Below are 57,671 nucleotides of genomic sequence, written 5' to 3' on the forward strand. Positions count from 1 at the left end.
TTGCTGCGTAATCCTAACGCGGTGCAAATCGGCTTGACCGCCACGCCGCGCCAGTTACGCGAATCCAAACAGCAAACCGCCGACGATGCCGCTATCACCGCCAACAATCTCAAATACTTCGGCGAACCGGTCTACGAATACACCTTGATCCAAGCGCAAGAAGACGGCTACCTCGCCGCCTGCGAAATCGTCAAACGCCAGGCCAGTATCGACAACATCAGCTATACCAAGCAACAAATACTCGACCTCAAACCCACCGACCTTCGCACCGGCAAACCCATTTGCGAGACGGATTTAAAAAAAGACCTCTACACCGCCAAAGACTTCGACGACGAAATCTTTATCGAGCTGCGCACTCCTGCGATGTGCGCAGACTTGTTCGAGCAGCTCTGCCGCCACGGCGGCCCCGAACAAAAAGTGATTATTTTCTGCACCCGCGACATTCATGCTGATCGCGTCGTGCAACAGATGAACAACCTGTACAGCCGATGGTGCAAACAGCACGGCAAAACCCCGAAAGACCTGTACGCCTTTAAATGCACCAACAAAGGCGGCCGCGACCTGATCCAGCCCATGCGCGGCTCCGGCGAACGCGCTTTCATCGCCTGCACGGTCGATCTGCTGGCAACCGGCGTCGACATCGAACGCCTCAATGCCGTGGTGTTCTTCCGCTACCTGGAATCCAGCATCTTGTTTTACCAAATGGTCGGACGCGGCACCCGCATCGACGAAGACACCCAAAAATACAAATTTTGGCTCTACGACTACACCGGCGTCACCGACTTATTCGGCACCGATTTCATCACCGCGAACAGCTCGGGCAAAAAGCAAAAGCCGGGCGGCGATGATGAAGATGACGAGGATGACGGCGGTGATGATGGCGATGGAGGACAAGGCCATCAACCCTCGGTAGCGGAGATCAAAGGCCAATACGTCAGTGTCACCCCGCAAGGCCGTTACATTCTGACCCGCCGCGATGGCCGCGACGTGCAAATCCCCAGCGACGAATACCGTCGGGAAATCCTGCAGCGCGTGGTCAGCGAAGCGCACGACCTCAACCAGTTTCGGCAATTGTGGATAGAAGCCAAAAAACGCCGGCAATTGATAGACCATCTGCTGGGCGACCATTACTCGCCGGAGGTACTGCGCGAACTGGAAGACATGCAGGATTTTGATTATTACGACATCTTCGCCCACCACGGCTACCGCGCCCAAGCCTTGAAGCAACCGCAACGCGGCCAGGCTTATATCGACAGTAATCAAGCCTGGTTCAACGCCATGCCAAGCGACAGCGCCATGGTGTTGCGCGGCTTTGGTCAGCAATTTTCGCTGGGCGGCACCGAAGCATTGGAAACGCCGACGCTGTGGGACGTGCCGGACATTCAGCAGGCGGGTGGTTTGGCGGCGTTGAAAAAACTGGGAAAACCGGTGGAGGTGATCTTGCAGGCTAAGGGAAGGTTGTTTGGAGTATGAGCAATAAGGCATTGATGAAATTATCCGACTTAGCTGATGTTATTTCAGGTTTTGCATTTGACAGTAAGTGGTTTGGGAAAGGAATTAAAAAAGTAATTCGAATTTCAGATTTAGTAGGCGGCTCCATTAATTTGGTTAACGCAACTACTTTTGATCATGTTGCCAACCCTATTTCTGAGCAATTTATAGCTAAATCGCGCGATGTGCTTATTGCACTATCAGGTGCAACAACCGGAAAAATTGGAGTTGTTACAGATAAGGAAGAAGGTGCTTACGTAAATCAACGTGTGGCAATTGTTAGGGGTAAATCTCAAGAAGCGAAAGATTGGCTACCGTACTTATTGATGAGTGACGTTACCAAACAACTCGTGCTTACAGCTGGAGGGGCTGCCCAATCAAATCTAAGTATCAATGATCTAAAAGATTTACGGATACCTGATTTGTTAGCAACGCAACAAAGTAAAATCGCCAACAATCTCAAAACCCAACTCGCCGAAGTCGAAACCGCGCGGCAGGCTTTAGAAATCCAACAGCAAGAAATTATCAAACTTGCCAATGCCTATATTCGCGAAAGCATAGAACATTCCGATGTTAGCGAATGCCTGTTAGGTGATGTTCTGGATGAAGTGAAAAAGGGCATTGGTGAACATTGGGCCGATTACCCGGTATTGGGTGCAACCCGTGATGGCTTGGCCCCGGCCAAGGAGCCGCCGGGTAAACAACCGCAACGTTATAAACCGGTTTTCTCCGGCACCGTGTTTTACAATCCAATGCGTATCCTGATCGGCTCGATTGCCTTTGTCGATGACGACGATCAGCCCGGCATCACCAGCCCGGATTACGTGGCGTTGCAGGGCAAGCCGGGAATAGTCGACTCCCGCTGGTTTTATTACTGGCTACGTTCGCCTTTCGGTGTGCAGTGCATCAATTCGCTGGCGCGCGGTGCGGTACGCGAACGGATGTTGTTTAATCGCCTTGCAGAAGGCTTCATTCAACTGCCACCATATTCCGAGCAAGTCCGAATATCCGCTGCGCTGAAACAATTGCAACCGGTCAAGGCGGCCATTAAACAACAGCTCGACGACTTGAACAAAATCCCTGAACGGTTGCTGGCTAAGGCCTTCGATTTTAATCACGAAAGGAGATCGTCATGACCACCAAACATATCGCCGAAAAGCACCACGCAACCTTCGAGAGCATTCGTCACTTGGATGACGACGGCAATGAGTATTGGCATGCTCGTCAACTGGCTGTTGTGTTGGAATATTCACAATATCGTCATTTCTTGCCGGTTTTAGAACGCGCCAAGGAAGCTTGTAGGAATAGCGGGCAAGACGTTGCCGACCATATTGAGGATGTCCTCACAATGGTCGAAATCGGCTCTGGCGCAAAACGGGAAGTAGCGGATGTACGCTTATCACGCTATGCCTGCTATCTGGTGGTGCAAAACGGCGACCCCAGCAAGCCGGTGATTGCCAATGGCCAAACTTATTTTGCCATGCAGACTCGGCGGCAGGAATTGGCGGATGACGAACAGTTCGCCCGGCTTTCCGAAGATGAAAAACGTTTGGCCATTCGTAATGAGCTGGCTTTACATAACAAACATCTGGCCGCCGCGGCCAAGGATATTCACGCTCGTAAAGGTTTGAAAAAAAGCCAGAAAATTCTGGATCACATGGGTAGCACCGAGTTGGCCGCAAACTTGTTTCGCGCCACCCAAACCGAAGAAAAACTGAAACGCGACCAAGTCAAAGGTAAACGGCAGGCCAACCAAACGCACTTGGAAGTGGGTAAAAAAGTCCGTCAGACTATTAAAGATTTGGGTGGGACAATGCCGGAAGCACTGCCTACGCCGGGAAAAAGTATTAAGCAAATTGAATCGGCGCGGAAGAAACTGATCAAGTCCGACGATACTAATGAGTAATTTGAATCTATGAGGATAGAAATTATGTTGCAACAACAGCTGATTGAAGAAATCAAACAAATTCCCAGCGATAAGCTGGGCGAGATTTACGATTTGGTGCATTACTTTCGCCTGGGTTTGGAGCGAGAAGCATCGCAGCCTGCTGCTACCGGACAACGACGTCCCATAGGCCTGGCCAAAGCCAGTTTTAAAGTGCCGGATAGTTTTTTTGCACCGTTACCAGCGGATTTGCTGGATGAATTTGAAGGGCGCTAAGTGAACGTTTTATTGGATACCTGTGCTTTTCTCTGGTTGGCCAGCGATGACGCGGCATTGAGCGAAAAGGCCAAGACCGTGTTTCAAGATCCTGATAACACGGTGTTGTTAAGTAGCGTGTCGATTTGGGAAGTGTTGGTCAAGCATCAGTTGGGAAAGTTGCCACTACCTCTGGCACCCGAAGCGTTTGTTCGCCAACAATGCCGCGACCATTTGATCGATTATTTGCCACTGGATGAAAAGGCCGTTTTCCAATTAAGTCGCTTGCCAACCTTGCACCGCGATCCTTTTGATCGCATGTTGATATGCCAAGCGATGGCACATGATTTGGTTATTTTGACTGCCGATGGTCTGATTAGCCAGTATCCCGTCGCGACGTTGTGGTGAGAAAAAACATGCTTGAAAAAGTTAAATCGGCACGCCGCGCAAAAGCCCCCAAAGCCATCGCCTCCACGCAATCTCTGTCGTCTTTCGTCAAAGCCATTTGCGACGTGATGCGCCGTTCCAACTGCGCCAGCGCCTTGCAATATGTGCCGGAACTGACCTGGATTCTGTTTTTGCGCATTCTCGATGCCCAGGAGCAAAAAGCCCTGGAACAAGCGGAAGCCTTGGGCAACGATTATTCGCCGGCTTTGCGGGCGCCGTATCGCTGGCAGGATTGGGCGGCACCGTATTCCGAGAAGCCGGATGCGCCGAAAACGCCGGAAGGTTATCGGTTTGGTTGGAAGCGGCAAGCCTTGTTCGAAGCCGGTGAAGGCAGTCTGTTCGATTTCATCAATAACCAATTGCTGCCGCATCTGCATCGGCTGGATGTCGATCCGCGTACTCAACTGCCTAACGCCGGCGCCAGCCCGAAGCAGCGCGTGATTGGCCGTATCATGACGGCGGTGGAAAAGGTGCGCGTGGATAGCGAAACCAATCTGTGCGACATTTTCGATAAGGTGCATGAAATCCACATCGATCATATCGACGACACCCATTTCTTTACCCTGTCGCAAGTCTATGAAGACTTGCTGCTGAAAATGGGCGAAAAGAACTCGGACGGCGGCCAGTTCTTCACGCCGCGCGAAGTGATTCGGGCGATGGTGAATGTGCTCGATCCGCAGCCGGGCGAAACGGTGTATGACCCGTGTTGCGGCACCGGCGGCTTTTTGGCGGTGGCTTACGAGCATATCGCCTATCAACTAGGGCAGTCGCCGGCCTCGACGGTGTTGGAAACGCTGAAGCACGATACGTTTTTCGGTCGGGAAAAGGAAAATCTGGTATTTCCCATCGCCTTAGCCAATCTGATTCTGCACGGCATAGACCAGCCCAATCTCTGGCACGGCAACACGCTGACCGGCAAGCAAACCTACGACGGTTTATTCGAGCAAGCGCCGGCAACCTTTGATGTGATCCTGACCAATCCGCCGTTTGGCGGCAAGGAAGGCTCGGACGCGCAGAAAAACTACGATTTTGAAACCGGCTCCACGCAAGTGTTGTTTGTGCAGCATATCCTGGACGAATTGAAAGCGCCGCTGGACGGTAAGCCGGGCGGGCGCTGCGGTATCGTGCTGGACGAGGGTTTGCTGTTTCGCACCAACGAAAGCGCCTTCGTGGAAACCAAACGCAAATTGGTGGATGAATGCGATTTGTGGTGCATCGTTAGTTTGCCGGGTGGGGTGTTTTCGACGGCTGGCGCGGGCGTTAAAACCAACCTGCTGTTTTTCCGCAAAGGCAGCAAAACCGAGCGCATTTGGTATTACGATTTGTCGCAAGTCAAAGTCGGTAAAAAGTCGCCGATGACGTTGGCGCATTTCGGTTTTGATCGACACGGCGGTCTATTGAGCGATGCCGAATTGCCGTCCACACTGACGGCCGACTGGCTGGCGGTGGAAGAAAATAAAGACAAGCTATTCCCGTCGTTTGCCCGTTTGCTGGCGAAACACGGCACGCCGGAAGCCGACAGCGATTTTTCCTGGACGGTCGATTTCGCCGCCCGCCGCGCCAAAGCCCGCGCAGACCTACAGCCCTTTATCGACGAAGCTAACCGGCTAACCGAAGAACTATTGCCGTTACGGGAAACCTTGAAGGCATTAAAACGCGACAAAGCCGGCAAGAACAAAATCGCCGCCGCGGAAGATGCGATTAAAACCAAGGAAAAAGCCATCCGCGAAGCCCAGGCCAAAGCCAGCGACATCGACGCCGCCGTTTTCGACCTGAAAGCTGTGAATCCGCATGCCAAAGCCGTTACTGATACCCGCACCGTACAGCAGATTATCGACAACATCAATCATCAAGGCGAGATAGTCGCGCGGGCTATGGCGAATTTGACAGCCATGATCTAACGCTGTGTCGTTCCGAGTGCATGGTAATAACCTGGGTTTGTAACATCGAACGAAGGACTTATGCATTTTGCTCAAGTGCTAGGAATTCTTGTAAATGCTGTTGAACTCGCTTTTTGTCACATTGATGTCATAAGGTATTTGTAAGCTAAAGCTTCAAATAAATAAAAATATGAGTCAGGAAAATGAGCGAATTTTTCAACAAAAAGCCGATGGAGCTTTTGGAGATTGAACAAGTGGTTAACGAATTGATGGAAGACCTGAGCCACCCGGTGAATAACAAAAGACATCCTTACCATCGAGATTGTGTTCAAGCGTTTAATGATTTGATGGCACATGCGGACACTATTCGCCAGCACTGGGCTTCTCATTAGAACGTTCTCTCTGAGTTCTAAGTTCATCGGTCATGCTCACGCCAGAAGTAAGCGCGCGGTTTTGGATTGGCTGTCGCGTAGGTATAGGATTACGCTAATGATTGTTGTAGATCAAAAAATCCTTTATTTTTAAGCCTATAGTGGCTACGTCTTCACAGCACAATAGGTTCGGAAATACGATGACGGCAGAGCTGCAACTTAAACGTTACCATGTCTTTTTTGAAGATCTTACGCACCCTGGATTCGGTTGCCATCGCGATGAATCCGGCGTCGTAACGATCACGCTCCATCGATTACGCTTATCTATTTACGGTCGGACATTCAACCGCCGTTGGAAGTAATCTCTAAATAGCGCGCTGAACAGCCTCTGCCGCATTCTGTAGAGGCCATGGCGTGTTGCAGTTCTTGAATCGTGGTCTTTAGGGCTTTCAGTTTATGGTTTTGACTGGCTTAGCCATCCCAACTTTCCCGGTAGTAGTCATTGGCATTTGGCCTGAATCGATTTTGCCGTGGGCCGACACCTGTTCGTCTAATTTTCAATGTTGACTATAATTTCCAGCGATTCCAGTTCAGTTTCAGGATACCTGGGGCTTCAAGCCATTGCGGCTGTTCTGGCGGTGCGGTGAATCTTTATTGGGAAGACAAAATCATGGTGAAGCGCTTAACGGGGTATTTATGTGTTGTGTTTTTTACCGGCTGTGCAACGCTTAGCCAACAAGACTGCAAGCGGGGTGATTGGTTTGGTTTAGGGGTTCAAGACGGCCGTTCTGGAGAGGCGAGTGAGCGGTTGAGCGAACACCGAAAGGCATGCTCCGAATACGGTGTGGCGGTGAATGATTCGCAGTATTTTGCTGGCCGCGAACAGGGTATAAGAGAATACTGTCGTATCGATAACGCTTTTGAAGTGGGGTTGCAAGGCCATGATTACCGCCATGTTTGCCCGCCATCGATTGATGGTGTATTCAGCCGTTACCACGCAGCGGCTTACGCTGTACATAGAGAACGCGCCGAATTGGATAGGATAGATAACGAACTTTCCACCAAAGAAATCAGCTTGGGGGATAACAAGTTAAACGACAAAGACCGGGCCAGAATTCGTAACGATATAAGTCAACTGCGGCGTAACCGAGACCGGGCTAGGGATGATCTTTACTACCACGAACGGCAACTCAACGAGTTCCGCCATGAGTCTCAGTCTTATCGATGAGTGGCTTCTTGGGATTCCGGGAGGATTCGTTGCAATTATCCGGATTAAGCACAGATAACTCGTTAGCAAAACGCGGTATCTGTTAGGCAAGCTGGGCATTGATAATTTTTTGAATTAACTCTGCCTTTAACTTGCCTGGCAGCGTTTTTGCCTTTAACTCATTTTCTCGGTTCGGGTTTTCCGCTGCTTAGTCTTTCCTGCTTGTCTTTCTCGAACTCGTGTTTAACGAAAAACAGGCCACCCATCAAGCCCAACAGCATTACGACTTCCAGTATTTCTCTCATCATTTCAGCCACCTTTCGTTTAGGAAAAAGCCTTGTTACTTAAGTGGGGTAACTAACGATTTTTTGGACGGGCTACAAGCATAGGTTTTTACAACATTAGTTTCCCTCGCCAGACAGATTACCCTGGGAATTTGCATAGTCAATGATGAAGCTGATAGTCAAATTAGCGGCTTACTGCAACAGCGGCAATAAACTCACCATGCCCCAGGCTATGCCGCCGGCGGCGGGAATCGTCAGAACCCAAGCCCAAACAATCCGTTCGATCACGGAAAGTTTCAGGGTATAGGGATTTTTGGCAAAACCGACACCCATGATCGCAGTGGAGATACTATGCGTAGTGGAAACCGGCATGCCGAAATGTGCGGCGGCCAATAGAATGGTGGCGGAGCTGGTTTCCGCCGCGAAGCCGTTGATTGGGTGCAGCTTGACCATTTTGTGGCCAAGGGTTTTGATAATCCGCCAGCCGCCCACCGACGTGCCGAGCGCCATGATCAAGGCGCAACTGAAGACGATCCAGGTGTCGATGTCCTTCTCGCCGCCGTCCGGACGTAGGAACTCCGCCCAACTGGGCAACTGATCGAGCGTGCCGGCGTTATTGGCCGCAAAAATGGCCAGTGCAATGATGCCCATGGTTTTTTGTGCATCGTTGCTGCCGTGGGCAAAGCCCATATAACCGGCCGATAGCAATTGTGCTTTTCCGAACAGCGCATTGATCCATCTCGGCCGCGAGATTTGCGCCATGACACCGCCGGCGGAATTCATGCCGCTGATGATCGCCATCAACAAACCCATGATCAAAATGCCCAAGGTAAAGCCGGCAATCGGCGAGCTGATCATCGGAATCACCACTTTCCAGAGCAGGCCTTTGTTTTCGGTCCACACCAATGCGGTTTTCGACCATATCAACACATCGGGATTATTGTGCCCCGCCGCCAGGGCCGCGCCGCATAAGCCGCCGATCAAGGCGTGGCTGGAAGAAGAGGGCAAGCCCAAGGCCCAGGTGATCAGATTCCAGATAATTGCTCCGGTCAGTGCGCAAATCAACACTTCGGAGGTAATCGTCACCATGCCGGTATCGACCAGTCCTGAGGAAATGGTTTTGGCTACCGCGGTGCCGGATAAGGCGCCGACCAGATTGGTCACGGCAGCCAGGATCACCGCCTGGGTGGGGGTTAATACTTTGGTGGCGACTACCGTGGCAATCGAGTTGGCCGTGTCGTGGAAACCGTTGACGAACTCGAATATCAGCGCCGCCAGAATGACCAGCAAAAGCAATGTCAGCATGACGGAGCCACTAAGAATTTTTTAATACGATGTGGTAAACCACGTTGCCGGCATCGCGACAGCGGTCAATGGCTTTTTCCAGGATTTCGAACAAATTGGTTTTTACCAGATAACGGATCGGATCGGTTTCGTTGGCGTAGACGTCGCGATACAGCTCAAGTATCTGTTCGTCGGCTTCCGCTTCAATCGTTTGCAGTTGATCGTTTAGTCGTTTGACTTCGTCCAAATCCATGCCTTTGCGCAGTTGACCAACCATTTGTTCCAAAACTTGGCAGGCTTGTTCCAGCATGACAGCGCGGCTGTTGAAATCGACATCGCCGATCCGCTCCGATGCCAGCGTATAACGCTCGGCAAATTTTTCGACGACTTTCGGAATCTTATACAGCGCGCCGTTTAGGGCTTCGATATCCTCGCGGTCCAGGACGGTCACGAAGGTATTGACTAATTCTTCGCTGATTTGGCCGAATAAATTCTTTTCCCGGCGCCGCGCCTGTTTAAATTTTTCTAATGACTGTTGGGTGGTGGGTGTGCTTAGTAGTTCTATCAAGGCTTTGGCCGAGGCGTGTGCCGATTCCGCACTAGCTTCAAGCAATCCATAAAATTTATCGCCTTTGCCAAAGATGGTTTGTAGAGAGAACATGGTGTACCTTAATTGTGACGGTTTTGTTGCATATTGTATAACAGCGTGGCGGCATGTGCAGAAACTGTCGGCAATTTGCCGACCGCATGTGTAGCGGATGTCATCCGGCGCTAAACTGCCAAACGCAGGTTAATCGCGTTTTTGCAAAATGTCCTTAACCGCGCGTATTGCCGATTGGCTGGCGCCGTTGGAGTGGCTGTCCTCGGTAAAATCTCCGGCAAAATAGACGCGGCCCTGCGGTTTTCTTAACGACTCAGACAGGCTATCGAAGCGCGACCGGCCGACCGGCCATGATGCTATCGCGCGCGGATGGTAACGGTAAAAATTCATGCGTTTGACCGACTCCCGGAAGCCCGGCCACTGTTTGTCAAACGCCGCCAGCAACGCTTCGCGAATCTGATCCGGATCGCTCATCCGCGAGTTAAACCGCTCCGCGTCCGCACCGCTAACCAATAAATTCAACAGCGCATCGGCGCTGGATTTTGATCCGCCCTCATAAATTACCCCCAAAGGACTGTCGGTCATAATCGGCAAGATGCTGTCGCCGTCGCGGGTCCAGAAGCTGCTGGCGGCCTTATCTACCGTGACGTGCGCGGTAAAGTAGGCGCCGGTCGATTGGGTTTGGATAGCTTGCTTTCGCTCGGCGCTCAACGGCGGAGCAAACTGAATGTCGTTGAGCCGGAATAATGGAATGGCAGTGATCACGTATTTGGCGCGGAATAGCTTTTGCCGCAGACTGCTTTGGTCGGACGTAAGCACTTCCACATTATTGTCGGTGGCTGTGATGTGGGTGACCTGCTGGTTCAGCAGGATGCGGTCCCGGCCGATAAAATCGGCCAGCGCTTGCGCGGCTCGTTGATTGCCGCCGACTACATGGCGGGGTGCCAGACCATTGCCGGAAAAATAATGCCATTCGGCAATGCCGTCCAGCGCGCTGATTTTTCGCCAGGAGGTAGCGTATTCCGGTTCGGTTTCAATGCGCACCAGCTCTTGGGCCTTGGGCGACAGGCCGCTGGTGTTTTCGATCCAGTCGGCGAAGGAAATCTCTTGCAGTGCCAGCATCGCCTCGGGCAAAGGCCGCAAAGCCAATTGCCGGTAAAGCTCGGCCATTTTTGCGTCCCAGCGTTGATAGGCTTGCAATTCGTCGCTATCCAACACCGATGCCAGAAACTCCTGATTGGTATTTTGCGTAAACGGATACAGCTTGCCCTGGTAATAAAAACTGGAAAAACTGCTGTAAGCCGTTTCCATCGGCACATGCAAATCCCGGAAAATCTCGATAGCCGGGTTATTTTCCCAAAACTCTTCCAAACCCACTTCGGCATGCGTGCCGTCCGGATAAGCAGCGGTGCGGATGCGGCCGCCAACACGCGGACTCATTTCCAAAATCACGGCGGTTTTGCCGGCTTTCTTTAAATGATAGGCCGCACTTAAACCCGACAGGCCGGCGCCGACGATCAACACATCGGCGCTAAGTGGTTCGGCGGCTAAAGTAGCGGAGCGCAGGCTTAGCGACAGGGCCAACGCAATGAAATAGATGGAACGGTTGAGTTGCTTGAGGGATAGGGTGGTCATCGGCGTCGCCTCTGCGTGTTTATGGGTTGCCAGCCGTTTGCCGTTGGAATTGGCAGCGAATTCTCGCTACGGTACGAGCCAAATATTGCAGGCAAATGACTTGATGGTAACTAAAGGTCCGCCACCGGCTATGTCACATAATAGTCACAAACTTGTCGTATTCTCGCGTTTTACCCCATCGTAAGCTGCCCGACTGATGAAATATTCCGCAACCGCACACGGCAAAAGCTTTCATTTTCGCGATTTGCGTACCTTGCTGGCCAAGGCTACGCCGCGCCGGGCAGCGGATGAGTTGGCCGGTTTGGCGGCGGATTCCGAAGTGGAGCGGGCTGTTGCTCAGCGAGTTTTGGCCGACGTACCCTTAAGGCGGTTTATCGAAGAGCCTTTGATTGCGCCGGAACTGGATGAAGTCTCGCGCTTGATTCTGGAGCGCCATGATCCGCAAGCGTTTGCGCCGATTGCGAGTTTAAGTGTGGGCGAGTTTCGCGATTGGCTGTTAACCGAGCAGAATGATTTGGCGGCAATCTCGGCCGGGCTGATGCCGGAAATGGTGGCCGCGGTCAGCAAAATCATGCGCAACCAGGATTTGATTGCCGTGGCGCGCCGTTGCCGCGTGGTTACCCGCTTTCGCAGCACGATCGGCTTGCCGGGCCGCTTATCTACTCGCCTGCAACCCAATCATCCGACCGACGATCCGCGCGGCATTGCGGCAAGTATTTTGGATGGTTTGCTTTACGGTAGCGGGGATGCGGTGATCGGCATCAATCCCGCCACCGACAATCTGCATAACGTCCACAGCTTGTTGAATTTGCTGGACGAGATCATTGCTCAGTATCAAATTCCAACCCAGTCTTGCGTACTGTCCCACGTGACCACCAGCATGGAGTTGATGCGGCGCGGTGCCCCGCTGGATTTGCTGTTTCAATCTATCGCCGGTACCGAAGCGGCCAATTGCAGTTTCGGTATCGATCTGGCAATGCTCCGCGAAGCGAAGGCCATGGCGGAAAATTTGGGCCGTGCGAGTGCCGGCCAGCAGTTGATGTATTTCGAAACCGGGCAGGGTAGTGCCTTATCCGCCAATGCCCATCACGGTATCGATGCGCAAACCTGCGAAGCGCGGGCTTATGCGGTAGCCAGGGAGTTTGATCCGTTGCTGGTCAATACCGTGGTCGGCTTCATCGGCCCGGAGTATTTATACGATGGTAAGCAAATCATCCGCGCCGGTTTGGAAGACCACTTTTGCGGCAAGCTGCTGGGTCTTCCGATGGGCTGCGATATTTGTTACACCAACCATGCCGAGGCCGATCAGAACGATATGGACACCCTGCTGACGCTGTTGGGTGTGGCCGGCTGCAACTTCGTTATGGGCATACCCGGTGCCGACGACGTGATGCTGGCGTACCAAAGTACCTCGTTTCACGATGCCTTGTATCTACGACAAGTATTGGGCTTGCGGCCGGCGCCGGAGTTCGAGGCTTGGTTGCAGCGCATGGGTATTTTCGATGGTCAAAACCGCTTGGCCGAGGCGCGCAACACCACACCATTGCTGGCCAACTTTCATGGCTTGCCGCGGGTTTAACGATGAACGATCCGTGGATTAGCTTACGGCAATTTACCCAGGCCAGAATTGCCCAAGGCCGCGCCGGTTGCAGCCTGACGACGACAGCGCTATTGGAGTTTCAATTGGCCCACGCGGCCGCGCGGGATGCGGTGCATCAAGTTTGGGATGTGGCGGCATTTGCCAAAGGCTTAGAAACTGTGGATTTGGAGCCGCTGGTACTCGCCACGCCGGTCGCCAGCCGCGACCAGTACCTGCAACGTCCCGATTGGGGGCGTTGCCTGGCACTGGCCAGCCGGGAACAACTGACGGCGCGCAAACAATCCGCAGTCGACGTAGCTTTGATTGTCAGCAATGGCTTGTCATCCGCTGCACTGGATGCGCACGGCTTGCCCTTGCTCAGCGCCATCGTTGCTGCTTACCGGGCCGCCAAGCTGGGGTTGGGGCCGGTGTGTTTGGTGCCCAATGGCCGGGTGGCCTTGGCCGACGAAATCGGTGGATTATTGAACGCGCGCCTGGCTGTCATCATCGTCGGCGAGCGGCCCGGTCTAAGCGCCGCTGACAGCCTGGGGATTTACCTCACCTACGCCCCGCAAGTCGGCAACACGGACGCCGAACGCAACTGCATCTCCAACATTCGCCCGCCCGCCGGCCTGAGCTACAGCGCCGCGGCTGCCAAACTGGTTTATTTGAGCAAGCAGGCGCTGCAACTGGGTTTTTCGGGGGTAGCGTTGAAAGACGATGTGCCGGCACAGTGGCGTACCGAAATTGGCGGGGCGGAGTTGTTAAACAAACTCTGAACCAGTTGATTACGCCAAGGCAAAAGTGGCTCGGCAGCTGCTCCCGCATCCTGACAGTCGACACAATGTGCCATTTTCTGTTCGAATCGGCGGAAGATTTCATGGCCGCTTTCATGCCGCATGCCGCCCAATTAAACCGATTTAGGACCGGTGATGCCGCTCAATAAGGTTGTTGATTTGGTTCAAGCCGGCGACTTGACGAGACTTGATCAATGATGGCCGGAGAGATGATTGGCCGATTGGGCTGCCATAGCTCGCTGAACCTGCGCTTTCGTCGCAATTCAATTGGCCGCTATTGCAGTTGGAGCGGGCGGCTAGAAAGGGTCCAAAAACACCGGTGCTTTGCCGAACTCGGTCTTGTATTCGCCGTTTGGCACGTACCAACCGGGGCCTTGAGAGCCGTTCATCCAAGCCACGCGCTTGCCTTCCGAGGCCCATTTCTCAAGTTTCTCGCCGCTTTTGGTCAGGTAGTCGGATGCGTAGCAAACAGTATTCAGCCAGGGGTCGATGACTAGCCAGGATTGGGCGATCTTGCGTTTGGTGAAATTGGCCATCGAAGCATAGTCTTGCGCCGAATCGGGGATTGCTTCCTGGGAAACCAGGCAAAAGGCGTGGTCGCCTTTGTCGTGAACGTAGCAGATATAGAGTAAGTCGCGCTTGATATTGTAGATTTTCTTAGCGTAATAAGCGCTCAAGACTGCCATCTCTTCGCAGTTGCCTGATCGATCCGCAATAGTCATCTTGACCAATTTCTCGGCCAAGTCCAAGTGCGATGTGCTGCCGTTGAGCCTGTGTTTGCCAGACTCGCGCGCTTGCTGATATCGGGTCTTGCCTTTAGCGCTCATACTCACTAGAACGGCATGCCCGGCAAGGTCCACGTCGTAAAGCTTGTTACTGGATTTATGGCCTTTTTTAAAGAACTCTCTGACTAGAACCTTGATTTTTTCGCCTTCGTCCACCAGCATGGTTGTACCCTCTAGAGTTTGATTCTTGGCAATTGCAAGCGCCCCGCTCTCCGCTGTCCCGGTGGGCAAACGGGCGGGCCTCACGCCCGGTATTGCGTTCTCGGCGTTGTATCGTAAGTATAGTTGAAACCCGAATGGTTTATGGGAGTCTCTAAAAATCCACGATTGTTTTGGTAAGCGGTTCGGGCAGATTTACCGTTGATTCGTCCATCACGAGTTCGTTTACCGTTATCGATAACACCCCAGGTTATCGAGCCGTCACACCATTCATCAAATTGTCACCGAACGGTTTTAGACTCCGGCGTTGCCGACTCGTTCACGTTTTTTGTCTTAAAGCCTTGGAGACCCTCATGAAATTCAAAGTAGTTCGATTAACCGCCGTCGCGACGCTGGTTGCTTTAGCCGGTAAAGCTGAGGCGGCATTGCCCAACGGTGTGGCCGCTGGCGACGTTAGCCAAACTTCCGCTGTACTGTGGGGCCGGTCCGATACCATCGGCGATTTATATTTCAAGTACGCGACCGACAGCGCTTTCACTCAGAATGTCGGCTCCAGCTTTAAAACGGTGAATGACCCGCTCGCACCGGTCAAATGGGATGTGTCCGGCTTATCCGCTGATACCACCTACTACTACCGCGCTACCGATAGCGTTGGCAATTTCGCAAGTGGCCAGTTTAAAACTGCTGCGGCACTGGGAAGTACCACCGGCTTACGCTTTGGTGTGTCCGGCGATTGGCGCGGTGAATTGCTGCCGTATCCGGCCGTGAAAAACGCCAGCCAGCGTAATCTGGATTTCTTCGTGGCGATGGGCGATACCATTTATGGCGACGTGGCCTCCAACGCCAACGCCGGTCAACAACAAGCGCAATCCCTGGCCGACTACCGCAACAAGCACGCGGAAGTGTATAGCGCCAAGGGCGGCATGAACGGCTTGGCCGATCTGCGCCAATCGACCGCCGTGTTTGCCACGATAGACGACCACGAAGTGACCAACGACTTCGCCGGCGGCGCCGATGTCGCCACCGACGCGCGTTTCAATGCCGATCCGGCCGGCACTCGGATCAATGACAGTACCTTGTACAACAACGGCATCCAGGCTTTTCAGGAATATAATCCGCTTCGCAACGAAAGCTATGGCGCCACCGGCGACATTCGCACGGCCGGCGAAGTCAAGCTGTACCGCAACCAAACTTTCGGCAATGACGCGGCCTTGATGGTGTTGGATGCGCGCTCGTTTCGCGACAAAGAACTAGCCGATGCGAATCCTTTAAGCCAAGCTTCGGTTGGCGGCTTTTTGGCCAACTCGTTCGACCCGAGCCGGACCATGCTGGGCAAGCAGCAAATCGCCGACCTGAAAGCCGATCTGCTGTCAGCGGAGCAAAATGACGTCACCTGGAAATTTATCGCCGTCCCTGAGCCAATGCAAAACCTGGGGGTGGTTGGCGCTGGCGACCGCTTTGAAGGCTATGCCGCCGAACGTACCGAAATCCTGAAGTTTATCGACGACAACAAAATCGATAACGTGGTGTTCCTGTCGGCCGACATTCACGGTACTTTGGTGAATAACCTGACTTATCAACTCACACCGTTCGGTGAGCAAAAAGCCACCAACGCCTTCGAAATCACCACCGGTTCCGTAGCCTATGACGCGCCGTTTGGCCCAACAGTCGCGCAATTGGCGGCCGCGGTAGGTTTATTGACGCCGCAACAAAAAGCCTTCTACGACACATTGCCCAGCATTGCCGCCAAGGACAGTTTCATCAAGTCGGTAACCAATGGCGCTTTGACGCCGCTGGGTTACGACCCGCTGGGCTTGGATGCCAATCTGGCTAGCGCCGACGGCAAAATCCAGGCCGAATTGCTGCAAGGCGATTACGTCGCCACGCACACCTTTGGCTGGACCGAGTTTGAAATCGATCAGGTCACTCAACAACTGCTGGTCACCACCTATGGCATTCCCGCCTACAACGTCGGCGATATTGCCAACGATTTGAGCGGCATCGTCAACCGCACGCCACAAATCGTCAGCCAGTTCAGAATCACGCCAAGCTCCGTACAACCCGTACCGGTTCCCGGCGCGGCCTGGTTGTTTGGTAGCTCTTTATTGGGTCTGGCGTTTGGCAAACGCAAAAAAGCCTAGTTAAGTGGTCGGCAGGGGATGTCTGTCAGTTGCCGCATTATCTGCAATAGCAACTGCGGATTGAGGTTTTTCGCAGAACATCAGCTGTTTTGCTGGGGGCTAGTGTATCGAAGCACATGCGGTGGTGGATTGACTGCTGGCGCGGATGCCTCGGCGATATGGTCTTAATGTTTTGTCTGTATATATTTGGGGCTCAGTCTTGTAATTAGACTCGAAATTTAGCATGGATAAATTGATCAGAAACTCCTCAAACACACCAATGCTGCTGAAGGTCTGTGTTCTTTTGTTGTTATTGATTAGTTCGCCGGCTGAAGCCAGAAGAGTTCACGTTTGCTTTGGTATTGAGGATCATTTTTACGATTTGGGTGAATTAAAAGTCTCGGATCAACAGGTTAAAACAACGGGTATGCCGGCCGAATGGGCTTCCGATGGGTATCTATTTGGTATTCATTTACAGGATCACTGTTTGCTTGTTCCGACTAAAACAGACGTGGTCGGTTATGCCGTCTATGCCAAAAATTCAAGCCAACACTGGGCTTTGGACGAAACTACCATTCAATCATTGCAAAAGTCTGGGGTGCTGCCAAACCCCATGCCGCCGCTGCAGGTGCCGTGGGATGACACTGTTGGCGGCCAGTGGCTTTGGGGCCTGGCTATCTTGGCTGGATTGGTAGTTATTGTTGCCCTGGAAGCTTTTTTGTCCGGCAAGCTGCAACGACGTGTCGTCGCTAAAGTTGATAAAGTCTTGCATGGTAGTTTTGTGCTGTTATTGCGCGAGGTGTTAGTCGATGTTGCGCGTATAGATCGGAATTTTGATGCTAATAAATTACATGCCATACTCGCTATTATGCAGCGGCTGGGGATTGCTGTTAACGACCTCGCTAAGCTTAACCCCGAGGATATGCCTGCAGGGAAATTATCAAGAAAGCTATTGATTGCTTATATCAAGGCGGTCGCTGGCAATCTCAACGATCAGCAAAGAAACATTTTACTAACCGGGATTGCGACCGTGATGTCGGCGGAAGGTAAAGTAGGTAGAAACAAAAAAGCCGTGTTTCGGCAATACATCATCGCGTTGGGTTTTCCGGACAATCAGGCGGAAAAGATCATGGAGATGGTTCTCAATGCTTAACTGGACGGTTTGGCCTCGTACTTACTCAAGCCAAGTCAGTACGGCTGTGGAAAAGTGGTCAAACCACCCGCTTTTTGACACTCATAAATCCACGTTAGTCTGGAGATTATCATGAAAATAAAAACCTTCGGTTTACTCTCGTTGTGTCTTGCCTCGGTTAACGCTCACGCCACCCAGCAAATTTCCTATAAAGGCCATATTATTTTTAGCGACGGCAATGTGGCGAATATTGGCGATTCGTTCTCGGGCCAGTTTTTGTTCAATCCCGATCAACCGGATGGTAGCCATTTTAATCCGGCCACTCCGCCTTATACCGAATGGGAAAGTGGTTTTTGGAACAATACTTATCTGTCCACGGCAATTCAAAATAAGTTTTCTTTTGTTAGCAATAAAGGTATTGGGGCTGCATTTCAAGACAATCAAAACATCACCCAAACTGAGATCGATGTAAACGGTTATCACGGCTATGTAAATGCGGGAAATTACGACGTAGTCTCTTTCGAGGCGATTAACCTTGGCAATAACGAGCAAACTGTTACTGGAACCGAGTTTTCCATTACCGCCTTATTCGATCCATCTCGCTTAAATATTGCTTCGTTTCAAAACGTAGACTTAAACAGCATATTCCAGTCGCAGCCACTTAAATTTGGTTATTCCATCAACAAAGTCACCAACGGTTTATTGGATTTTCGTATTAGCGGCCTGATCGATACCTTTAATGTCAGCACGCCAACGTCTCAGGTTGCATTGCCTTCCGCACCGGTTTTACCAACACCAAGCAACGATGGATTTACATTCAGTACACCGCCCATGCCGGTTTTGGATGGCAACGGAAATCCAAAACCAGGCGGGTTTTACGACCCGGATGTGGCGGTGGCTTACACCTATGAAGCGTTAAATGCCGACACCTTATTCGGCGATGTGATGATTCCCAACCAATACGGCGACGGTAAATTCCAACTGCTGATTTGGAACGAGACCAGTGGTGAATACGTCGACAGCGGTATCCGCTTGTTGGCGGGCGTTTGGTTTAATTTCGGCGAATTGGGTTTTCAAAACGGCGTTGGCAAGTTCCGCATAGCCGGCATCGAAACTTCCGCCATGATCGATCCCAGCGATCCGCTGGGTTTTGTTACCGGTTTAACGTTTACCGGAAGTGGTAGTGCTTTCAAAATGACGCCTTTAGCGGCCCCCGTTCCGCTGCCTGCAGCGGTCTGGTTGTTTGGCAGCGGTCTACTCGGGCTATTGGGAAGCCGAAAATTCCGGGCATCGCGCTAGCCGCTTAGCTTTCAAACTTTAAGGCTGAAAGGCGTTTCGCCGGATTTGGAAAACGCCTTACGGCCTTTGTTTCAAAAACGCCGCTATAAACCGGCAGGCCTCCGCTAAGTTGGCCGAGCAGCGTTCGCTTAACCCGCTGCCCAGTTCGAAGGCTTCGGCTTGGACGCTTAATAAAAAGCAGGGCGGTAGCGGCTGTTTGCCGAGGGTTTCATAGACCGACAGCAGCGCGGCTGGGCTCAGCGCATGGCTGGAGTAACTGTGGTCTTGGGCTGGGGTTAACGGGGTAAAGGTGAAACTTTCCGGGCAATCTACCGCTGCGTCCACAAACACCACCAATTCACGGCCTTGTATATCCAGCGCATGTTCGATTTGTAACTGAAAATCGCTGAGCAATTCGATATTGCTGAGGTCCAGATGCTCGGCGAGATAATCCAACAGCAAAGGAGCAACAGCATCATCGCCACGGCTGGGGTTGCCGTAGCCAAACACCAAAATGGGTTTAGTCATTCGCTACCGTGAATGAATTCGCCGCTGCTATGCCGAATCAGTTTGTCCACCAGTTTGCCGTCCGCGTCGACCAGCTCCAATTGCAAAGGCATTTTGCCGACCGCATGCGTGGCGCAGGACAGGCAAGGGTCGTAGGCGCGGATTGCCACTTCCAGATTATTCAGCAAGGGTTCGGTCAATTCTCGGCCGGACAGATATTCCGCTGCGACTTGCCGCACCGATTCGTTCATCGCCGTGTTGTTACTGGTGGTGGAGACGATCAGATTGGCTTTGGTCACGATGTCGTTTTCGTCGATTTGGTAATGATGAAACAGCGTGCCGCGCGGCGCTTCGATCACGCCTATGCCTTCGTAGCGTTTTTCGCCTTTGGCGACCAAGTCGTTGCTCAGCAAGTCCGGATCGTCCAACAAGGTTTGGATGTTTTCCGCGCAATGCAGTAATTCGATCATCCGCGTCCAGTGGAAGGCCAGGGTGCTGTGCACCATGGTTGCGCCGCCGTGTTGCTTGAACTCGACGCGCGCGGCTTCCGCCAGTGGCGTGTCGATGAAATCGCAATTGTTGACGCGCGCCAACGGCCCCACCCGATACCAACCATCGGCTTTACCCAGCGCAGTGAGGTAAGGGAATTTCATATACGTCCAGGAACGGACTTCTTCGCGGATCAAGTCCGGATAGTCGCAGTAATCGTAGTGGTCGACCAGGGTTTCGCCTTGCTGGTTTTTCACCCTAATCCCGCCGTGATACAACTCCAGCGCGCCGTCAGGTTTGGTCAAACTCAGGTAGTTGCTGCGGATGGTGGCGAAGTCGTCGTAATAGGGCAGGTTGGAGGTGTGGACTTTGGTGACCAGTTGCAAAGCGCCTTGCGCCCAACTCACGATTTGGCCGATGTCTTGTTTGAGATAATCGCGCTCATCTTTGCTCAGCGCTTTGTTCATGCCGCCCGGTATCGCGCCGGTGCCGTGGATGCGCTTGCCGCAGACCATGCGGATCACTTCCTGGCCGTATTTGCGCAGTTTTACGCCTTGCAGGCCAATATCCGGATAATTCGCCAACACGGCGACTATGTTGCGTTTGCCGATCTCGCTTTCGAAACCGAACAGCAAATCCGGGCTGGACAGGTGGAAAAAATGCAAGGCATGCGATTGCAAGACTTGGCCGAAATGCAGCAAGCGCCGTAATTTATCTGCAGCCGGCGGCAGATTGGCCGGATCGACGCCGACTAACTGGTCGATGGCCTTGGCGGCGGCCAGATGATGACTGACCGGGCAGATGCCGCACAAGCGCTGCACCATCACCGGTAGTTCCCAGTAAGGACGGCCTTGGATGAATTTTTCGAAGCCGCGAAATTCGACGATGTGCAGGCGGGCTTGCTGGACTTGATTGTTTTCGTCGAGCAGCAGCGTGACTTTGCCGTGGCCTTCCACGCGGGATACCGGATCGACGGCGACCCGTTTTAACTTGCCGGCTTCGACCAAGGCCGGATCGGCGGTTTCAAGATATTCGTACACGGGGTTCCTCCGTTAGTCGTAATGGACTAACTCATAAGGTAAAGTCGGGTCGCGGCCTTCGATCAATGCGCTCAGGTAGTGCCAAAACACATCGGCGGATGGCGGACAGCCGGGCATAAAATAATCGATCTTGACGATCTCGTGGACCGGTCGCACCTTGTCCAGCAGCAAGGGCAATTCCGGGTCGCTGGGTATCTGTGGATTGTCCACGCCGATGCCGTCTTGATAGGCTTCCAGCAGGCAGTCTTCCAGTTTGAAAAAATTGCGCAGCGCCGGCAAGCCGCCGTTGATGGCGCAAGCGCCGACGGCGATCAGAATTTTGCAGTTAGCGCGAAACTCGCGCAGCACATGCACGTTTTCGGAATTGCACACCCCGCCTTCGATCAGGCCGATGTCACACGGGCCGCAATGCTCGATGTCGGTGAGTGGCGAACGGTCGAATTCGACGCTGTCAGCCAATTTCAAGAGGCGCTCGTCTATATCCAGAAACGACATATGGCAGCCAAAGCAGCCGGCCAGCGAGGTGGTGGCGATTTTAATCTTAGCGGCCATGTTTGATGTCCGGAGCGGGCGGCATGGTCGCCGCGTAGTGGGAGTCCGGGCCACCGTTCTGCTGAGCTGACTCCGCCAGCTTGGTCGGGTCGCAGCTTGGGTAGCCGCTGGCCTCGCCGGCTTTGATAACCGCTTTTTCGCAGGCGACTTCGCTGATGGGATGCCCGTCGTAGATGCGCTCACCAATCGGTGCCAGGTAGGCGCTGCGTTTGACCAGAATCGCGCCGGTCGGGCAGACATGGGCGGCCTCGTCATCGACACTAATATCGCTGTCTTTCAGCTTGCCGCTAGGCGAGTTGATGACCAGGCGTTTGTGGATGCCGCGCCCGGCGATGCCGAATACGTCTTTCCCGTCTTTTTCCTTGCTGGCGCGCACGCATAAATTGCAGAAAATGCAGCGGTCGTGATCGATCAAAATATCCGGGTGCGAGGCGTCCATTTCGCGCTGTGCATAAAAATGCGGGTAGTGGTTATCCAGCATGTTCTGATGGTAGGCCACGGCCTGCAACTGGCAATTGCCGGATTTTTCGCAGGATGGGCAGAAATGGTTGCCTTCCACAAACAGCATTTGGGTGATGCGTTGGCGGTCGTGTTGCAGGTCGGGGCTGTTGCTGATGACGGTTTGGCCGTCGGCGGCCGGCAGGGTGCAGGCGGTATTGGTGCGGCCATTGACTTTCACCGTACAGAGTTTGCAACTGCCGTAAGGCGCGTAGCCGGGCCGGTGGCATAGATACGGAATGTACATGCCGGCACTACGCGCGGCTTCGATAATGGTTTGGCCGTCGCTGAACGGTACGGCGATACCGTCGATACAAAGAGTGCCGCTCATCTCAATTCTCCACTTGCGATAAATGCGCCGCGTCGTCGTCGCGCTGCGCCATGCGGCGAGCCACGGCCAGGGTGGCGTCCAAATCAAAACCCGGGGTAAAACTGCTCTGCTTTAATTGCTTAAGATACAGCTCCGGATAGCTGGCCAGGGTGCTTAAAATCGGATTGGCGGCGGAATCCCCCAAACCGCAATGGCTGTTGTTTTTGACGACCAGGCATATCTCGTTGAGTTCTTCCAGGTCGACCGCAGCGCCGTTGCCTTCGACAATTTTCCGCAGCTGATTTTTCAACAGTGTGGTGCCGACCCGGCACGGCGTGCAAAAGCCGCAGCTTTCATGGGCAAAGAAATCGGTAAAGTTTTGCACGATGTCGAAAATATTGCGGCTGTTGTTGAACACCATAAACGAGCCGGCGGTGGACAGGTCCTCGAAGGCTATGCGCCGTTGCAATTCCTTATTGGAAATAAAGGTGCCGGACGGCCCGCCGACTTGCACACCCAGCACGTCATCCGCACCGCAGTCTTGCAAAATCTCTTCAATTGATGTGCCGAACGGGTATTCGTAAATGCCTGGTCGCGCGCAGTCGCCGCTGATGCTGAGCAGTTTGCTGCCGGTGGATTGCGGGGTGCCGACTTCCGCAAACCATTGCCCGCCTTGTATGGCGATGTGGGTGGCAGCAAAAAAAGTCTCGACGTTGTCCACCACGGTGGGTTTGCGTTGATAGCCGCAGATCACCGAGTTGGGCGGCTTGACCCGGGGTATGCCGGGCTTGCCTTCCAAGGACTCGATTTGCGCCGAGGCTTCGCCGCAAATATAGGCACCGGCACCCATGCGGATTTCGATGTCAAAATCAAAGCCGCTGTGACCGAGAATATTGCGCCCCAGCAAACCGCTATCGCGGCGGCGCTTTAACACGCGCTGCAATTGCTCGTAGAGGAATAAATACTCGGCGCGCAGATAAAGCAAGCCCTGGTCCGAACCAATAATCGCCGCACACAAGGTCATGCCTTCAAAGACTTGGTCGGCATACAGATCGAGCAGCATCCGGTCTTTAAATGTACCCGGTTCGCCCTCGTCGGCGTTACAAATCACGTAGTGCGGTGTGGCAGTTTGTTGAGCGCAGGTCCGCCATTTCAACGCGGTTTTAAAGCCCGCACCGCCGCGGCCGCGCAGGTTGGAGCTGTCCACTTCCGCCAGGGTTTCCGTCAGGCCGCGGGCAAAGGTGGCTGCTATCGCCGCGCCGTTTTCGAATGGCTGGTTGAGCAATAGGCCGGGTTTGCGGATCGGTTCTTCAACCGCGAAGAACTCGGCCGGCCAATCGCTTAACGGCGCTTGCTGTTCGATTAGTTTGGCGATGACATCGATTCTGGCATGGTCCAGACGGGTCAACGCATAGCCGTTTACCAAACCGGCCGGGCCTTGGTCGCACATGCCGGTGCAAGAGGTATTGTTGAGGCTGACCAGACCGTCGGCGCGGACTTCACCCACTTTAACCCGCAATTTTTCCGCCAGGTAGTTCAGCAATTTTTCCTTGCCCAGCATCCGGTCGGTAATCGAATCGCTGATATGAATGTCGTAACGGCCCTGTGGGGTCAGGTGCAGGAAACTATAGAATTCCGCAACGGCAATAATCTGCGTGCGGGGAATATGCAGCGCTGCGGCCAATTGCTCGATAGCCGTCTGGGGAATATGCAGGTACTGCGCCTGCACGGCCCTTAGCATCTGCAAGAGCCTTTCTGGTTTATAGTCCGCCTCTGCAAGTACGGATCGAATAAAACTATTCATCGTCGAGTTACTGGGCAGTTAGGTTGAATCGTCGTGTCCCATTGCAATTGAAAAATCATGAGCCACCCACACACCATCTTAACTTGGCGCTAGATTTTTCAAATCGTTCACTGGCTGCGTAAATGCAAGACCGAATCCACAAGATCAGTTGTGGAAGTCGATACTTCCCGCTTGCCAAGCGAAAGTGCCTGCCTTGTCTCTCTCTATGCGTCAATGCACACAACCCGGCTGCAATGTCTATCGATACCGCCGCGGAAGCTGCGCAAATTCGCCGTCATCCATGACGCAATACTAAACAAATTAGCCGGGTGTGGACAGCAAAATATTGCCGGTTAAAACCGGGCAACAGCGGCGAAGGGGTTGCGGCGTTGGCAAGAAATACGCTTTTTACCGGGCTCCCGCTCACAGTCATGCTGGCGGGTTTGGTAACAAAGCGCGCAACGGTTCAAGCGGCGCTGGTAACGGCCATAGGCACTGAAAATCAAACGCTCGAGGCGATCCAATGCCCTAAGGTTGGGAGCCAACAGCCCAATCTGTCTGGCATGCAATGCCGCATAAAGCTGCCGGGCTTGATCGATTAAAATGTCATTGTCCATCGGCATAACCTGACTTAATCGCTGATGAGTCCAAAAAAACCGCGTTGGCATGTGCGATTGAACATGCCTGGCTGAATTATCAAACAGGCTTGTTCTGATAGCTTTGACTTCAATCAACGCCGCTTAAAATTGTTGGCGATTTTGATCCGGCTGACACTAATTGGCTTCCTCTGAGTCGGCAGCCAGGCACTGCTCGACGACACGGCGGCTTAACACTTCATCTTGCAGCATGATATTCACCATACACGCGACCACCGTACGGGTTTTTAAGCCGTTAAAGCGGGAAAAGTTTTTCAGTTGGTCGTAAGTGGGTTCTTCCACCGCAATTTTCTTTCTATCGTTTTTCGATTTATCAGTAGCCATGAGGGTGTTCCTTTGTAAGGTTAAAGAGGGGTAATGCAGTCGTTGGGTAAACGTTTTGCTATTTTTAAATCATCCCCTGTTTACGGAAAAAGAAAGCCACATTGACTAGGGCGATCATCACCGGCACTTCGATCAAGGGTCCAATCACCGCGGCAAACGCCGCGCCGCTATTAATGCCAAACACCGCCACCGCCACTGCGATCGCCAATTCAAAATTATTGCTGGCGGCGGTAAACGCCAGCGTGGTGGTTTTGCCGTAACCGGCGCCGATGGCTTTACCCAGCCAAAAGCTGAGTAAAAACATCACCACAAAATAAATCAACAGCGGTATCGCAATCCGCACCACGTCCAGCGGCAATTGCACAATTAAATCGCCTTTTAACGAGAACATCACCACGATGGTAAACAGCAGGGCGATCAAGGTCAGTGGGCTGATTTTCGGGACGAAATGCTGGTGATACCAATCCTTGCCTTTGGCTTTGACCAATAGAAAGCGCGTGCTAAAGCCGGCGATAAATGGAATGCCCAGATAGATGAATACGCTCTTGGCGATTTCGCCAATCGTAATATCAACCAGACTACCTTGCATGCCGAACAGGGGCGGCAGCACGGTGATGAACAACCAGGCATAGACGCTGTAAAACAAGACCTGGAATACGCTGTTAAATGCCACCAAGCCCGCCGCGTATTCGTTGTCGCCGTTTGCAAGCTCGTTCCAGACAATGACCATCGCGATGCAGCGGGCCAGTCCGATCAGGATCAGGCCCACCATGTAGTCGGGATAATCGCGCAGAAACACGATAGCCAATACAAACATCAACAGCGGTCCGAGCAGCCAGTTTTGCAGCAAGGACACCGCCAATATCCGCCAGTTGCGGAACACATCGCCGAGTTCTTCGTAACGGACTTTGGCCAGCGGTGGATACATCATCACGATCAAGCCGATGGCGATGGGGATATTGGTGGTGCCGACCGACACCGCTGTGTTGAAGTCGGTTATTTCCATGGGAAATAGAAAACCGATGCCGACGCCAAACGCCATGGCGATGAAAATCCACAGGGTCAAAAAACGGTCGAGAAAGGATAAACGGGCGTTGGGGCAATCTGGGGTGTTCATTGAAATCTCCAAGTCAGCTACTTACTGTGCTGCGTTATCGGCTGCTGGCGGTTTGCAGCAACTGCTGGCGGGTTCAAGTTGCAACACTTGATCGTCGCCAAATAAGGGAATAGTTTGCAAGGAGTGGAAGGCTTCCCAGGCGATGCCTTGCGGATCGACGGTCCAGTATTTGTCGGACTGGGCATAGCAGCAGTTGGCTTGTTTTTGCGCGGCGACCGGCAACTCGGCGGCGGCCAGGTTTTCCTGAACTGCTTCCAACTCCTCACCCGATTCGACTTGTATTCCCAAATGATCCAACCCCGGCTGGCGGCCGCGGCTGGAAATCGCGAAATTGACGCGCGGATCGTCCAATAGCCACTTGGCGTAATCGGCTTCGCGCACGCTCGGTGCGCTTTGAAACAGTGCGCTGTAAAAGTCGATATTTTTTGCCAGATCATCGACGGCGAGATGAATATGCAGGCGTTTCATCGCGTTTGCTCCGGGGTAAAGAGTGAATGAGATTGGAGATTAGCTAGCATTGTTTAGTGGGGACCTTTGAAAATTCCCTCTCCCTTAGGGAGAGGGCTAGGGTGAGGGATGTAAATAACTGATTTTAATCCCCTCATCTCAACCTTCTCCTTTATGATCCGTAGGTACTAAAGGAGAAGGCGTTTGGCCGCCGGCCAATGCCAGCAAGCGTTCCACACCTGTCGGTTCTTCCCGCAACAAGGGCACGAGCGCGTAACGTTGGGCGTGTCGATCCGCTACCTCGGCAATTTCCGCCAATTCATTGGCCGCGCGTTGGCGTAACAGCGCCGAATGCACGGTGGTCGCCGCCACGCTGTTATTAATCACCCAGGCCCAGGGCTCGATCCCGGCCCGGCGCAGATCGTTTTGCAGACGAGCAGCTTCCAGTACCGGCGTGGTTTCCGCTAAAGTGACGATCAGCACCTTGGTTTGATGCGGGTTCTGCAATTGCATCATCGGCGTGGTGAAATGCTGATTGGAATCGCCCATCTGCCGCGCCACCTCGCGGTGGTAAGCACCGGTGGCGTCCAAGAGCAGCAGGGTATGGCCGGTAGGGGCGGTATCCATCACCACGAATTTCTTCCCGGCTTCGCGGATGATGCGGGAAAAGGCTTGGAATACGGCAATTTCTTCGGTACACGGCGAGCGCAGGTCTTCTTCCAGCAAGGCGCGGCCTTGTTCATCCAACTTGGCGCCTTTCGTTGCCAGCACATGTTGGCGATAGCGTTCGGTTTCCGCATGCGGATCGATTTTGCTGACTGTCAGGTCCGGCAACGCGCCGTTAAGTGTGTCGGTTAAATTGGCGGCGGGGTCGGAGGTGGTGAGATGCACCGGCAAACCGCGCTCAGCAAGTTCCACCGCCAAGGCAGCGGCCAGGGTAGTTTTGCCGACGCCGCCTTTGCCCATCAGCATCACCAGCCCATGGCCGTCGGCGGCAATCTCGTCCACAAGTGTCGATAGATTGGCTGCGGGTAGGGCTGGCATCACTTCACTGTCAGGCATTGTTAGCGGTGCGGCATTGCTAAGCAATTGTCTGAGAGCCGTCAGTCCAACCAGATTGAAGGGCTTTAGTTCAATGCGGTCCATCGGTAGGCTATTTAATGCTGCCGGCATGTCGGTTAAGGCGTTTTGTTCGCGCCGGTAGATCGCGCTGGCCAGTGGGTCTTGCGCGGTTTCGCTTGCCGGCAAAATGCCGTTGACAACCAGATATTGTTGCGACAAGCCGATGGCGTTTAATTCCTCATGGGTACGTGCCACTTCGCGCAAGGTCGATGGTTGGGCGCGGGCGACCAGGATCAAACGGCTGCGTTGCTGATCTGCTAATGCGTCGACGGCGGCTTTATATTGGCTGCGCTGTTTTTCCAAACCGGCCAGGGGGCCTAAGCAAGAGGCATCGCCTTTGCCTTGCTCCAAAAAGCCGCTCCAGGCACCCGGCAATTGCAACAGGCGGATGGTGTGGCCGGTCGGGGCGGTATCGAACACGATATGGTCGTAGCCGGCGGTCAAGACCGAGTCGGTTAATAGTGCGGTGAATTCGTCGAATGCCGCAATTTCCGTGGTGCAGGCTCCGGACAGCTGTTCTTCTATGCCCTTAACGATGCTGTCCGGCAACACGCCGCGTACCGGGCCGACGATACGGTCGCGATAGGCTTGCGCCGCCGCTTGCGGATCGATTTCCAATGCCGCCAGGCCGGACACCGCCGGAATGGCGGTGATCTGATTGCCGATGGCGATGCCAAATACCTGGCCGACGTTCGAGGCCGGGTCGGTACTCACCAACAACACCTGTCTGCCGGCATCCGCCAATTTTACGGCCGAGGCGCAAGCGATGGAGGTCTTGCCCACACCGCCTTTGCCGGTAAAAAATAGAAAGCGTGACGCTCGGTCGAGAAATTTGCAATCGCTGTTCACAGCACTATCACCAGAAGTTAACAACAGCTGCTGCCGCTGCAACAGCCGGACGGGCTTGGCTGTTCCGCTACGCTAATGGCTGCCCAACGCGCCAATTCGGTTCGATTCGGATAGCGGCCCGCCAACGCGACTTCACCATCCACCAAAATCAACGGTAGGGCATCGGCGCCGGAGCGTTCCAAAAACGCTTTAACCACCGGGTTTTCGGCAAACGCCAACGGGGTTTGCGCCAGATTGAAGCGCTCAATGGCGGCGCCGTTTTGCTTGGCCCAATCGACATCGGTCGCAAAGTTCACCAACTGCTGATCGACTTCCACACCGCAAACGCCGGTGCTGCAACACAATGCAGGATCAAATATTTGAATACTGGTCATGGGAGAACTCCTTAACAACTAAGGCAACAAGGTGCCGATGCGATCCAGTTCGGCTTTCAGACGCTCGGGATCGTTTTTTAACTCTTCTAACGGTAAAGCAAAAAACTGCTCGATGCGATGGCGCAGAATCCGATACGCGACCATGAAGGCCGCGTCGATTTCCTCGTCGGTGCCCTCGACGTGAGCCGGATCTTCGACGCCCCAATGGCTCCGCATGACCGGGCCCAGGTAGGCGGGGCAGGTTTCGTTGGCGGCATTGCCGCACACACTCAGCACGATGTCCGGCGTCACCGGCAGGTCATTCCAGGACTTGCTGTAATAACCCTCGGTGGATATGCCTTCTCTGGCCAGCAAAGCCAGCGAACGCGGATGAATTTTACCGGTGGGTTTGCTACCGGCGCTTAGGCCACGCCAGCCGGCCGGTGCCAAATGATTGAAAGTGGCTTCGCCAAGGACGGAACGGCAGGAGTTGCCGGTACACAAAAACAATACGTTCATGATGGAGTGTCGGTCGGGGTTGAGGGTAAAGATTCGTTATTGGTGGAACAGGCTGAGAGCGATAGACAGGGATGGCCGTCGCAACAGTTCTCAGTCAGGAAAGCCAACAGATCGTTCATCGCGGAAAAATTGGCCGTATAAATCACAAAGCGGCTTTCGTTGCGCGAGTTCACCAGATTGGCGTAAGTCAATTCCTTCAAATGAAACGATAGGGAAGATGGGGCAATGCCGGTGGCTTCACTGATTTTTCCGGCGGCCAACCCTTCCGGGCCGGCTTGCACCAGCGCGCGGTAAATTGCCAGACGGGATTCTTGGGCCAATGCGGCCAGTGCGATAACAGCAGTTTTATTTTCCATATTTCAACAATAATTGAAATATGGAAACAAGTCAATTTTCCGGGCGTTTATGATGCGGCTGTCGCGTAACGCTACTGTCATAAAGGCTATTTACCATTCGCAAGACTACCGTTCCGACGCTGTCGGTGCGCTGGAACTCAGACATCCTTTCTTCAAACATCAAACGAATAGTGCCTCAGGAGCATTTTTATGAAACTCACTTCAATCGCCGCCGCCGTCGCTGCTGTGCTGGCCTCTGCCAATGCCAGCGCTGCGGGGGATTTTCAATGGTCGCATCAATGGACCTTCAATCACACTGCTGCGAATGGTTCCAGTGCCATGGGCTCGGAAATCGTCTCTTTCGATGCGGTCAACAACCGCTTATGGGTAGCTGGAACCGATGCCAATCAGGCCAATATCGGCCAAGGCGGCATTGACGTGCTGGATATGAACGGCAATTTGCTGCAAAGCATTTCCACGAGTGCGCTCGGCGGGATCAACAGTGTCGCGCTAAAAAACGGCCAAGCGGCCATTGCTTTGACGGCGCCGACGAAAACCGATGCGGGTTTGGTGCGTTTTTACAATGCGGCTGACTACACATTGCAACACAGCGTAACCGTCGGTGCCAACCCGGATTCAGTGACTTACACGCCCGATGGCAGCCGTTTGCTGGTGGCGAATGAAGGCGAACCCAGCAGCTATTTGGTGGGGCCAAGCGGCGATCCGGAAGGCTCGGTGAGTATTATCAACACCCACACCTTTGCCGTCCAAACGGCCGGATTTACTGCTTTCAATGGTGCGGCGGCTGCTTTGAAAGCCAGCGGCGTGCGTCTGACCGGGCCGAACGCCAGCGTCGCGCAAGATCTGGAACCGGAATACATTGCGGTTAGCCAAGACGGCAGCAAAGCCTTTGCGACGCTGCAAGAGGCCAACTCGGTTGCGGTCATCGACATCGCCAGCGCCACTGTCACCGACATTAAAGCCCTGGGTTTGAAGGATCACCATTTAGCCGGCAACGGTCTGGATGTTTCGGATCGCGACGGTCCCGGCACTGCGGCTTTAAAAGGCAATATCCAGAACTGGAATGTGATGGGTATGTATATGCCCGACGGCATCGCCAGTTTTAGCAAAGACGGCAATCAATATTACGTGACCGCCAACGAAGGCGACTCTCGCGAGGATTGGCCGGGCGGTGCAGAAGAAGTGCGGGTGGGTGCAGCGACTATCGATCCAGCTTTAAATGCCACCATGACTGCCTTGCATGGCCCTGATTGGGCCACGAACAATGACAAGCTGAATCGGCTGACGGTCTCCAGAAGCGGCGATTTGGACAACGATGGTGACCTGGATCAACTGCAAGTCTTTGGCGCCCGCTCGTTCTCGATTCTGGATGCCAATGGCGCCCTGGTGTTCGATTCTGGCGACAAACTGGAACAAACCATCAAAGCGCTGATCGCGGCGAACCCCGGTAACGCGGCTTTCGAAGCGCTGTGGGATGATGGCCGTAGCGACAACAAAGGCCCTGAGCCGGAAAGTGCGGTGGTGGGTAAAGTGGATGGTCGTGACTTATTGTTCTTGGGCTTGGAGCGTTCGAATGCGGTGATGGTCTGGGATTTGACCGACCTGAACAGTCCGAAATTTTTGGATATGTTGTTCACCGGCGGAGACATTGGTCCCGAGGGTTTGAGTTTCTTCAGCAATGCACAAGGCAGTTATCTGGCAGTGGCCAACGAGGTAAGCGAAACTACTTCGCTGTACAAAGTATCGGCCGTGCCGGTGCCTGGCGCAGTTTGGTTGTTCGGCTCAGCGCTGGCGGGCTTGATGGGGATGAAACGCGGCCGTAAAGACTAATATCCGCACTTGAAGCCAGCTTGGCCGAGCTTTATCGGCTAAGCTGGCTTTTCGCGTTTTAGCCCGTAACGCGCTTGTCATATTCAATCGCTAATGTTGCCGCTCCATAAACCGCTCTCGGGGCAACACATGAAAAAAACACATCCACAAAAACTGGCGGCAGTCGCTGTCGGCGCCTTCGGTTTTACCTTGTCGGTCGCCGCAGTCGCCCACGACCATGCCGGCCGCTATCATCACGATTCTCATAAACCTGCGCAAACCAGCCAAGTACCTACTTCGGCGACTGAATGGTTTAAAGCCGGCGAAGCGGCGGTGTTGGTCAACAAAAGAGACGTAGAGCAACTGCGCAAAGCCAAAAACGTTATCTTGTTTGTGGGCGACGGCATGGGCGTATCCACCGTTACCGCCGCGCGGATTTTGGAAGGCCAAATGGCCGGACGCGATGGGGAGTTCAACCGTTTGGGCTTTGAAAAATTTAATAATCTGGCGTTTTCGGTTACTGCCAGCGCCAATCAACAAACCTCGGATTCCGCGCCTACCGCTACCGCGATGGTGGCCGGTGTCAAAACCAACGACGGTGCTATTTCCGTCGATCAAAGCATCAACCGTACCGAACCTAGCGCGGAAGTCACCGCCGCAAAAAGCGTGAAAACCATCCTGGAACGCGCCGAGGAACGCGGCATGTCCACTGGTGTAGTCACAACCGCGCGCTTTACCCACGCCACGCCCGCCGTGAATTACGCACATATTTCCAACCGCGATTGGGAAGCCGACAGCAACCTGCCTGCCGGCGCTACCGTAAAAGACATTGCCCGCCAGTTGCTGGAATTCCCGTACGGCGACGGCCTGGAAGTTGCATTGGGCGGCGGCCGCAGCTATTTCATGCCTAATAACGTTGCCGACCCTGAATACCCAACCCAAAAAGGTCGCCGCGCCGATGGCCGCGATCTGACCTTAGAGTGGACTTCGCAATACAATAATTCCGACTACGTCTGGAACAAAGCCCAGTTCGACGCGGTAAATCCAGCGTCTACCGATCATTTGTTGGGTTTGTTCGAACGTTCGCACATGCGCTATGAAGCCGACCGCGCGCAAGACGCCGCCGGTGAACCGTCCTTGACCGAGATGACCGAAAAAGCCATCAAAATTCTGGAAAAAAACCGCAAAGGTTATTATCTGATGGTGGAAGCCGGCCGGATCGACCACGCGCACCACGCCGGCAATGCCTACCGGGCGCTGACCGATACTGTGGCATTGTCTGATGCAGTGAAAAAAGCCAAACAACTAACCCGCGACGAAGACACCTTGATCCTGGTCACCGCCGACCACAGCCATGTGTTCACCATCGCCGGTTATCCGTCGCGCGGCAATCCTATCCTGGGTAAAACCGCGGTAGACGGCGTTGCGACAAAGGATGCCTTGGGCTTACCTTACACCACCTTGACCTACGCCAACGGCCCAGGCTGGACCGGCGGTTTGCAACGCAAGGAATTTAATCCAGCCAATGAAGGCACCGTGGCCGCCGCTTATGCAGGCAGCAAATTGCGTCCTGATTTGACAGCGGTTGATACCGCCAATCCGAACTACATGCAGGAAGCCACCGTACCGATGAGCGCGGAAACCCACGCCGGCGAAGACGTGGCGATCTATGCGGACGGTCCGGGCGCCTATCTGGTGCGCGGTACGCTGGAACAAAACGTGATTTATCATGTAATGGCGGATGCGCTAGGCATACGTAAATAGTCCGGGGGCCTTTCCCAAAGCCGAATCAGGGACGCTGGCCGTCCCTGATTTTTTGGAATTATTCACTGCGAAGTACAAGAATCCCTCTCCAGCGGGAGAGGGTAGGGTGAGGGGATGAAAACAAAGTATTTTGCTAGTTTAATTCTCCTCTCCCCAACCCTCTCCATCAGGAGAGGGAGCAATTTCTCGGCGATTGTCAGAGTTTTGCAATTCACTGAATAATTACATCTTTTTGAATACCGCTAAAGTGCAGGATCCATGTTCAACACCCATTTCAAATTTTTACCCAAACTGCTCGGCCTCAATTTATTAGTCGTTTTGGCGGCTTGCAGCCATGCATCGGCCAAGCAGGCCGCTAACATCACCGATTTGTCTTCGGCAAACTTGCCCGCCGTGGCTGCCGAGTTCGTCACCACTCGCACCGGCGCAGAGCACGAACACGACGAGCACCAGGCTTTGCCGGCGGAGGTGAGTTGGCGCTTCTGGCGCGATAGCCGGCAGATCACAATAGAACGGCCGCAACTGGGCGTAGGCGAATTGTGGCAGCGCGATGGTCATGAGCTGATTCACCGTAAGCTGTATCACCAAGACCAGCGGGCAATCGAGTTTCAGGCCGGCGATCTAAGGATGCTGGACATCGCGCCGTCCTGGCAAAAACTGGCATTGCTGCTGGATACCCAACTGCTGGAAAAATTGACTGCCGAAGAAATCGAATGGACCGATGGCATTCCGACCCGCGAATATCAAGGCAAAGTCGCGGATACCGAATGGCATGTGGTGATGCGTCTGGACGTCGCGTTACCGGCCTTGATCGAACGCCGGCATGGCGAGTTTTCCGAGCGTACCGAACTGCTACAGGCTTATTCTTTAAACGCCGCGCCATGGCAACCGACGCCCATCGACGGCTACGATGTGATCGATTTCGCCGATTTGGGCGATAAAGAATCCGACCCGTTTGTGATCAAGGTGCAAGCGCAAATGGGGCATGAGCATCATCACTAAGCGCTAGATCCGTCAGGCAAAAAAAAGCCCGCTGTATCGCGTACCAGCGGGCCCGAGTACCACTACAGAGCTTACAACTAATCCCTAAAACTTAAGGCGCCGGCAAAATCCGGTTTTGCGGGCCTGGGGCCACCGTGCCGTTGACGGTAAAGTAGTTTTCCAGCGCATCCAGATCCAAAGCGCCACCCAGGCGGTTAGTGCCTTGTGTCAGCACATAGTATTGATCGCCACCGTCGGCCATGAAGTTATTCACGGTAACCCGATAGCTGGCGGCAGGATCGACGACCACACCATTGATCTTGATGCTGGCGGGATCGACGTTATCGCAAGGCGTGCCTTTTTCTTTCCATTCGTAACTAAAACCGTTGGAAACTTGCATGATGCGGTTGAACGCTTGGCCGGCAGCCGGTGCGCCGGCTGGATAGCCGACTGTGCAACCGGTGAATTGTTGCTCCAGCAAGGTATGGATTTGCGCGCCGGTCAAGGTCAGCGTCACCAGCGTGTTGCCGAACGGTTGCACAGTAAATGCTTCGGCGTATGTCACTTTGCCGTCGCCTTCAGCAGCAGTGCTGGATGGAAAGGTCAAGTCGGCGCGGATGCCGCCTGGATTCATGAATGACACCACTGCTTCGCCAAAACCGACGTTTTGCGTCGCCAGCAGTTGCGCATCGGCAATCACATCGCCCAGCGCCGACTCGCCGGCTGCGGTCGCGGTGCGAGTAATCGCCGCGCTGATATTGCCGATCACCCGGTTAGCGATGGGCGTGGACAGGGCTTTGTAATTATCGACGATGGTTTTAATTGCTGCATAGGGCGTGATGGCAGTGTTGCTTCGATCAACGACGATATTTTCGGCGCTGACGCTGCTGACTTCGCCGTTCACGGTGTTGATAGCGACATCAATGTCGGTCAAGACCCGGCCTTGCGAATTGGCGCTGGTCACCGAAATCAAGCGGCCGGCTTTGTTGGCGATTTGGCAGTTATAGGCTTGATGAGTGTGGCCGGAAATCACCAAATCCACTTCGTCGTCCAACTGATTGACGATGGTTTTAATCGGCGAACCGTCCAAACCGCCATCGCAGTTGTTGATGGTCGAAGCACTTTGCGTGACCGGAATTGTGCCGCCTTGATGAATCAACACCACCACCGCTTCGACGCCGCGCGCCCGCAATTTCGGAATCAACGCATTCACGGTTGCTGCTTCGTCTTTGAACTCCAGGCCGGCCACGCCGGTGGGGGTGACGATGGTGGGAGTTTCTTTCAAGGTCATGCCAATAAAGCCGACCCGCACGCCGCCGACCACTTTGATCGCGTATTGCGGAAACAAGGTTTTGCCGTTGGCGGTTTCGACTACGTTGGCGGCCAGGAATTTGAAATCAGCGCCTTCAAAAGGCACTGGCGTGCCAACGGATGCGCCTTGGCAGGAATTGGGATCGGTCGGATGGCAGCCGCCGTTTTGCATGCGTTTTAGTTCAGCTTTACCTTCGTCGAATTCGTGATTGCCGACCGCGTTGAATTCCAGACCCAGGCGGTTCATGGTTTCGATGGTCGGTTCGTCGTGAAACAAAGCGGAAACCAGCGGTGTGGCACCGATGATGTCGCCGGCCGAGACTACCACGGTGCTGGGATTTTGGTTTTTCAGATTTTCGACGTAACCGGCCATCCAGTCAACGCCGCCGACCGGAATATTGGTGGATGCCGCGCTGCTGGGTGTTTGCCGGAATGTACCAGGCGATTCCAGTTGGCCATGAAAATCGTTGAAAGCAACGATTTTGATCGTGGTGGTGGGCATGGTGGTCACGGCATTGGCCGCGCCTAGTGTGCCCAAACCCAATGCAATGCCCATGGCAAGTTTGTTTAGTTTCATTGGTTTATACCTTAATTAGTGGATTTACGGCGACGAGATACCAAGCCCAGCAGGCCGGCACCGGCTGCATATAAGCCCGCAGCGGCGGGCAGAGGTACGGCGGTCAGGCTGACAGCGCCGACGGTGGCGTTAAGCTCGGTGGAGGTATCATCCAGAGCCGATTCGATCAGCAGACCGCTGATTTGATAGCTGCCGGCACTTAGCAGAAATTCGCCGTGACTGTAGCCGGAAGTGGTGTAAGCCAAGTCAAAATCGCTGTAAACAGAAGTTGGATAATTGTTAACGGCGGCCGAGGTTTCACCGAGTACGCTGGCCGCGTTAAAAATCTTGAATCTATCACCAGCGAAGCCGGCGTCCACTACGCGCAAAATCGCCGAGCCGGTTAAGGTGAATTCAAAGCTTAAAGCATTGTTATCCAGGTCTATCCATTCCAGACCGCCGGAATTAGACACCGAATTGTCTACGTCGAACGCATGCCAGGCGCCGTCGGCATTAAGGGTAATCGCCTCGGCTTGCGTGCAGATTGCCGACAGCAAGGCCACGGCAAGAACAGATTTTTTGATCATTTAGAATGCTCCGATAAAGACAGCGCGTGGGTTTTTGTTATAAGTCACTGGCTGCTCGTTCATATGGGGTTGAGAAATTTCCATCGCTATGGGTAAAGCAAGTACAGCCTAAGGAAATTTTGTGATGAACTTGTGATTGCTAAATGAAGATTTCGTGAAATGTAATACACGGGTGTTGCGGGTTTTATTCGGGCGCTGACTCTGGCTCGGGTGGCTAGAAGGCAATCGATGAAATCCGCGGAATGAGGTATCTCGGGATGTCGTTAGTCCGGCTTGGTTTTCGACTGTTTGAGTACAGAGCTTGGCTGTTAGACAAAATAACTCTAGCGATGGGGTTCTGAGCATGAATGATGGAGAAAACTTCCAGGTTGCTCGGGATCGAAGCTGGGTTGTTAGGATTGGTGTCGCTATCGCGACGATTGTTTTAAAGTCGGTTCTCGCACCGACAGGCGAGATACTTTTCTTTGCTCCGCCAAAGAAAAGTATCCAAAAGAAAGGCGGCCCGGATGCCGCTTGTTCCCTGCGCTCCTCGGGTTTGAACGGGGTTGCCTGAAGGGGCTTCCCAGCCCCTGCATGCAACGCGCCGCATCCCTGCGGCGCCCCTGACGGGCGAATCCGTTCAAACCCTTCGGTGCTCGGCGCGGCATACGGGAGAAAACCCCGCCGCGAAGTTTAAAATCCAGCTAATATTTGCGCAGTTTTGTAGGGCGCATTAGCGATAGCGTAATGCGCCGAATGCTTAAGGCTAACATACGGCGCAATACGGCTACGCCTATTGACGCCCTACGAATTGCGCCTTACGGCCTTGTTTGAGCTCAGAGCTTGGCTATTGGACAAAATAACTCCAGTGATGGGGTTCCGAGCATGAATGATGGAGAAAACTTCCAGGTTGCTCGGGATCGAAGCTGGGTTATTAGGATTAGTGTCGCTATCGCGACGGGTGTTTTGAAGTCGGTTCTCGGACCGACGACCGAGATACTTTCTTTTGCTCCGCCAAAAGAAAGTATCCAAAGAAAAGGCGGCCCGGATGCCGCTTTGATCCTGCGCTCCTCGGGTTCGAACGGGGTTTTCCGAAGGGGCTTCCCAGCCCCTGCATGCAACGCGCCGCATCCCTGCGGCGCCCCTTCGGGCTGATCCGTTCAAACCCTCCGGTGCTCGGCGCGGCATACGGGAGAAAACCCCGCCGCGAAGTTTAAAATCCAGCTAATATTCGCGCAGTTTTGTAGGGCGCATTAGCGATAGCGTAATGCGCCGAATGCTTAAGGCTAACATACGGCGCAATACGGCTGCGCCTATTGACGCCCTACGAATTGCGCCTTACGGCCTTCATCCGTCCAAACCCTCCGGTGCTCGGCGCGGCATACGGGGCAAATCTCCGCCGCGATGTTTGAAATCCAGCTAATATTTGTGCAGTTTTGTAGGGCGCATTAACGATAGCGTAATGCGCCGAATGCTCTAGGCCACCATGCGGCTCAATGCGGCTGTGGCTATTGAAGTCTACGAATGATGTCTTACGGCCTTACCGTTAGCGATCATCGTGTTGCTCAACTGTACAGGGAGATTAGAATGTACATTCCTCGTACCAAATTTTTGATTCTCAGCATTTCCTTATTTTTGGGTTTAGCCTCGCTGCTGTCAGCATTGGTGTATAGCGCGTATCGATTTACCGAGGATCGCCGGCTGGATGTGATTCGGGCTCGGGAAAGCGGATATTTGGCGGTATCAGAGCAAATCATCAAGCGCGCCATGTTCGAACCGATTGCCGATTTAAATGTCGTGACCCAATTACCTGTGGTTAGACATTACTTAAACAACCCCAATCCGGAAAATCTCGCCGCCATGACGCGCGCTTTTCTGGCGATTTCGAAGGCTTACCGCCGCTATTACAAAATTCGTTTCATAGCCAACGACGGGATTGAAATTGTCAGGGTGTCGCGTCAGCAAAATCTTTCTTACGTTACACCTGAGTCTGAGCTGCAAAATAAAGCGGACCGTTACTTTTTCAAAGCAGCCATGGCGCTTGACGAAAAAGGCCTCTACGTCTCGCCATTGGATCTGAACATGGAAAACGGCAAGCTCGAAGTCCCATACAAACCCATGGTGCGTTTTGCCAGGCATGTCTATGACGATAATGGCAACAGCAAAGGGATCATTATTTACAATTACGACGCGCAAGAAATGCTCGATGAATTGAAGGTTGTCGGTAGCAGTGAGCTAGCGGAGGCTTTGCATGTCGTCATGCTGATGAATGAGGACGGTTATTGGCTCAGCAATGGCCATGCACCGGAAAAAGAATGGGGGTTTGCTCGTGACAAATCAGCCGAGGTTTTTGGTAATCAGTTTCCCAGTGTTTGGCCTCATGTTAGCCAAGAAGAGGGGGGGACAATTTTTAACGAAGAAGGTATGTTCCTGTTCAAAACGGTTCGCCCCCTGGATAGCGCTTCGTTAGGCAATTGGGGTTTGGCGCCGCAATCGGCGGATGACGGCATTGCAATTACAAGCGCCCAGGCTTATCGATGGAAGTTGGTATTGTGGTTGCCGCCGCTGTCTCTCTCAAAAACGTCTTTGTCGGCACAAGCCTTTACTTGGCCGCTGGTGATTCTATTTTATGTGTTGCTGGCACTGACCAGCGCTGGTTTCGCTTATCTGTTACTGCAAAGAAAATTGCGGCGGCAGCTGCAAGCCGAGCACATGTTGGAAATGGAGCGTCAGGCGCATACCGATGTTCTAACCGGTTTGATTAACAGGCGGCGTTTCCTTGAACTTGCGAAGCGGGAAATTGCACGTCATTTACGGAGGCCGGAGCCGCTGTCCTTAATGATGCTGGACATAGACCATTTCAAACGAATCAACGACACATACGGCCACGCCACCGGCGACGAAGTCCTTAAGTTATTCGCGGCTACTTGCTCTAGTGTGTTGAGAGAAATCGATCTGTTTGCGCGCTTGGGCGGCGAGGAGTTTGTCGCACTGCTGCCCAACACTACCGTGAATCAAGCCGAGCTTATCGCAAACCGCATTTGTAAAGCAGTTGCTTTGGCGCCGGTACTATCCGAAAACCAAGAACAGATAAACGTGACAGTCTCGATTGGGATAAGCCGATTGACGGATGAGTTTCCAGGTTTGGATGTTATTTTGCAGGCAGCGGATCAAGCGCTCTACGAAGCGAAACAAACCGGCCGCAACAAAGTGGTATGCGCGAATTGTTATGTGGGTTTGGGGACTTGCGATAAAAATAAAACGTCCCTTAATCCAATCTGACTTGACAGCTTTTATTTTTGGCGGAGTCAAGCGTAATTGATCAGGCGTTTTTTGATTATTTATCCGATTTTGGGAGTAGTTTTTATCCCATGTTAATAAACAGAGTGAACGAAATTAGTACTTTTTTGTATGGCGCGTGAGCTCTCGAAATGATTAATCAATTTGATTGGAAACACGGCGTGCGGCTCTGGCAAGCACAGTATTATCCGGAAAACCCGCGACCGCCTGCTGTTTCCAGCGTACTGCAATACTGGCGGAAAATCTAAAAAGCCGGCGCTTGGTCTTGCAGCGTAAAAATGATCGGCACCAATACCGCGCTGGCGACATTGATTTCCGCTCGTTTGGCCGGTACGAAGCGCCATTGCTTGACGGCTTCGACCGCGGATTCGTCCAGCGCTTCGTGGCCACAGCTTTGTTCGACGGCAACGCCCACTACCTGGCCATCCTCGCTGACTTCCACGCGCAAAACCACTTTGCCCTGCCAGCCTCGGCTGCGGGCGATACCGGGGTACTCCGGCTTGGGATTGTGTTGGTAAGCGGCATTCAGATATGCCTCGGTAAACGTCGGACTTGGATTGTTGGCGCTTACTTTCTCGGCAATCGCCGGCTGAGTGGCATCGTCGACCGGCCGAGGCTGTTGATCAAAAACTTGTTCCTGCATTGAAAAATCGGACGGCGGCGCCTGCGGCGTCACTTTTTTCAACCGGGGTTTGAGTTGCGGCTTTTTAGGTTTGGGTTGGGCAACGCTGGGCGGCGGTGGTTGGGTTCGCTCAAGGCTTGGCTTGCTGGCCGGAACCGTGATTGTCGACACTTCCATTTTAAGCGGACTGGCTTTTGCCTCCGGCAGGTCGGGGCACAAGAAGCAGCTGACCCCGGCCAAGTGCAGCAACATAACGGTAACTAACATCAAAAATAGCACGGCGATGTTGCGCGAACGTTCTTTGTTGCGGGTTGGTTTTAGCGACACCGCGCGGCCGGCTTCGACGCCGACGGATGCATCAAGAAAAGATGCTGCCGGATTTTGAGCAATAACAAGTCCGATTCGATTCGCTCTAATAAATGGCACGGGTTTTTAGGATTGGCGGTTAAACATGCGGCGGCGTCTCTGAGCTGGCGTGATTCTTCCAAACAACTAAATTCGCCAAGTTAAGACGATTTTCAATTAATTATGACAAAAGCCTTGCCGCCAGGAATGCGGCCAATTGCCGCAGCGGCGGTTCCTTATACGGCCCGGCCGATTCTGTTTTCGCATCAAGAATGCAAAATCACCAGCCACGGCCCCAATGCGGTCTGACGCAGTGCCAAAGATTTTTGCAAGGCATCCAGCATCGCCAGACCGTCGGTTGGAAATACCCCGCTAACTCGCAATTGCTTGACATCCTCCCCGTTCAGAATGATTTTGGCTTTGGAATAGCGGTTTAACTCTGCCACCACGTCGGCCAGCGCCTGATCGTGAAAAATCAACTTGCCGCGTTTCCAGGCATTTAACTGGTTGAGATTGGCTGGTGCCGGTTTATCCAACCCACCACCAGCGGAATACGTCAATCGCTGGCCTTCCTCCACCCGTATCGCGGCGACATCGGCTTGATCGGTCAAGCGCACGGCTACCGCATGCTCGGTAACATTGACTTCGACCTTATCGGCGCCAGGGCGCGCCACATCAAACACCGTCCCCAAGGCCCTAACCGCCGTATCGCCGGCCACCACTTCAAAGGGTCTATTGGCATCGCTGGTAACCTTGAACTCGGCTTGGCCTCTGAGCAATACCACGCGCCGTTTGTCCGCCGACCAGTCTATGTCCAACGCGGTATCGGTATTCAGCAACACGCGGCTGCCGTCGGCCAATTGAATCTGTTTTTGCTCGCCAACGGCGGTTGCGTAATCGCTGAACAACCAATCGTGCAGCCTATCCCGGCCTAGCAACAACCCCAACACCAGCGAAGCGGCTAGCGCCAAACCGGCTCGCCGCGGCAAACGCGGAACGGCATGAATTTGCTTTGGCTGGAAATTGGCGGGCGGTGTGGTTTTAACGGCTTGCGCGACCGAACCCCACAGCGCTTCGGCCTCGGCGTAGGCTTGCCGGTTGGCGTCGTCTTGACCATACCAGGCCTCGAATTGGTGGCGTGCGGCGTCTGTAACCGAACCGGAACGCATCAGCACCAGCCAGTCTATCGCCTGGTCGGCCAAGCTTTCATTGGAGTTGTCGGGGTCGGTGTTCATCAAGGCTGCTGAAGCGGGGAAGGAGTGGGCAAACGATAAAACAATGTTGCCGGAAAATAAACCGCAGGCCAATTCAGTGTTGCTCGCGACGGTCACGGCAATGCTTCAAAGTTTTGGCAATGCGTTTGGCGATGGCCCGTTCGGACACGCCCAAACATTCGCCAATTTGCGCGTAAGTCAGGCCTTCGATGGCGCTTAAGTAAAACGCCGCCCGGCACTCTTCCGGCAATTCATTCAGGGCCGTATTGACCGTATCCAGATCCTGCCAGGCCATTAACTGTTTTTCGGCGTCCGGATCATTGCCGGCAACCGCCTCCAGTAGTTCGGCCGGTATCTCCTGGCTTGGCGCATAACGGGCGCGTACCGATTCCTTGCGGATATGATCGACCACCAAATTGCCGGCGATAAAAAACGCCAACGCCCGCCTATCCTGAGTCGGCGTCCGCTGTTCGGAGAACAATAGCCGCACAAAGGTTTCTTGGGCCAAATCCTTGGCGGTATCGGGACAATGCAGGCGGCGCAGAAAAAAACCGATTAAATCGTCCCGATTTTCCCGAAAGAAATGATCCAGTGTGTCCGAAACAGCAGTCATCAGTCGTTTTTGAAAGCGATACAAGTGGGTTATCTATCAAGACGTTTGACGAAGCAAAATCGGCGCCAATGGCCTTTATTTCGTATCAATTTAGGCACGCTGCCGGGCAGCAACGGCCGTGATAGGCGCTATTAATGCGGCTTTAGCGTCTTCAAAAATCCAACATTTGACCGCCGCCGGGATACGTCAAATGCCTATGTTGGCCTGGATTTGCATTAACAGAGCTGTGTGAAATGCCGTATAAGGCGTGATATGACACACTGCAAGCAGTCCAATATTGCTCTACCCAATGGACTGAAGACGCTCCTCGTTGTTTTTCAAAGCATCAGAGGAAAGTGGATCGGCGAGCATTTATTCCGAAAATCTCCCCGGCCCTATTTATTACCGGTATTCCGTTCGTACCCTCAGGGGCATAAAGGCTGAGCTCGTCGAAACTCAGGCTGGCGTGCCCTTCGGCAATACCGGCCATATGTTGAAAAATTTTTAAGGTAGTGTTCATGATTTCTTCCCTGAAACGTTGTGAAGAGTAACGCCGGCTATCGGCGCAGTCATTCACGCAATCAGGAGATTTTATGAGGACACCCGCATTCGCGCCCTTAAGTGCGCCATTCGCCGTGACAGCCCTGGCGCTGAGCATTGCCAGCTATACGGCCTACGCCGAGCCCATGCAACAGGAAGCACGGACTTATGCCATTACTGCCGGCGGTTTGACCGAAGCGCTGACGGCTTTCGCCGACCAGGCCAATCTAAAACTGGTATTCAACGCCGAGTTGACCCGCGGTCTTAGCGCGCCGGCCTTACATGAAACAGTCACCGTCGAACAAGGGCTGAGCAAATTACTGAAGGACAGCGGGTTGGGTTATCGCTTGGTGGGCAACGGTACGGCGATTATCGAAGCTAAGCCGGTGGTCAATAACAGCGAGCCACAGTCGGCGGCTACGATGCCGGCAGTAACGGTGCTGGGGAGGGCGGCTTATGACGCCAACGATCCGTATAACAAGGACTATGCGCTGCGCGATTCCGCGACGGCCACCAAAACCGATACGCCATTGATGGAAACGCCGGTGAATATTCAAATCGTGCCGAAAGCAGTATTGAACGATCAGCAAGCGATTACAATAGAAACCGCGTTAAAAAATGTCAGCGGCGTAACCCTGGGCGCGGGTTCCGGGGGCCTGTCCGAAGATCTCTATCTGCGCGGCTTTCGCAGTTCGGCGCTATTTCGCAACGGCTTCCGCTACGACTCCGAGTTCAGTTCTTGGGGCAAGCGGCAGATGGCCAATGTCGAACGGGTTGAGGTAGTAAAAGGCCCGGCCTCTATTCTTTACGGGCGGATGGAGCCGGGCGGCATGGTCAACGTGGTGACCAAGCAGCCGCTAAATACCCCTTATTACGCCTTACAGCAGCAGTTCGGTTCGTTCGATCTTTACCGCACCACAATGGATGCCACCGGTCCGCTGACGAACGACGATACCTTGTTGTACCGGATGAATGCGTCTTACGAAAACAGCGGCTCTTACCGCGAGTTGGTCGATAGCGAACGCATCTTTCTGGCGCCGGTGCTGAAGTGGAACATCAGCGCTCGAACGCAAATTACCTTCGAGATGGAATACAAACACGACAATTTGGTCAACGACACCATGGTTTGGCCTTACGTAGACGGCCGGTTTATCGATATGCCGCGCGGGCGCAATTTAATGGAAAAGACCCCAGAGAATCACGACGACATTTTGTTGGGCTTCAATTGGTCGCATCAATTTAACGACAATTGGAGCATCAGCCATCGCTTCGCCACCGAGCGCCGGGATACGCCGAACAGCGTAGCGATGCTGGGAGATGGACTGACGGGTAGCCAGCTCAATCGAATCGTGGTTGCTAACCCGGCCGACATTAACACCTATTACACCACGCTGGACTTAACCGGCCACTTCAATACCTTTGGGCTAAAGCACACATTGCTGGTCGGCGGCGATTATTACAACAACCGTTCGACAGGCCAATATTATTACGGCGATCCCGCGACCGGCATCGACATCTATAATCCTATCCACACCGGCTATAGCTTTCCGACCGGATTTGACCGCTACGACACCGACACCGAGTTCTACGGCTTGTACGCCCAGGATCAGATTCAGTTGCCGCACGGGATTCACGTGATGGGCGGTTTGCGTTACCAGGTCGTAGATCAGGCCGATAAAGTGGCGCAATCCAAGCTTTCCGCGGACGCGGTGACACCGCGCGTCGGGGTATTGTGGCAAGCCCAAGATTGGTTGAGCCTTTACGGCAATTATGTCGAAAACTTTGGCGCCACCAATGGTTTGGGCCAGGGCGGCAAGCCGCTGCCGCCCGAGAGCGCGCAGCAATGGGAATTGGGCGCCAAGAGCGAGTTTTTCGACGGCCGGCTCAGCGCCACGCTGGCCTATTTCGATTTGACCAAACAAAACGTAGCCACCACCGACCCCAACAATCCCTTGTATTCCATCGCGGTCGGAGAGGTGCGTAGCCGCGGACCGGAGTTGGACATTAAAGGCGAAATCCTACCGGGCTGGAATATGATCGCCACCTACGCCAATCTGGACACCCGCGTTACCAAAGACAACGACGGCCGAGAAGGTCGGCGGATGTTCGCGATCCCCAGAAACGTCGGCACGTTTTGGAATACTTACGACTTTCAACAGGAGTCATTGAAAGGGTTTAAAGTCGGCGGCGGCATCACAATGCGCGATGCCTCTACCAATGTGCCGAATACCTATAATGTGCCGGGGTTTATTACGGTTGATTTAATGACTGCCTACAATTTGAAAGTCAGCCAATCCAAAGTCACTTTCCAGCTGAATGTAAACAATCTGTTGGACAAAAATTATCTGCAAGACGTGATTCCGGGTCTGGGGCCGAACTCGCGGGTTAATATCGGTACGCCAAGAACGCTGCTGGGATCGGTAAAGGTGGAGTTTTAAGCCAGGAGGCCGCATATCTTTGGGCTCGTTCCTGTGCGTTACAGCTCGTCCGATTAGCGCAGCGTAATCGGACGCATGCAATCCTGAAACTTGTGCCCAAATACGTGCGATTACGCTTCGCTAATCGCACCTACGCGGTTTTCTTTGGACGTGGCTCTTTCCGACTCGCTGCACGGAACCTCAAAAACAAAAGAACGTTCCGATCCTGCCGGCAACGACCTACAAAACCGCCCGCACCAATAGCCAATATGCCGGGCGGGCACGGTTTTTGTCATTACCTGGCATAAGCCTATACCGATAATCGGTTTGCAGAGAACCGTTGCTCACCCTGCGTTTTGTTTTCTCTTGATTTTGGTAGTGGTTTTCTCCCGTTATTCCGCGCCGAGCATCGCAGCTCTTGTGCCCCGTGGGTATTTGGCGAGAATAGTCCGTCAGGGGCGATGCAGATATGCCGCGCGCTTCCGAATCCCCCCAAAACCTACCACCAAGCCACTCCCAAACAGCAACAAAGAGGGCGGTAACGGCACAGCCGTGATGTTGAAGCCGACGCTGGCATTGATCGCCAGCGGCCCTTGATTCAAAAAGATCAAACCTTGGTTGAGATCATGCAAATCGCTGGTGATCGCGATATTCAAGTCACCTGACGCGACGGCCTGAAAATGCAAAACCGCCAGAGAAATGAACGAGCCCACGTCATTTGCACTCAAGCCCGGAAAGGCCAGGCCGGCAGCGGCTAAATTCACGCCATCCTGTGTTGAAATGTCGGTGAACAACGGGTTAATGCTGCTACCCAAAAACTGCGCAGCGCCCGTGCCGCCTAATAGCGTGTTGAAACCAAAGCCCAACACCAGTTCGTCCGGGCTGGCGTTAGCCAAAGGCGCGAAAGCCAGCACTTCAACATCAAAATGATCGCCAATATGGGTAAAGCCTGAGGTCTGCTGTAGCGCCAAAAATCTGGGTTCAATAGGAGAGACTATGGTTAACGGTGAAATTGATCCCGAATTGGTTGGCGTTTGTCCCGCTTGGTTTGCAATACTACCTCGAGGCAAAATTTGAATGTCACCCCCTGTAATAAGTGGTGGTTGGGTAGTTTGCAGATTCGCTGGAGTTTGACCCGTTTGGACTTCTATATTGCCGCCCGGATTAATTTGAATATCGCCGGATGTGCTGAGCGTACTCGCTTGGTTGACACCAGACCAAAATGCCAACGCAAGTATCAGGCAATGACGCCATGTCATATTTTTCATAAAACCTTCTTTAACAAATAAAAATTAATCGGCAATGTTTGCGGTCGTTACGGTTTGCTGATCGCTGTGTAGTTATTGAAATAGCCATACCAAGTCCGGTAGTCGGCAATGCTGACGCAGCCGGTTGCGTCATAATCCGCTTCCCGGTTAAAACCAGCCTTGCCGCTGCATTTGCCAACTTGAGCCTTGATCAAATTGGCATCGGTACCATCGACATCGCCGTCGTTATCCAAATCACCCGGTACGAACAACTTGATCAACAGCGGATCGTGATCCGATGAGCGATAAGCGTCGGCCGCGTAGAAGCTGCTTAATTGATTGGCTGTTTTGAACTCGGTGTTGTAATCCAGAGAGCGTGGTTCGTCGGCGTTGATATGCCATTCGCCGGCACTTTTAACTTGCGGCGCGAGTGCGGCATTCGCTAGGCCATGATCCAGATAACCGGCCGCACCATCGAATACGTAACTGTAAGCGGCCTGATTGCCGACGAAAGTTTCCAGCAGGTTCTGGTAACCGGCGTTTTTCAAGGCACTGATCGGGTCTTCCTGGGCGTAGCTGTTCAGGTCGCCGATGATCAGAGCATTGTTGGCGCCGTTGTGAGTAGGATCGCCAGCCAGCCAAGTTGCCAAGGCTTGCGCAGCATTGGTGCGGGTTTGGTTGCAATTGCCTTGGCCGTCGCCGGTGTCGGGATCATTCACATCGTCGCAAGCCGAACCTTTGGATTTAAGATGATTGACGGCCACGGTCAGCAACTTGTTGGAAGCCTTATCCAAGAAAGTTTGGGCCAGGGCAGGGCGGTTTTTGGTGTCGATAAATAAGGGGTTTACCGAAGAATCCAATATTGCCACCGCGCCGACCGGCGTAGTTTTAGCCGGTTTGTAGATGATGCCCACGGCGATCTCGTCGGTGCCGACTTTGCTCAAGCCCGGATTGATATAGGCATAAGTGCCGGCGCCGGCCAGTTGATTCAAACCATTCACCAGATCGGCGATGGCGCTGCTGCTGCCGTAGCCGTCGTTTTCGATTTCCATCAAGCCCACCACATCCGCGTTTAAGGCGTGGATGGCCGGAATGATTTTGCCGCGCTGACGGTTGAATTCGGCCAGCGTATTAGCACCGCGCGAAGTGGGGAAGCCGCCGCCGACACCGTTGCCATTGAAGTAATTCAACACGTTAAAGCTGGCGACTTTTAACGAGCCCAATGTCGATAAGATCGGCGCAGCGCCGCGCGTGTTGTCGGCGATGAAAGTCAATGGCTGAGTCGGTTGCAGGCGGTAGACGCCAAAGTCGTAAGCCAATATACCGGTAGCACCTACCACGGAGTCGCCGCTACGTAAAGGCGTGGCCGCGCTTAAGCCGGTCGGCTGTGGGTAAATCACCGGATCGGGATTTTGGACGTTGGAGCCATCGTCTACGGTCAAGTGATTCAAGCCATTTTGCGCGGCAACATCGATAGCCGCTTGGCCGGGCATGGCGACTTGGGTGGGTGTCAATAAACGGCCTCCGGAGGAAAGTAAAAACTCGCCGAATCGGCCCAGATTGAAGTTTTCGCTGACCGTCAGGGTTTGCGGCAGACGGATCAACATGCCTTCCCAGCGTTCAGCGTTATTGTCGGCGTTGTCGAAGGGTAAATTTACTTCAACCGCGGTCGGTAAGGCGTTGCCGGTGGCGCAAATGTCCACTGAGCTGACGCTTTCCAGGCGGGTCATATTGAAGGTTTCGGTGACGGTGCCGACGATGTGGACTTTATCGCCGACATTGACCGGCAAGCTGGAGGCGACGAACAAGCCTTCGGACGTCGCCGGATTGGCGTCGGCACCATCGATTTGCTGCACGAAAAAGCCGTTCAAATTACCGCTGCCTTGGAAGTCGGCGCTGACCACGGCTTCAACGTGTTGCACGCTGCCGCTCAACGGACTGACGCCGCTGCTGCCTTGGATGGCGCTGATTAGGGTTGCCGCTTGGCCGCATTGGGAAACCGGTGGCGGCGGTGGGGTGACGCCGCCGAAGTTTTGGCCGCTGTTGACCGCGCCAAATGAATTTGTGGCTGGGGCGTTCCAGGTAAAGTTTTCGTAGCTGTTGCCGGTGCCTTTCAGTTGTAAGGATTGGCCTACGGGAGTTGAGTTAGTTTCCGCTACGCCAATATCCACGCTGGTCATGCCGTTAGCCGGGCCACCCACCGCTGTAAACGGTGAGGACTCGTAACTTAAAAACTGCACCACCGTGCTGCTGTTGACCAAGGCAATGCCGTCCGGCCCACCGTTTTGAATGCCATCAGCCGGATAGCTGAAGCTCAGCGTGCCGAAGCCGGTGCCGGTTTGGTCGGCAATCACGCCGCTTAAGGCTTTGCTGTTATAGCTGGCGCCACCGTTACCGTTGTAGAGTACCAACGACCAGCCGCTGAGGTTGGTGCCGGCCGGGCCAGCAATTTCGATCGCCTCGCCGCTATCGGTGCCGGCATTGTCATAGTGAATTTCGTTGATAAACACCGGCGTGGCAGCCTGGGCGTTGCCGAAGCAGCTGAGGGCGCTCACTGCGGCCAGCAGCGGGTAGCTGCGGATGTGCTTTGCGATCATGGTCGGATGGTCTCTGTGCTTAAAAATCAGTAAGCAGGCTTGGATGAGCCTGAGCTGACTCGCAGAGAGACGCACTCATCGGCTTAAGGGGGAAAGACGACGAGCGCGTCATTGGGTGACTTCCCAAAATTCTGCAAGCCCGCTCACATTTTCCGGGATTACGCTTGGAGGAGGGTTAAGAAACCGTGACGGTTTGGCGAAGTTTTTGTGACATGTAATACAAAGCTAAGTAGGCCGGTTCCGGCAAGGTTTGGAGTTAGCCAGGATGCGGCAATTCTCCATCGTGCTGCTGCGTCAATTGCGGCGCTTCCTGGGCCAGCCAGCGGATTAACTCCAGTCTGCCGTCTTGATGTTCGACAATGGCCGTGCAGCTTTCCACGAAATCGCCGGTATTGACGTATAAGAAGCCTTCTATTTCCTTGATTTCGGCATGATGAATGTGCCCGCAAATCACGCCGTCCAGGCCTTCGTTTTTCAGGGTGCGGACAATGCTTTCCTCGTAATCGGAGATAAATTGCACCACATTCTTGACTTTGAATTTCACAAACGCCGCCAAGGAGAAATGCGATTGCCTGCCGAATAGGCGTCTGAACAAGCGCAGGAAGCGGTTGATTTCGATCAGCCAGTCGTAACCCAGGCTGCCGATTTTTGCCAGCCATTGGTGATGTTTGGCGATGGTGTCGTATTCGTCGCCGTGGACGATCAGGAAGCGTTTGCCGTTTACCGTGGTGTGAATATCCGAGTTTTTCACGACGATGTCGCCGAACACGTAATCGTCGTAATCGCGGACGTTTTCGTCGTGGTTGCCGGGGACGTAGATAATTTGCGTGCCGTGTCGGGCTTTGCGCAGGATTTTTTGAATGATGGTGTTGTGATCACGCGGCCAGTACATTTTTTTGGACAAGGCCCAAAAGTCGATGATGTCGCCGACCAGATAGAGTTTTTCGCTGTCGTTATGTTTTAAAAAATCCAGCAGGGCATCGGCCTGGCATTGGGTCGAGCCAATGTGTAGGTCGGAAATCCAGATGGTGCGATAGAAAGAGGTATTCATAAGCAAACGCCAAATATTGGTATCGGACGAGGGCTATTTTTGTCTGCATTTATGACAGCAGCATGACAGAGCCGGCTTGTCGCTTCTTTGCCGAGTAATGCGGGCAACGGATTATTTTTGGCTTTTTGTACAGACTCTAGATTGTCGGCTCTATAAATATATTGATTAAAAACAATAACTAGCGCGCCGAGTTTTGCGTGTCTATCGGGTTGTGTCACATTCCTGTAATCTGCTTGTTCTAAGGTTTGCTTATTACCGAGACCCTGGCCAAACAAGCAAGAGAACTGCCGATGACGAAGCAAACAGACACTCCCAATAATGTGCATACCTTGCATGCGTATGACACCGATTTAGGGCATATGCATAGTTTGATGCTGGATATGACAGACCTTTTGGTTTACCAACTGGAACAGGCGATGCAGGCGCTGGACTACGGCGATGCCGAACTGGCGCAAAAAGTCGTATCACGGCATAAGAAGGTCAAGCACTTCGAAAGCAAGATTGACGGCGAGGTATTGAACATCATTGCCCGGCATAGTCCGGTGGCAAACGATCTGCGCTATGTGTTATCGACGTCGAAAATCGCCGTAGAGCTGGAAAAAATCGGTGTTGAGATTGTCGAGTTCGCCAAACTGATTACGGTGTTGTTCGACCCTAACACCAGCGACCCCAATCAAAAGCTGTTGGCTGACATCGTGAAAATCGGCGGTTTAATCAAGCTGATTTTGGACAAGTTGATGGTGGTTTTCGAAAGCCGGGATACCAAGCAGGCATACGCCTTGTTGGAATGCGACAGGGATTGCGAGTCGGAATTGCAGGAGGGTATCAAGCACCAATTGACTTTGGTATTGCACGACGCCCGAATGATTCGCAGAGCCTTGGATGTGATGCAAATGATGAAAGCCATGGAGCGTTGCGGCGAGCATTGCCGGAACATTGCCGAGCACGCCATTTTTATGTTGGACGGTATCGATGTGCGGCATGGTGGGCTGGCAACTCAGGCTAGTCTTGCTGGTTAAGCATTTGCGCGCGGCTGCCTCTTCGGTGTTTGCCGTCATTTAAAAACAAAGAAGCCGGCATTGCCGGCTTTTTAATGTGGGTAAATGCTAAATCGTTATTTGTGGATTTCCAAATGCAAGGCCCGGTATTCTTCGGTCAATTTATGGGTTGGCGCATAGTGAATCAAAGGCTGGGCGTCGCTATGCGATTCGCGAACTTTCACCGAGGTGGAGATTTTGGTTTCCAGCACCGGCAAGCCCTCGGCGATCAGGTCTTCCACTAACTGCCGCGGCAGGTTGGCCTGCTTTTGATATTGGTTGACGATGACGCCTTCCACTTCCAGTCTGTCGTTATGATCGGCTTTGACTTCGGCGATGGCGCGCATCAGTGTGTACAGGGCTTCACGAGCGAAGGTGTCGCAGTCGAACGGAATCAGGCATTTTTCGGCGGCGATTAAAGCTGATAGGCTATAAAAATTCAAAATCGGCGGGGTGTCGATATAGATTTGCTCGAAGCCTTCCAGTTTTTCCAACGCCTCTTTTAATTTGTAGATTTTATGCCGCGATTCCAACCGGCTTTGCAAACCTTCCAAATCGCTATGGGATGGCAACACGAAAAGGTTGGGGAAGGGGGTTTCATGAATCAGACCGTCCAAACCTTCCTTGCCGCCGCCGAATAAGCCCAGTCCTAGGCTGTCTTTGAAAAAATGGGCGATGGTCTTGTCGGAGTCGGCGACTTTATTGCCGAGTAAATATTGGGTTGAGTTGCCTTGCACATCGAGATCGATCACCAGGGTTTTTTTACCCTCTACGGCGCTGATGGCTGCTAGGTTACAGGTAATGGTAGATTTACCCACGCCGCCTTTCTGATTGAAGATCACCCTGCGCATAATCGCCCTCGATTGCTAAAAAATAAAAGCCCGCATTATAAGGTTAAAGCCTGCAATATCAAACGCGCGAGAAACTGCCGCCCTTGCATTCCGGGCAGGCCGGTATAACGCTGGTGGATTTGAAGGCGATTTGTTTGCCGCAGGCATCGCAGACAAAAGTGCCGGGGCCGGCTACTTCACCGCTTTTATACGGATGATAGAGCTTGGCTTCCATCTCCAACGCGGCCAGCTTGACCTTAGTTTTGTCGGCAATGTCCATGAAAGCGTCCAAAGCAAAGTTCTCGATCAAATCGATGTCAAACTTCAACCATTCGGACAGCGAATTGCTTTCGTCTTGTTGCGACGGCGCGGTGGCGACGTGTTCTACATCGCGCATCACATAATCGGCGATTTTATTGATTTCTTCTTGCGTGTGGCCGCCCAGCGCGCTGGTTTTTTCCTTGGCTATTTCCAATGCGTCGGCGACGGTGTGTAAGGTATCGTCCAGGGCTTCGTAAAGATGGCCCATCAGATCGTCATACGCTTTGATCAGTTTGTTTTCGCCCATGGCTGCTCCTTGTGTTGTTTTAATTTTCACGCTTTAGCTTTAAGCGTCTCTAAGGTATTCTAGCGCCTTTTTACAGCAAAAGACGAATAGGATGGAAGAGCATTACAAGCCGTCGGAAATAGAGCAAAAAGTACAGGCCGACTGGGAAAAATCCGGGGTGTTTACCGCTTCTGAAGACACCGGCAAAGAAAAATACTATTGCCTGTCGATGTTTCCTTATCCCAGCGGCAAGCTGCACATGGGCCACGTCCGCAACTACACTATTGGCGACGTGATCAGCCGTTTTCAAAGGATGCAAGGCAAACACGTGCTGCAACCGATGGGCTGGGACGCGTTCGGTTTGCCAGCGGAAAACGCGGCGATGCAAAACAAAGTGCATCCGGCCGACTGGACCTATTCGAATATCGATTACATGCGCGATCAGCTGAAACGGCTGGGTTTTGGTTACGATTGGAGCCGTGAGCTGGCGACCTGCGATCCGAGCTATTACCGTTGGGAGCAATGGTTCTTTTTGCGCTTGCTGGAAAAAGGTCTGGTTTATAAAAAAACCGCGCCGGTCAACTGGTGTCCGCACGACCAAACCGTACTGGCGAACGAACAGGTGATCGACGGCTGCTGCTGGCGCTGCGACACCCAAGTCGAGAAAAAGGAAATTTCCCAGTGGTTTTTGAAAATTACGGCTTATGCCGACGAATTGCTGACCTCGCTGGATAAACTGCCGGGGTGGCCCGAGCAGGTCAGAACCATGCAGGCCAACTGGATCGGCCGTTCTGAAGGCGTGGAGATGGATTTTGCGGTTGATGGGTTCGATGCACCGATTCGTATTTACACCACTCGTCCCGATACTGTGATGGGTGTGACTTATGTCGCTGTCGCTGCCGAACACCCGTTGGCCTTGAAAGCCGCGGAAACCAATGCCGACATCGCCGCCTTCATCGAATCCTGCAAGCTGATGGAAACCTCCGAAGCGGCGATGGAAACCATGGAAAAACGCGGCATCGCTTCCGGTTACCAGGCTATTCATCCATTGACCGGCGCATCCGTGCCGGTATGGATTGCCAACTTTGTGCTGATGAGTTACGGCACCGGCGCGGTTATGTCAGTGCCGGCGCACGATCAGCGCGATTACGAGTTTGCCAAGCGCTACGGCATCGCGATCAAGGAAGTGATTGCCGCAGCCGATGGTGCGGACGACAGTGTCAGCGAAAAAGCGTTTACCGAAAAAGGTGTGTTGAAAAATTCCGGAGAATTCGACGGCTTGAGTTTCAAGCAAGCCTTCGACGCCATCGCCGCCAAACTGGCCGGCATCAATAAAGGCGAACGCAAAACCAACTTTAGATTGCGCGATTGGGGCGTATCTCGTCAGCGTTATTGGGGCGCGCCGATTCCCGTGATTTATTGCGACGACTGTGGCACAGTGCCGGTGCCCGACGAGCAATTGCCGGTGACCTTGCCGCGCGACGTCGTGCTGGACGGTTCACAATCACCCTTGGCCGCGCATCCTACTTTTTCGCATACCGATTGCCCGAAATGCGGCAAGCCGGCGCGGCGCGAAACCGATACATTCGATACCTTCATGGAATCGTCCTGGTATTTCGCGCGTTATGCCAGCAAAGACTGCGAAAGTGCAATGCTGGACCAGCGCGCCAATTACTGGTTGCCGGTCGATCATTACATTGGCGGTATCGAACATGCGATTTTGCATTTGCTGTATGCGCGTTTTTTCACCAAATTGTTGCGCGATGAAGGTTTGGTTGTGTGCGATGAGCCGTTCAAGAACTTGTTGACGCAAGGCATGGTGATCGCCGAAACCTTCTATCAAATTGACGATCACGGCCACAAACGCTATTTCAATCTGACCCAAATCGATGTCGAACGCGATGGCAAAGGCAAAATAATTGGCGCCAAATTGCTGGAAGATGGTTCGCCGGTCACCGTCGGCGCCGTGGAGAAAATGTCGAAGTCGAAAAACAATGGTGTTGATCCGCAGGTCTTGATTGATAAATACGGTGCGGATACGGTGCGTTTGTACACCATGTTTACTTCGCCGCCGGACCAATCGCTGGAATGGAACGATGCCGGTGTGGAAGGCGCGTTCCGCTTTCTGAAACGTTTGTGGCGGCAAGTCTATCTGCACGTCGAAGCCGGTTTGCCGAATCAGTCATTGGATAAGGCAGCATTGAGCGACGATCAAAAAGTGTTGCGCCGCCAGTTGCATCAGGCTTTGCAAAAAGTCAGCGACGATATGGCGCGTCGCCACACCTTTAACACCGCGATTGCCGCCAACATGGAGTTGGTTAACGCGTTGAATAAATTTGATGACGATAGTGCCAATGGCAGGGCAACCCGTCAGGAAGTGCTGGAAGCCATCGTCTTGATGCTGGCCCCCATTATTCCGCATGCGGCGCAAGAGCTTTGGAACGAGTTGGGACACAACGATGACATCGTGGTTGCCGCTTGGCCGGTGCTTGATGAATCGGCGTTACAGCAGGATGCTATCGAAATGGTGGTGCAGGTCAATGGCAAGTTGCGCGGGAAATTATCGGTAGCGGCGACGGCTTCCAAAGAGCAAGTCGAAGCGTTGGCTTTGGCTGACGAGAACGTGCAGCGTTATCTCGAGGGTAAGCCGGTGAAAAATCTGATTGTAGTGCCGCAAAAACTGGTGAATATCGTTGTTTAAACGCTGGATTTTCGAGAAGCAGATGATTAATCACTTGAGCCGGATGGTCTTGTTTGGAACTTTGGCGCTGCTGCTTGGCTGCGGATATCATCTGCGCGGTTCGATAGAGATGCCGGAAGTGCTGAAAAACATGTATGTGTTTGGTGCTTCCACGCCGCTTCAGGGTGAGCTGCAGTCCATCATGAAGGCATCGAAAGGCAAAATAGTGGGTTCTCCCAATGATGCCGGCGTGGTGGTCAAGGTGCTTAGGGAAGACATGCGTAACCGGGTACTGACCATCGGTTCAACCGGTAAATCCAGTGAGTCCGAGCTGGAATATTATCTGCGCTTTCAATTTTTCGACAGCAAGGAAAATGCGCTGATGGACGAGCAAGTGATCGAAATTTCCCGGGAGTTTTTCAACGACCAAACGGCGGTGCTGGCGAAAGGCAACGAAGAACAATTGATTCGCAACGAAATCTATAAACAAGTGGCGCGAATGATATTGGCCAGAGCCAGGATAGCCGTCGATACGCAGAAAAAATAAGTATGCGTTTAAAGCTTGACCAGTTGACTGCTGCCTTGCAGAAAGAGCTGGCACCGGTTTATCTGGTGAGCGGTGACGAGCCTCTACAACTTGGCGAAGCGGCGGACGACATTCGGCGCGCGGCTCGTACTGCAGGTTATCTCACCCGCGAAGTGATTGCCATCGATACCGGTAACGAGTGGCCGCAATTGACGCTCGAAGCCGAATCCCTTTCTATCTTTTCCGACAAAAAACTCATCGATTTGCGCTTGCCTTCCGGCAAGCCTGGGTTAGAAGGCGGCAAAGCCCTAAGCGCGTATTGTCAGCGTCCGCCCGAAGATACCGTTTTGCTGATCACCGCCGGCAAACTGGATAGCGCGGCGCAGAAGTCGCAATGGTTTCAGGCCTTGGATAAAATTGCGACCATCGTGCAGGTCTGGCCTTTACAAGGGCCGGAGTTGTTGCACTGGTTGCAGCGCCGCGCGGAACGTAAGGGCATGCATCTTGACGCGGAGGCGTTGAAAAGCCTGGCCGTGCGAGTCGAAGGCAACTTGCTGGCCGCGGCTCAGGAGCTTGAAAAACTATATATCTTGCACGGGGCTAACCGTATCAACAAAGCCATGGTTGAGGGCGATGTGGCTGACAGCGCCAGGTTTGACGTGTTTAAGTTGATGGATGCTTTGTTGTCGGGCAAGGTGAATCGATCCGTTAAAATTCTTGCCGGGCTCAAATCGGAAGGCGTCGCAGCGCCGGTGGTGTTGTGGGCTATCAGCCGCGAAGCCCGAACCCTGGTTAGTATCAAAACTGAATTGAAACGCGGCAGTAACCCAGACGTTCTCTACAAAAAATATCAGATATGGGATAAGCGAAAGCAGTTGGTGCATGAGGCCTTGCAGCGGTTGAAGAGCAAGGAACTACAGGGTATTTTGCAAGCCAGCGCCAACGTGGATTGCCAAATCAAAGGCCAGATTAACGGCGACGAATGGGAGGGTTTGTTTAGGATTTGTTTGTTGTTTTCGAAGGGCTC

At 53.3% G+C, this 57,671-nt stretch carries 51 protein-coding genes (2 of these 51 only partly in view); 22 read left to right on the plus strand and 29 right to left on the minus strand.

What is annotated here, in order from left to right; all coding sequences use genetic code 11:
• The 8 genes from JWZ98_RS05985 to JWZ98_RS06020 form a co-directional block, all read left to right on the plus strand.
• A protein-coding gene (locus JWZ98_RS05985) for a DEAD/DEAH box helicase family protein (RefSeq protein ID WP_205453634.1) crosses the window boundary here: on the plus strand, window positions 1-1,473 show its 3' portion. Its footprint begins 948 nt before the window's first position; the window shows 1,473 of its 2,421 coding nt (coding positions 949-2,421); the start codon falls outside the window, past its left edge; it ends in the stop codon at window positions 1,471-1,473.
• A complete protein-coding gene (locus JWZ98_RS05990) occupies window positions 1,470-2,627 on the plus strand; it encodes a restriction endonuclease subunit S (RefSeq protein ID WP_205453635.1) in 1,158 nt (385 codons plus the stop codon). Before JWZ98_RS05985 ends, JWZ98_RS05990 begins: the two co-directional genes overlap by 4 nt.
• Window positions 2,624-3,397, plus strand: a complete 774-nt coding sequence (gene dinD / locus JWZ98_RS05995; protein ID WP_205453636.1) for a DNA damage-inducible protein D — start codon at window positions 2,624-2,626, stop codon at window positions 3,395-3,397. The genes JWZ98_RS05990 and dinD overlap by 4 nt, the downstream gene beginning before the upstream one ends.
• 24 nt (window positions 3,398-3,421) lie before the next feature.
• Window positions 3,422-3,652: a hypothetical protein gene (locus tag JWZ98_RS06000; RefSeq protein WP_033157925.1), complete on the plus strand. Its 231-nt coding sequence runs from the start codon at window positions 3,422-3,424 to the stop codon at window positions 3,650-3,652.
• Window positions 3,653-4,039, plus strand: coding sequence for a type II toxin-antitoxin system VapC family toxin (locus tag JWZ98_RS06005; RefSeq protein ID WP_205453637.1), 387 nt, complete (start codon window positions 3,653-3,655; stop codon window positions 4,037-4,039).
• Between the two features lie 8 nt (window positions 4,040-4,047).
• Window positions 4,048-5,979 (plus strand): N-6 DNA methylase, encoded by a 1,932-nt coding sequence (locus JWZ98_RS06010; protein ID WP_205453638.1) that lies wholly within the window; start codon window positions 4,048-4,050, stop codon window positions 5,977-5,979.
• 182 nt (window positions 5,980-6,161) lie between these two features.
• Window positions 6,162-6,350 (plus strand): hypothetical protein, encoded by a 189-nt coding sequence (locus JWZ98_RS06015; RefSeq protein ID WP_033157922.1) that lies wholly within the window; start codon window positions 6,162-6,164, stop codon window positions 6,348-6,350.
• Window positions 6,351-6,972: 622 nt separating this feature from the next.
• Window positions 6,973-7,557 carry a DUF2799 domain-containing protein gene (locus tag JWZ98_RS06020; RefSeq protein WP_205453639.1) on the plus strand — a complete coding sequence of 195 codons (585 nt, stop codon included), beginning with the start codon at window positions 6,973-6,975 and terminating at the stop codon, window positions 7,555-7,557.
• A 158-nt stretch (window positions 7,558-7,715) separates the two neighbouring features.
• Here JWZ98_RS06020 and JWZ98_RS23370 read toward each other — a convergent pair whose 3' ends face one another.
• The 4 genes from JWZ98_RS23370 to JWZ98_RS06035 form a co-directional block, all read right to left on the minus strand.
• The gene (locus tag JWZ98_RS23370; RefSeq protein WP_275899183.1) at window positions 7,716-7,844 is read right to left on the minus strand and encodes a hypothetical protein; all 129 of its coding nucleotides are present in this window, start codon (window positions 7,842-7,844) and stop codon (window positions 7,716-7,718) included.
• 168 nt (window positions 7,845-8,012) lie between these two features.
• Window positions 8,013-9,125: an inorganic phosphate transporter gene (locus JWZ98_RS06025; RefSeq protein ID WP_033157921.1), complete on the minus strand. Its 1,113-nt coding sequence runs from the start codon at window positions 9,123-9,125 to the stop codon at window positions 8,013-8,015.
• Window positions 9,126-9,135: 10 nt separating this feature from the next.
• Window positions 9,136-9,765 carry a hypothetical protein gene (locus tag JWZ98_RS06030; protein WP_033157920.1) on the minus strand — a complete coding sequence of 210 codons (630 nt, stop codon included), beginning with the start codon at window positions 9,763-9,765 and terminating at the stop codon, window positions 9,136-9,138.
• Window positions 9,766-9,894: 129 nt separating this feature from the next.
• Complete coding sequence (locus tag JWZ98_RS06035) at window positions 9,895-11,340, minus strand: NAD(P)/FAD-dependent oxidoreductase (protein WP_205453640.1); 1,446 nt, start codon at window positions 11,338-11,340, stop codon at window positions 9,895-9,897.
• A 196-nt stretch (window positions 11,341-11,536) separates the two neighbouring features.
• Here JWZ98_RS06035 and JWZ98_RS06040 point away from each other — a divergent pair, with 196 nt between their 5' ends.
• Window positions 11,537-12,919, plus strand: a complete 1,383-nt coding sequence (locus tag JWZ98_RS06040; protein ID WP_205453641.1) for an ethanolamine ammonia-lyase subunit EutB — start codon at window positions 11,537-11,539, stop codon at window positions 12,917-12,919.
• A gap of 2 nt (window positions 12,920-12,921) precedes the next feature.
• A complete protein-coding gene (eutC, locus tag JWZ98_RS06045; protein WP_205453642.1) occupies window positions 12,922-13,698 on the plus strand; it encodes an ethanolamine ammonia-lyase subunit EutC in 777 nt (258 codons plus the stop codon).
• Window positions 13,699-14,012: 314 nt separating this feature from the next.
• Here the strand turns inward: eutC and JWZ98_RS06050 are convergent, their stop codons facing one another.
• Window positions 14,013-14,663 (minus strand): hypothetical protein, encoded by a 651-nt coding sequence (locus tag JWZ98_RS06050; protein ID WP_205453643.1) that lies wholly within the window; start codon window positions 14,661-14,663, stop codon window positions 14,013-14,015.
• A 350-nt stretch (window positions 14,664-15,013) separates the two neighbouring features.
• Between JWZ98_RS06050 and JWZ98_RS06055 the strand changes: the two genes are divergently transcribed.
• The 3 genes from JWZ98_RS06055 to JWZ98_RS06065 all read left to right on the plus strand — a co-directional run bounded on the left by JWZ98_RS06055 (window position 15,014) and on the right by JWZ98_RS06065 (window position 19,211).
• Window positions 15,014-16,801: an alkaline phosphatase D family protein gene (locus JWZ98_RS06055; RefSeq protein WP_205453644.1), complete on the plus strand. Its 1,788-nt coding sequence runs from the start codon at window positions 15,014-15,016 to the stop codon at window positions 16,799-16,801.
• Between the two features lie 223 nt (window positions 16,802-17,024).
• Entirely contained in the window at window positions 17,025-17,933 is a 909-nt protein-coding gene (locus tag JWZ98_RS06060) for a hypothetical protein (RefSeq protein WP_205453645.1), read from the plus strand.
• Between the two features lie 111 nt (window positions 17,934-18,044).
• On the plus strand, window positions 18,045-19,211 hold the full coding sequence (locus tag JWZ98_RS06065; protein WP_205453646.1) for a hypothetical protein: 1,167 nt from the start codon (window positions 18,045-18,047) through the stop codon (window positions 19,209-19,211).
• A 57-nt stretch (window positions 19,212-19,268) separates the two neighbouring features.
• Here JWZ98_RS06065 and JWZ98_RS06070 read toward each other — a convergent pair whose 3' ends face one another.
• The 13 genes from JWZ98_RS06070 to JWZ98_RS06130 form a co-directional block, all read right to left on the minus strand.
• Entirely contained in the window at window positions 19,269-19,718 is a 450-nt protein-coding gene (locus tag JWZ98_RS06070; protein ID WP_205453647.1) for a hydrogenase maturation protease, read from the minus strand.
• The gene (locus JWZ98_RS06075; RefSeq protein WP_205453648.1) at window positions 19,715-21,226 is read right to left on the minus strand and encodes a Ni/Fe hydrogenase subunit alpha; all 1,512 of its coding nucleotides are present in this window, start codon (window positions 21,224-21,226) and stop codon (window positions 19,715-19,717) included. Before JWZ98_RS06075 ends, JWZ98_RS06070 begins: the two co-directional genes overlap by 4 nt.
• Before the next feature lie 12 nt (window positions 21,227-21,238).
• Window positions 21,239-21,778 carry an NADP oxidoreductase gene (locus JWZ98_RS06080; RefSeq protein ID WP_171696189.1) on the minus strand — a complete coding sequence of 180 codons (540 nt, stop codon included), beginning with the start codon at window positions 21,776-21,778 and terminating at the stop codon, window positions 21,239-21,241.
• On the minus strand, window positions 21,768-22,607 hold the full coding sequence (locus JWZ98_RS06085; RefSeq protein ID WP_205453649.1) for a 2Fe-2S iron-sulfur cluster-binding protein: 840 nt from the start codon (window positions 22,605-22,607) through the stop codon (window positions 21,768-21,770). Before JWZ98_RS06085 ends, JWZ98_RS06080 begins: the two co-directional genes overlap by 11 nt.
• Window position 22,608: 1 nt before the next feature.
• Complete coding sequence (locus tag JWZ98_RS06090) at window positions 22,609-24,390, minus strand: NAD(P)H-dependent oxidoreductase subunit E (protein WP_205453650.1); 1,782 nt, start codon at window positions 24,388-24,390, stop codon at window positions 22,609-22,611.
• Window positions 24,391-24,722: 332 nt separating this feature from the next.
• Window positions 24,723-24,986, minus strand: coding sequence for a hypothetical protein (locus JWZ98_RS06095; protein ID WP_205453651.1), 264 nt, complete (start codon window positions 24,984-24,986; stop codon window positions 24,723-24,725).
• A gap of 156 nt (window positions 24,987-25,142) precedes the next feature.
• On the minus strand, window positions 25,143-25,349 hold the full coding sequence (locus JWZ98_RS06100; RefSeq protein WP_033157910.1) for a hypothetical protein: 207 nt from the start codon (window positions 25,347-25,349) through the stop codon (window positions 25,143-25,145).
• Between the two features lie 64 nt (window positions 25,350-25,413).
• Window positions 25,414-26,466, minus strand: a complete 1,053-nt coding sequence (arsB, locus tag JWZ98_RS06105; RefSeq protein WP_205453652.1) for an ACR3 family arsenite efflux transporter — start codon at window positions 26,464-26,466, stop codon at window positions 25,414-25,416.
• Window positions 26,467-26,487: 21 nt separating this feature from the next.
• Window positions 26,488-26,934, minus strand: coding sequence for an ArsI/CadI family heavy metal resistance metalloenzyme (locus JWZ98_RS06110; protein WP_205453653.1), 447 nt, complete (start codon window positions 26,932-26,934; stop codon window positions 26,488-26,490).
• Window positions 26,935-27,072: 138 nt separating this feature from the next.
• Window positions 27,073-28,884, minus strand: a complete 1,812-nt coding sequence (gene arsA, locus JWZ98_RS06115; RefSeq protein ID WP_205453654.1) for an arsenical pump-driving ATPase — start codon at window positions 28,882-28,884, stop codon at window positions 27,073-27,075.
• Between the two features lie 17 nt (window positions 28,885-28,901).
• Complete coding sequence (gene arsD / locus JWZ98_RS06120) at window positions 28,902-29,258, minus strand: arsenite efflux transporter metallochaperone ArsD (RefSeq protein WP_205453655.1); 357 nt, start codon at window positions 29,256-29,258, stop codon at window positions 28,902-28,904.
• An 18-nt stretch (window positions 29,259-29,276) separates the two neighbouring features.
• On the minus strand, window positions 29,277-29,756 hold the full coding sequence (locus JWZ98_RS06125) for an arsenate reductase ArsC (protein WP_101051724.1): 480 nt from the start codon (window positions 29,754-29,756) through the stop codon (window positions 29,277-29,279).
• Complete coding sequence (locus tag JWZ98_RS06130; protein ID WP_205453656.1) at window positions 29,753-30,112, minus strand: metalloregulator ArsR/SmtB family transcription factor; 360 nt, start codon at window positions 30,110-30,112, stop codon at window positions 29,753-29,755. Before JWZ98_RS06130 ends, JWZ98_RS06125 begins: the two co-directional genes overlap by 4 nt.
• 189 nt (window positions 30,113-30,301) lie before the next feature.
• On the opposite strand from JWZ98_RS06130, the gene JWZ98_RS06135 reads away from it, so the two are divergent.
• The 3 genes from JWZ98_RS06135 (at window position 30,302) to JWZ98_RS06145 (ending at window position 34,687) form a co-directional block, all read left to right on the plus strand.
• The gene (locus JWZ98_RS06135) at window positions 30,302-31,942 is read left to right on the plus strand and encodes a choice-of-anchor I family protein (RefSeq protein ID WP_205453657.1); all 1,641 of its coding nucleotides are present in this window, start codon (window positions 30,302-30,304) and stop codon (window positions 31,940-31,942) included.
• Window positions 31,943-32,071: 129 nt separating this feature from the next.
• Window positions 32,072-33,685, plus strand: coding sequence for an alkaline phosphatase (locus JWZ98_RS06140; RefSeq protein ID WP_205453658.1), 1,614 nt, complete (start codon window positions 32,072-32,074; stop codon window positions 33,683-33,685).
• A 258-nt stretch (window positions 33,686-33,943) separates the two neighbouring features.
• On the plus strand, window positions 33,944-34,687 hold the full coding sequence (locus JWZ98_RS06145) for a hypothetical protein (RefSeq protein ID WP_205453659.1): 744 nt from the start codon (window positions 33,944-33,946) through the stop codon (window positions 34,685-34,687).
• Between the two features lie 91 nt (window positions 34,688-34,778).
• On the opposite strand, the gene JWZ98_RS06150 is transcribed toward JWZ98_RS06145, so the two are convergent.
• Together JWZ98_RS06150 and JWZ98_RS06155 are read right to left on the minus strand one after the other, a co-directional pair.
• Window positions 34,779-36,554: a bifunctional metallophosphatase/5'-nucleotidase gene (locus tag JWZ98_RS06150; protein WP_205453660.1), complete on the minus strand. Its 1,776-nt coding sequence runs from the start codon at window positions 36,552-36,554 to the stop codon at window positions 34,779-34,781.
• An 11-nt stretch (window positions 36,555-36,565) separates the two neighbouring features.
• Window positions 36,566-37,120: a hypothetical protein gene (locus JWZ98_RS06155; RefSeq protein ID WP_205453661.1), complete on the minus strand. Its 555-nt coding sequence runs from the start codon at window positions 37,118-37,120 to the stop codon at window positions 36,566-36,568.
• A 1,566-nt stretch (window positions 37,121-38,686) separates the two neighbouring features.
• Between JWZ98_RS06155 and JWZ98_RS06160 the strand changes: the two genes are divergently transcribed.
• Complete coding sequence (locus JWZ98_RS06160; RefSeq protein WP_205453662.1) at window positions 38,687-40,381, plus strand: sensor domain-containing diguanylate cyclase; 1,695 nt, start codon at window positions 38,687-38,689, stop codon at window positions 40,379-40,381.
• Between the two features lie 262 nt (window positions 40,382-40,643).
• Here JWZ98_RS06160 and JWZ98_RS06165 read toward each other — a convergent pair whose 3' ends face one another.
• The 4 genes from JWZ98_RS06165 to JWZ98_RS06180 all read right to left on the minus strand — a co-directional run bounded on the left by JWZ98_RS06165 (window position 40,644) and on the right by JWZ98_RS06180 (window position 43,692).
• Entirely contained in the window at window positions 40,644-41,288 is a 645-nt protein-coding gene (locus JWZ98_RS06165; protein WP_205453663.1) for an energy transducer TonB, read from the minus strand.
• Window positions 41,289-41,632: 344 nt separating this feature from the next.
• A complete protein-coding gene (locus JWZ98_RS06170; RefSeq protein WP_033157979.1) occupies window positions 41,633-42,601 on the minus strand; it encodes a FecR family protein in 969 nt (322 codons plus the stop codon).
• A gap of 73 nt (window positions 42,602-42,674) precedes the next feature.
• On the minus strand, window positions 42,675-43,193 hold the full coding sequence (locus JWZ98_RS06175; protein WP_033157978.1) for an RNA polymerase sigma factor: 519 nt from the start codon (window positions 43,191-43,193) through the stop codon (window positions 42,675-42,677).
• 325 nt (window positions 43,194-43,518) lie between these two features.
• Window positions 43,519-43,692 carry a hypothetical protein gene (locus JWZ98_RS06180; RefSeq protein WP_165385931.1) on the minus strand — a complete coding sequence of 58 codons (174 nt, stop codon included), beginning with the start codon at window positions 43,690-43,692 and terminating at the stop codon, window positions 43,519-43,521.
• Window positions 43,693-43,765: 73 nt separating this feature from the next.
• On the opposite strand from JWZ98_RS06180, the gene JWZ98_RS06185 reads away from it, so the two are divergent.
• Entirely contained in the window at window positions 43,766-46,150 is a 2,385-nt protein-coding gene (locus JWZ98_RS06185; RefSeq protein ID WP_033157897.1) for a TonB-dependent receptor, read from the plus strand.
• Window positions 46,151-46,581: 431 nt separating this feature from the next.
• Here the strand turns inward: JWZ98_RS06185 and JWZ98_RS06190 are convergent, their stop codons facing one another.
• The 3 genes from JWZ98_RS06190 to JWZ98_RS06200 form a co-directional block, all read right to left on the minus strand.
• Window positions 46,582-47,100: a hypothetical protein gene (locus JWZ98_RS06190; protein WP_101051707.1), complete on the minus strand. Its 519-nt coding sequence runs from the start codon at window positions 47,098-47,100 to the stop codon at window positions 46,582-46,584.
• Between the two features lie 344 nt (window positions 47,101-47,444).
• Window positions 47,445-49,973 (minus strand): ExeM/NucH family extracellular endonuclease, encoded by a 2,529-nt coding sequence (locus JWZ98_RS06195; protein ID WP_205453664.1) that lies wholly within the window; start codon window positions 49,971-49,973, stop codon window positions 47,445-47,447.
• A gap of 256 nt (window positions 49,974-50,229) precedes the next feature.
• Window positions 50,230-51,024 carry a UDP-2,3-diacylglucosamine diphosphatase gene (locus JWZ98_RS06200; protein ID WP_033157894.1) on the minus strand — a complete coding sequence of 265 codons (795 nt, stop codon included), beginning with the start codon at window positions 51,022-51,024 and terminating at the stop codon, window positions 50,230-50,232.
• Between the two features lie 290 nt (window positions 51,025-51,314).
• Here JWZ98_RS06200 and phoU point away from each other — a divergent pair, with 290 nt between their 5' ends.
• The gene (phoU, locus tag JWZ98_RS06205; RefSeq protein ID WP_171694553.1) at window positions 51,315-52,043 is read left to right on the plus strand and encodes a phosphate signaling complex protein PhoU; all 729 of its coding nucleotides are present in this window, start codon (window positions 51,315-51,317) and stop codon (window positions 52,041-52,043) included.
• A gap of 95 nt (window positions 52,044-52,138) precedes the next feature.
• On the opposite strand, the gene JWZ98_RS06210 is transcribed toward phoU, so the two are convergent.
• Together JWZ98_RS06210 and JWZ98_RS06215 are read right to left on the minus strand one after the other, a co-directional pair.
• The gene (locus JWZ98_RS06210; protein ID WP_033157892.1) at window positions 52,139-52,912 is read right to left on the minus strand and encodes a ParA family protein; all 774 of its coding nucleotides are present in this window, start codon (window positions 52,910-52,912) and stop codon (window positions 52,139-52,141) included.
• Window positions 52,913-52,970: 58 nt separating this feature from the next.
• Window positions 52,971-53,459, minus strand: a complete 489-nt coding sequence (locus JWZ98_RS06215) for a zinc ribbon-containing protein (RefSeq protein ID WP_205453665.1) — start codon at window positions 53,457-53,459, stop codon at window positions 52,971-52,973.
• A 91-nt stretch (window positions 53,460-53,550) separates the two neighbouring features.
• Here JWZ98_RS06215 and leuS point away from each other — a divergent pair, with 91 nt between their 5' ends.
• The 3 genes in view from leuS to holA are tightly spaced (at most 22 nt apart) and all read left to right on the plus strand, a layout consistent with a single transcriptional unit that may run on beyond the window.
• Complete coding sequence (gene leuS / locus JWZ98_RS06220) at window positions 53,551-56,139, plus strand: leucine--tRNA ligase (protein WP_205453666.1); 2,589 nt, start codon at window positions 53,551-53,553, stop codon at window positions 56,137-56,139.
• A gap of 22 nt (window positions 56,140-56,161) precedes the next feature.
• Window positions 56,162-56,665, plus strand: coding sequence for an LPS assembly lipoprotein LptE (gene lptE / locus JWZ98_RS06225; protein WP_240348239.1), 504 nt, complete (start codon window positions 56,162-56,164; stop codon window positions 56,663-56,665).
• 2 nt (window positions 56,666-56,667) lie between these two features.
• Window positions 56,668-57,671, plus strand: partial view of a DNA polymerase III subunit delta gene (holA, locus tag JWZ98_RS06230; protein WP_205453668.1) — the 5' portion only. It continues 25 nt past the right edge of the window; 1,004 of the gene's 1,029 nt are visible here — the first part of the coding sequence; the start codon lies at window positions 56,668-56,670; the stop codon falls past the right edge of the window.

This window comes from Methylomonas sp. EFPC1 (assembly GCF_016925515.1).
Classification (GTDB): domain Bacteria; phylum Pseudomonadota; class Gammaproteobacteria; order Methylococcales; family Methylomonadaceae; genus Methylomonas; species Methylomonas defluvii.

Coding starts and splice junctions, on each gene's coding strand:
- JWZ98_RS06040 (WP_205453641.1), top strand. CDS start 11,537: ATGAAATATTCCGCAACCGCACACGGCAAAAGCTTTCATTTTCGCGAT.
- JWZ98_RS06030 (WP_033157920.1), bottom strand. CDS start 9,765: ATGTTCTCTCTACAAACCATCTTTGGCAAAGGCGATAAATTTTATGGA.
- JWZ98_RS06065 (WP_205453646.1), top strand. CDS start 18,045: ATGAAAATAAAAACCTTCGGTTTACTCTCGTTGTGTCTTGCCTCGGTT.
- JWZ98_RS06160 (WP_205453662.1), top strand. CDS start 38,687: ATGTACATTCCTCGTACCAAATTTTTGATTCTCAGCATTTCCTTATTT.
- JWZ98_RS06125 (WP_101051724.1), bottom strand. CDS start 29,756: ATGAACGTATTGTTTTTGTGTACCGGCAACTCCTGCCGTTCCGTCCTT.
- JWZ98_RS06110 (WP_205453653.1), bottom strand. CDS start 26,934: ATGAAACGCCTGCATATTCATCTCGCCGTCGATGATCTGGCAAAAAAT.
- JWZ98_RS05990 (WP_205453635.1), top strand. CDS start 1,470: ATGAGCAATAAGGCATTGATGAAATTATCCGACTTAGCTGATGTTATT.
- JWZ98_RS06070 (WP_205453647.1), bottom strand. CDS start 19,718: ATGACTAAACCCATTTTGGTGTTTGGCTACGGCAACCCCAGCCGTGGC.
- arsB (WP_205453652.1), bottom strand. CDS start 26,466: ATGAACACCCCAGATTGCCCCAACGCCCGTTTATCCTTTCTCGACCGT.
- JWZ98_RS06175 (WP_033157978.1), bottom strand. CDS start 43,193: ATGACTGCTGTTTCGGACACACTGGATCATTTCTTTCGGGAAAATCGG.
- JWZ98_RS06140 (WP_205453658.1), top strand. CDS start 32,072: ATGAAAAAAACACATCCACAAAAACTGGCGGCAGTCGCTGTCGGCGCC.
- JWZ98_RS06155 (WP_205453661.1), bottom strand. CDS start 37,120: ATGATCAAAAAATCTGTTCTTGCCGTGGCCTTGCTGTCGGCAATCTGC.
- leuS (WP_205453666.1), top strand. CDS start 53,551: ATGGAAGAGCATTACAAGCCGTCGGAAATAGAGCAAAAAGTACAGGCC.
- JWZ98_RS06010 (WP_205453638.1), top strand. CDS start 4,048: ATGCTTGAAAAAGTTAAATCGGCACGCCGCGCAAAAGCCCCCAAAGCC.
- phoU (WP_171694553.1), top strand. CDS start 51,315: ATGACGAAGCAAACAGACACTCCCAATAATGTGCATACCTTGCATGCG.
- JWZ98_RS06100 (WP_033157910.1), bottom strand. CDS start 25,349: ATGGCTACTGATAAATCGAAAAACGATAGAAAGAAAATTGCGGTGGAA.
- arsD (WP_205453655.1), bottom strand. CDS start 29,258: ATGACCAGTATTCAAATATTTGATCCTGCATTGTGTTGCAGCACCGGC.
- JWZ98_RS06000 (WP_033157925.1), top strand. CDS start 3,422: ATGTTGCAACAACAGCTGATTGAAGAAATCAAACAAATTCCCAGCGAT.
- JWZ98_RS06185 (WP_033157897.1), top strand. CDS start 43,766: ATGAGGACACCCGCATTCGCGCCCTTAAGTGCGCCATTCGCCGTGACA.
- JWZ98_RS06200 (WP_033157894.1), bottom strand. CDS start 51,024: ATGAATACCTCTTTCTATCGCACCATCTGGATTTCCGACCTACACATT.
- JWZ98_RS06025 (WP_033157921.1), bottom strand. CDS start 9,125: ATGCTGACATTGCTTTTGCTGGTCATTCTGGCGGCGCTGATATTCGAG.
- JWZ98_RS06145 (WP_205453659.1), top strand. CDS start 33,944: ATGTTCAACACCCATTTCAAATTTTTACCCAAACTGCTCGGCCTCAAT.
- JWZ98_RS06080 (WP_171696189.1), bottom strand. CDS start 21,778: ATGGCCGCTAAGATTAAAATCGCCACCACCTCGCTGGCCGGCTGCTTT.
- JWZ98_RS06090 (WP_205453650.1), bottom strand. CDS start 24,390: ATGAATAGTTTTATTCGATCCGTACTTGCAGAGGCGGACTATAAACCA.
- JWZ98_RS06035 (WP_205453640.1), bottom strand. CDS start 11,340: ATGACCACCCTATCCCTCAAGCAACTCAACCGTTCCATCTATTTCATT.
- eutC (WP_205453642.1), top strand. CDS start 12,922: ATGAACGATCCGTGGATTAGCTTACGGCAATTTACCCAGGCCAGAATT.
- dinD (WP_205453636.1), top strand. CDS start 2,624: ATGACCACCAAACATATCGCCGAAAAGCACCACGCAACCTTCGAGAGC.
- JWZ98_RS06170 (WP_033157979.1), bottom strand. CDS start 42,601: ATGAACACCGACCCCGACAACTCCAATGAAAGCTTGGCCGACCAGGCG.
- JWZ98_RS06015 (WP_033157922.1), top strand. CDS start 6,162: ATGAGCGAATTTTTCAACAAAAAGCCGATGGAGCTTTTGGAGATTGAA.
- JWZ98_RS06150 (WP_205453660.1), bottom strand. CDS start 36,554: ATGAAACTAAACAAACTTGCCATGGGCATTGCATTGGGTTTGGGCACA.
- JWZ98_RS06215 (WP_205453665.1), bottom strand. CDS start 53,459: ATGGGCGAAAACAAACTGATCAAAGCGTATGACGATCTGATGGGCCAT.
- JWZ98_RS06130 (WP_205453656.1), bottom strand. CDS start 30,112: ATGGAAAATAAAACTGCTGTTATCGCACTGGCCGCATTGGCCCAAGAA.
- JWZ98_RS06060 (WP_205453645.1), top strand. CDS start 17,025: ATGGATAAATTGATCAGAAACTCCTCAAACACACCAATGCTGCTGAAG.
- JWZ98_RS06135 (WP_205453657.1), top strand. CDS start 30,302: ATGAAACTCACTTCAATCGCCGCCGCCGTCGCTGCTGTGCTGGCCTCT.
- JWZ98_RS06055 (WP_205453644.1), top strand. CDS start 15,014: ATGAAATTCAAAGTAGTTCGATTAACCGCCGTCGCGACGCTGGTTGCT.
- JWZ98_RS06085 (WP_205453649.1), bottom strand. CDS start 22,607: ATGAGCGGCACTCTTTGTATCGACGGTATCGCCGTACCGTTCAGCGAC.
- JWZ98_RS06195 (WP_205453664.1), bottom strand. CDS start 49,973: ATGATCGCAAAGCACATCCGCAGCTACCCGCTGCTGGCCGCAGTGAGC.
- JWZ98_RS06095 (WP_205453651.1), bottom strand. CDS start 24,986: ATGGACAATGACATTTTAATCGATCAAGCCCGGCAGCTTTATGCGGCA.
- JWZ98_RS06180 (WP_165385931.1), bottom strand. CDS start 43,692: ATGAACACTACCTTAAAAATTTTTCAACATATGGCCGGTATTGCCGAA.
- JWZ98_RS06050 (WP_205453643.1), bottom strand. CDS start 14,663: ATGCTGGTGGACGAAGGCGAAAAAATCAAGGTTCTAGTCAGAGAGTTC.
- lptE (WP_240348239.1), top strand. CDS start 56,162: ATGATTAATCACTTGAGCCGGATGGTCTTGTTTGGAACTTTGGCGCTG.
- JWZ98_RS23370 (WP_275899183.1), bottom strand. CDS start 7,844: ATGATGAGAGAAATACTGGAAGTCGTAATGCTGTTGGGCTTGATGGGT.
- JWZ98_RS06210 (WP_033157892.1), bottom strand. CDS start 52,912: ATGCGCAGGGTGATCTTCAATCAGAAAGGCGGCGTGGGTAAATCTACC.
- JWZ98_RS06165 (WP_205453663.1), bottom strand. CDS start 41,288: ATGTTAGTTACCGTTATGTTGCTGCACTTGGCCGGGGTCAGCTGCTTC.